Here is a 56,255-nt window from a genome sequence, read left to right as displayed (position 1 = left end):
ACCGGCCGGGACCGACGCCGACGCGCCGCGCGCCGTGCTGGCCCGGCTGGCGGCCGACGGCTATCTGGCGCCGAGCCGGAAGTCGCCGTACCTCCATCTGGAGGCCCGGTACCACGCCGATCTCGCGGGCGCCGAGCACCGGTTCGCCTCGTACCGGGAGCTGTACGCGTCCAGCCTGCCGGCCAGGGCCGCCGCGCTGCCCGTGGCCGACGTCGACGTGTGCGTGGTCACGCACACCGTCTTCTACCTCGGTGACTTCGGTCTGCGTGATCCGGGGCTGACGGAGGAGGAGCGGGCCGAGGTGCTCGGTGTCGTGGAGCGGCTCACGGAACACAGCCTGGGGCTCGGCGAATGGGACCTCGTGGGAAAGCTGCTGCTCGCCCAGTTCTGCCTGGGCGCCGATCCGCTGGCCACCCCGTCGGGGGCGGCCGGGTTCCGGATGCTCGCCGACGTCCAGTCGCCGAGCGGCGCGATCCCCGGACGGTCCGTCGTGCGGCGGGCCCCGGCGGACGCGACCCCCGTGGAGTTCTTCAGGAAGTCCTACCAGGCGACGCTCGTCACGGCGCTCGCGACGCTGATCGTCACGAACGGCCGCCGCACCGGCGGACTTTCCACGGCGGGAGCCACGACAGTGCGGGAGAACCGATGACCATCGACCAGGCCATGACCACCGACCCGGCCGCCACCACCGACCGGGCCGCGTCCCCGTACGAAGCCGCCACCACCGACCGGGCCGCGTCCACCGACGAGGCCGTCACCACCGAGCGGGCGACGGGCGGCAGCCCCGTACCCTCCGGCGCGCGCCTCCTCCGGGGCGAGCGTGACTGGTGGTTCCTCGGGCCCGGCGGGGTGGCCCGTCTCGGGGACCGGCACGTCACCGCCGACGGGGTCCTGCGTCCCGAGGCGGCGGACCGGCTGCGCGACAGCGGCATGTTCACGGCCCCCCGGGTCCGGGCCTACGCCCTGACCGTGCTCACCAGCACCCACTGCAACCTGGGCTGCGGCTACTGCTTCCAGAACACCGCTCAGGACGAGGCGGGCGGCAGCCGTCCGCCCCGGATCGCCAGGACCCGCCTCAGCTCCGGGACGATCACGTCGATCCTCGGCTTCACCGAGCGGCAGATGGCGGCCGTCGGCCTGGAGAAGCTCAGGATCCTCCTCTTCGGCGGGGAGCCGCTGCTCAACCCGCGCGGCTGCCTGGAGCTCCTGGAGCGGGCCGCGGACCTCGCACCGACCTCCGCCTGGATGATCTCCAACGCGACGCTGCTCACCCCGTCACTGGCGCGGCGGCTCTCCGACCGCGGCCTGACGTCCATCCAGGTCACGTTCGACGGCGACCGCGCCGACCACAACCGGATCCGGATCGGCAGGGCGGACGGCAGCGGGACCTTCGACAAGATCGTCCGCAACATCGTGAAGGCCTCCGAGGTGTCCCCGATCCAGTGGACGCTGCGGGTGAACGTCTCCCAGGAGACCTTCCACGGCGTCGACGCGCTCATCGAGCGGCTGGTGGGCGCGGTCGACCCGGCGCGGTGCACCCTGTACTTCGCGCGGGTCGGAGACGTGGGCGTCGGGTACGCCAACAGCCTGCTGCACACCGGCGAACTCTCGGCCGCCTTCACCCGGTGGCAGCGCAGGGCCCTCGACCTCGGCTTCACCGTGAGCCGCCCCGGCGCCCGGAAGACCTGCGTCACCTGCGGGCACGCCGACGGCCGCTACGGAGCGGTGGTGAGCGCGGACGGGACCCTGGCCAGCTGCTGGGAGACCGCGGGCAAGCCCGACTGGGAGGTCGGTACGGTCACCGACGGCTATCTGCCCGGCGAGGAGACCCGCGACCGGTGGATCGCCTGCCAGGACCTGTACCGCTTCGACGAGAACGCGCGGACGCTCGCACGGTTCCGCGACGTGGTGGACACGGCCCTGCTCGACCATCTGCGTGAGACGGGGCGCCTGTAGCCATGGCCTCCCCCCTGGAGCAGCTCTCGGCCGGCGCGCTCGACTGGCTGGGACGGAACCTGGAGCACTTCGACCCGTTCTCGACGGGCGCCGGGCCCTCGACGCGGGGCAGGGCGAAGGCCGCGCTGGAACTGGCGCTGCTCTGCCACTGCGCGAGCCGCCCGGACGGCGTCCCCGAGGAGCTCGACGGGGCGACGGCCCTCGTCCGGAAGCTCTGGCAGCACCCGGACTTCCCGCCGCTGTTCGACGAGGACCCGGCGTACGCCTCCACGTACGGGCTGATCTTCGCGGCGCTGGCTCCCGACGGGATCGACGACGCCCTGTGCCGGGAGACGCTCGCCCGGCTCGACCCCGGGTTCCTCTCGTCGCCGGGGAGGTCGCCGTACCGGCGCATCGAACTCCGCTACTACGCGGACAAGGCAGGCGTCCGGCACACCATCGAGCCGTACGCCGACCTCGCCCCGCTGAGCCCGCTGGTCGCGCTCCGCGCCGCCGGCCCCGGGGACACCGCGGGGCCGGACGCGGCGCCGCTCACCACCCCGGAGGCGTACGCGCTGACGCACACCGGCTTCTACCTCGGGGACTTCGGCCGGACCACGCCCGGCCTCACCGGAGGCGAACGGGCGCACGCCGAGGACCTGGTCGACCGGATGCTGCGGCACTGCGTCACGCACGACTGGTGGGACCTGGCCGCCGAACTGGTCCTCACCCGGTTCATCCTGGGGAGCGATCCGCTGCGCACGCCGTCGGGCGCCGCCGCCGTGGAATGCCTGCTGCGGGCCCAGCGGCCCGACGGCGCGCTGCCGGGAAGGTCGGCGGCGCTCGCGGGACCGCCGTCCGCCCCGCCGGAGGAGTTCTTCCGCACGGCGTACCACACGACCCTGGTGACCGCCCTCATGGCGCTCGCCGTCGCGTCGCCGAGGCCGTCATGACCCCGCGGCTGACGCTGATCAACCGCGACTACACCCGGCTGTGGTTCGGCCAGGCCGTCTCCTCCGTGGGCGACGCCGTGTTCAGCACCACCCTGGTGCTGTGGGTGGCGACCGTCCTGGCGAAGGACGAGACGTGGGCGCCGATGGCGGTCAGCGGCGTCCTGATGGCGTCGAGCGCCGCCGTCCTCGTCATCGGCCCGCTCGCGGGCGTGTTCGTCGACCGCTGGGACAAGCGGGCCACGATGCTGCTGAGCGAGGCGGTCCGGGGCGCGCTGGTGGCGCTGCTGACCGTCGTCTCGTTCCTGCCCACCGACGCCCTTCCTGCGGGCGTCTGGCTCGCGCTCGTCTACGCGACGGTCCTCCTGCTGCACGCGGCCGGCCAGTTCTTCTCGCCGGCGCGTTTCGCGATCCTCGCGGACCTCGTCACCGGGGACGCCGACCGCGCCCGCGCGGCCGGCATCGCGCAGGCCACCGGTGAGACGGCGTGGATCATCGGACCGCCGCTCGCCGCGCCGCTCCTGTTCACCGCGGGGCTCCAGTGGGCCCTGCTCTTCAACGCGGTGTCGTACGGGGTGTCGTACATCGCCATCCGGGCCATCGGGACGGGTCCGCCGGCCACGGGCGGGGACGCGCGGGGCGCCGCGCGGAAGCCGGCCTCGCGGCCGAAGGGCGGCCTTCGGCGGGAGTTCACGGACGGCCTGCGCTTCTTCGCCCGCAGCAGGTTCCTCGTCGCGCTGCTCCTGCTCGCCGTCATCGGCCAGTTCGGCATCGGCGCGCTCAGCACCCTCAACGTCTTCTTCACCACCGACAACCTGCGCGCGGAGGCCCATCTCTACGGATACGTGGGGATGGCGATGGGCATCGGCGGCATCACCGGCGCGCTGTGCGCGGGCCGGGTGGTGCAGTGGTTCGGGGCGCGGCGGAGCACGTGGATCAGCCTCCTCGTGAGCGGGGTGCTGCTCGTCGCGTACTCGCGCCAGAGCGGTTTCCTCGCCGGTGTCGCCCTGCTGTTCGTCTTCACCGTCCCGCTCACCGTGCTGAACACCGCGATGGCGCCCCTGCTGCTCGCGGCGGCGCCCCCGGACTACCGGGGGCGGGTGATGGCCGTGTTCTATCCGGTGACGAAGCTGGCGTCGATGCTGTCGGCGGTCCTGTCCGGCTGGCTCGCCGGCTCCGTGCTCCACGGTTTCACGGGCTCGGTCGGAGGCCTCTCGTTCGGCCCGATCGACACGATCTTCGCGGTGTCCGGGCTGATCGTCGTGCTGTCCGGCGTCTACGCCTGGCTCTCCCTGCCCGGCACGCCGACCGCGGACGAGGCCGCCGCGGACACCGCCGGGAAGGACACCGTCGGTACGGCCGCGGCGCCCGCCCACCGTCCGCCCCACCACGAAAGAGGGAGCATCGAGTGACCCCCGACGACGTGCGACCCCCACGGCGCCCGTACCCGCACGCGGAGCGGCAGGACGTCGTCCAGGAACTCCACGGGCTGCGGATCCCCGACCCGTACCGCTGGCTGGAGGACGGCGACGCGCCCTCGACGCGCCGCTGGAGCGCCGAGCAGGAATCTCTGTACGCGGCGGAGCGGGCGGCACTGCCCGGTCTGGAACGGTGGGAGGCGGAGGTCGCGGCGCTCGACGCCGTCGACCGCGCCAGGGCGCCCAAGGTCCGCGGCGAGCGGGCCTTCTGGCTGCGGCAGGACGCCGGCCAGGAGCATCCGGTGCTCGTGGTCGCGGAGGCCGGTACGGACGCGGCGGAGCGGGTGCTCCTCGACCCCGGAGCCCTCGACCCGTCCGGCCGTACCGTGCTCGACTCCTGGGAACCCTCCGTGGAAGGCGACCTGCTGGCCTTCCAGGTGTCCCGGGACGGCACGGAGGACTCGCTGCTCCATGTGATGGACGTGGCCACCGGGAAGCTCGTCGACGGGCCGGTGGACCGGGTGCGGAAGTCGTCGGTGGGCTGGCTGCCCGGGGGCGGGGCGTTCTACTACGTCAGGCATCTGGACCCCCGGCTCCATCCCGGCGAGGAGCGCTACCACCGCAGGGTGTTCCTGCACCGGGTCGGGACGGCGGCCGACGCGGACGCCGTCGTCTTCGGCGAGGGGCGGGACAAGACCCAGTTCTACAGCGTCTCCGTGACCGCGGACGGCCGGTGGCTCGGCGTCACGGCCACGCTCGGCACCGGCCGCGGCACCGACCTCTACCTCGCCGACCTGACCGCCGGGCCGCCCGAACGCCCGCTGCTGCGGCCGGTCCAGGAGGGCAGGGAGGCCGCCACCCGGCTGCACGCCGTACCCGGCACCTCCCCCCAGGACCGGGTGTGGCTGCGCACCGACCGCGACGCCGCCCGGGGGCGTGTCGTCGCCTGCCGGCCGGACGCGCTCCACCGGGGCCCCGACGCCTGGCAGGAGGTGATCCCCGAACGGCCCGACGCGGTGCTGACCCATCTCGTCGTGCTGTCCGGTCCGGAGCTCGAACACCCGCTCGGCCTCGCGGCCTGGACCCGGAACACGGTCGCCGAGGTGACCGTGCACGACCTGGTCGACGGCCGGCAGGTGGCCACGGTCCCGCTGCCGGGCGCCGGCGCCGTCGGCGACTTCTCGGCCGGGCCGCCCGGGAGCCACGAGGCCTGGTTCGCGTACACCGACTTCGTCACGCCGCCCCGCGTGCTCCGCTTCGACGCGCGCACGTGCCGGGTGACGCGCTGGGAGCGCGACGCCCCGGACGCCCGGGAGGTCGGCGGCGCGGTCACCCGGCAGGTCGCCTTCCCCTCACGGGACGGGACGACGGTCCGCATGTTCGTGATCTCCCCCACCGACCGCCCGGACGTGCCGCGTCCGACGCTGCTCACCGGGTACGGCGGCTTCGGCCGCACGATGTCGCCCCGGTACCGCGCCCTGGTCCTCGCCTGGGTCCGGGCGGGCGGGGTGTTCGCCTGGGCCGGGCTGCGCGGCGGCGGCGAGGAGGGCGAGGCGTGGCACCGGGCCGGCAGCGGGAAGCACAAGCAGAACACCTTCGACGACTTCGCCGCCGCCGGCGACCGGCTGGTCTCGGCGGGCTGGACCGAACCGGGCCGGCTCGCGATCATGGGCGGCTCCAACGGCGGGCTGCTCGTCGGCGCGGCCCTCACCCAGCAGCCGGAGAAGTACGCCGCCGTGGTGTGCATGGCCCCGCTCCTGGACATGGTCCGCTACGAACTGTCCGGCCTCGGACCCAGCTGGACGCCCGAGTACGGCAGCGCGCGGGACCCCGAGCTGCTGCCGACGCTGCTGGGCTACTCGCCGTACCACCGCGTCACGCCGGGCACCCGGTACCCGGCGGTGCTCCTGACGGCCGCGGACGGCGACACCAGGACCGACCCGCTGCACGCCCGCAAGATGTGCGCCGCGCTCCAGCACGCCTCCTCGGGCCCCGGACCGATCGTGCTGCGGCTCGAACGCGGCGTCGGGCACGCCGACCGCGCCGCGTCCCGCGCGGTGGCCCTGCAGGCCGAGTGCCTGGCGTTCCTCGCGGAACGGGTGGGCCTCCAGGCCCCGGAGAGGTCGCCGGTGGCGGCGACCTGAGGCGGGGTTGAGGGGGCGCCCCGACGGTGGGGCGACCCGGACGAGCTCGCGGGGTACGCCCGCACGCACGCGTGCCGGCCGGGTCCGGCGGGCGTACGCACGCGAGGGAGGCCCCGGCCGGGGCCGACCCCAGCGGCGCCACGCGCGCGGGGACCCTGCCGGACGGACGCAAGCAGCCCCACGTGCGCGGGGCGTTGGCCATGGGCCCGAGCAGCACCACGCGCGCGGGACCTCCGCCCGCGCAGGCGTACGCACGCGGGGAACGCTCCGCCCGGTACGGGGCCCAGCAGCCCCACGCGCGCCGGGCGTTGGCCATGGGCCCACGCAGCGCCACGCGCGCGGACCCCCGCCCGCGCAGGCCTACGCACGCGGGGAACGTCCCGACCGGTACGGGGCCCAGCCGCCCCACGCGCGCGGGAAGCCCTGCCCGGGGCGGGCCGGCCGCCCCGCACACGCGGGACCCCCGCGCGGGAAGCCCTAGCCGGGCGGGTCCGTGCCGCCCCACGCGCGCGGGGGCCTTGGCCGGACGGCGCGAGCCTCCCGCGCGCGTGGGGTCCGGGTCCGTGGTCGCGCCGCCGGTCAGCCCGGGGTCAGGACCGGCGTTCCCGTCCGGGTGCCGCGTGCGTACAGCCGTACCAGGTGCGGGAGTTCGTACAGAGCCGCGTGCGCGGTGACCTCGCCAACCGGTGAGGTGACCATCCCGGCGTCGATCAGCGCCTCCACCACCCGTACGGCATGCCGCTCGTCGCACCCGAGGGCCTCCGCCGCCTCGCTCAGGCCGAACGGACCGTCCCCCGTGCCCGCCGCCAGCCGCCCCGCGTCCCGGCCGCACTCCGCGGGCAGCGCCTCCCAGCCGTCGGCGAGCCATCGCCGTACGGACACGTCCCCGGAGGTCAGCTCGTCCAGCGCCCCGGCGGGGTCGGTGAGCCGGTCCGCGAACTCCCGCAGCGGTACGTGGCGGAGCACCGCGAGCCGCATCCCGCTGACCCGGACCGCCAGCGGCGACCCGCCGCAGGCACGCACGATGCGCAGCGCGGCCTCCCGGTCGGCCCGCACCCGGCTCGCGCCGACCAGTCCCGTGAGGAGCTGGAGCGCCTCCGCGACGCCGAGCGGCGGGACGGACACCCGGTGCACCGGTGCGAGGCCGCCCAGCTGACCGCGCGCGGTGAGCAGCACCCTGCCCTGTCCGCCGCACGGGAGCAGGGGACGGACGGCGCTCTCCTCGGGAACGTCGTCCAGGATCACCAGGACGCGGTGCTCCGCGAGCCAGTCGCGCCACGCGCCGGGCCCGGAGAACCCCGGCCGGCCCGTCCGTTCGCCGAGCTCGGCGAGGACGGAGGCCTGCGGGCGGGGGCGGCCGTCCGGCGCCCGCAGGGACACGCAGATCCGCCCGTCGGCGTACCGCTCGCCGAGCAGATGGGCGGCGCGCACCGCCAGCGTGGTCTTCCCGGCCCCGGCGGGGCCCGACAGCAGCACGACCCCGGCGGAGTCCTCGTCCTCCAGCACGTCGACGAGGTGGCGCAGTTCCTCTCCGTGGCCGGTGAAGTCGACGAGATCGGGCGGCAGGACGACGGGGGCCGGGCGGCTGACGGCGGGGGGCGCGGCGGCGGGGCCGGGTGCCCCGGCGCGGTCGTCGCCCGCGAGGATCGCACGGTACCGGGCCGCCATGGCGCCGCTCGGTTCGAGTCCCAGCTCCCGGGCGAGGAGCTGGCGGTAGTCGTCGTACACGGCGAGCGCCTCGGCCTGCCGGCCGGACGCGTGCAGCGCGCACATCCAGGCGGATCTGAGGCGCTCGCGCAGCGGGTGCCGCTCCACCAGGTCGCGCAGCCCCTCGACGACGGCCGGCGCGCCGCCGAGACCCAACTCCGTCTCGGCCCAGCTCTCGTAGACCGTCAGATGACGCAGTTCGAGCCGCTCGGCCTCCTCGGCCAGCCGGGGCGACTGCCGCAGGTCGTCACCCAGTGGCGGGCCCTGCCACAGGCCGAGGGCCTGCCGGAGGAGCCGGGCGGCGGGTGCGGGCCGCTGTCCCTCGGCGGCCCGCACGAGGGCGCGGAACCGCAGGAGGTCGAACTCGTCCTCCGCCACGCGCAGCACGTATCCGCCGCCGGTGTGGGTGAGGCGCGGCCGGTCCCCGTCGTCCTCGCCGAGCAGCGTGCGCAGGGCGCTCACGTACACCTGGAGGTTCTTGCGGGCGGTCCGCGGGGGCTCCTCGGGCCAGACCGCGTCGGTCAGCGCGTCGACGGACACCGGGCAGTTGGCGGATCCGAGGAGCGTCGCGAGGACGACGCGCTGCTTCAACGGGCCGAGAGACAGCGGCCGTTCGTCCCGGTGCACGGCGAGTGGGCCGAGGACGGAGAACCGGAGAGTGCCGGGTGACGCTGCGGATCTCGCGGACGGACGCGGCATCGATCGAACCTCCGTAGGGGGACGGGAGTTGGTCGGTCGCTCGATGATCCTTCGCCCGGGACCCGCCGCACATCGGTGCCGGGCGCGTACACTCGCGGCCCCGTCGGCCGCGACATGGGGGGCCCGACCCCCATACGGGCGGGGGCGGCCCCCATCCCGGGGCCGCCGGCCCCCACCACGACGGCCGGACGGCGCCCCCACCTCCCCGGTCAGGCCGGCCGCGCCCGTGCGGCGGCGCCGGCCGGCCGCGCCTGCTCCTCCGCCCGTTCCGCCGACAGCGCGCACAGGGCCGAGCGGTCCGCGCAGCCGGTCTTGGCCATCAGGCTCGCCATGTGCTTCTCGACGGTCCGGGGCGAGATGCACAGGCGCTGCGCGATCTGCTGGTTCCCCGGCCGCTCGCCGAGCAGGGCGAACACCTCGTACTCGCGCGGGGTGACGCCCGCGGTGCGCAACTCGGCCGGGATCCGTTCCCGGCCGCCCCGGCGCTGCGGGACGCTGATCCCCGCCTGCCGCAGGGCGGCTCGGCAGGCCCCGGCCACCGGCTGCACGCCTGCCTCGTGGAAGTACTCCTCCGCCGTCCGCAGCCATGCCACGGGCTCGCCCCAGGAGTCGTCGAGCGCGGCCTCCGCGACCAGGCGCAGGGCGAGGTGCCATGCCTGCGGGAACACCGCCGCAGCGCGTCCGGCCTCCTCCACGGCGCACCGCGCGCCCTCCGGGTCGCCGTCCCTGCCGCGCAGCACGGCGTCCGCCATGCCGAGGAACATACGGTTCCAGGCCAGCTGTCCGCCGGGGGAGGCGACGGCCTCGTGGTACGTCTGCCGGCCGCGGTCGTCGCCGTCGAGGATCCGCAGCAGCGGGCGGAGCCCGTACCGTCCGCTGAGGTAGAAGAAGCTGGGGTGTTCCCGTTCCCAGGCGGTGACCGCGTCGAGTTCGGCCGTCGCCCTCGCCCGGTCCTCCGCCATCAGCGCGCCGACGGCCTGGCAGAGTCCGCGCTGCACGGGGACGAGCATCGACTCCTCACCGCCCGCGCGGCGGAATCTGGCCAGGGCGCGTTCCTGTTCGCGGCCCTTCCCCTGGTGCGCGGCGAGCATGGCGTCGACGAGGAGCAGATAGCGGTGCGCCGACAGGTTCTGGAGGCGGGCGCTGGCCTCCACGGACCGTTCGACGATCTCCCGGGCGCGGTCCCACCGCCCCGCCAGCACGCTCTGCATGGCGAGCAGCCCGTCGACGGTCTGGAGCAGGGCGAGGGAGCCGAGTTCGTGGGCGGCCGCGCGGGCGGTCTCCAGCTGGGTCGCCTCCCCCGTCCGCAGGAACGCGTTGGTGCCGAGCCGTACCAGGGCCTCGGCCCGGCACACCGCGAGCCGGTGCTTCTCGGCGACTTCGAGCATCCGTACCAGGCAGGCGTCGGCCTCGTCGAACCCCCGCTCCCGGGAGAGCAGGGCCAGGAGCTGCCAGGCACGGCAGGCCACGACGGGCCGATCGCCCTGCTCCGCGGTGAGCGCGGCACGTCTGGCGGAACGTTCCGCCTCCTTGAGCCGGGCACGCCCGTCCTCGCCGTCCCGGCCCGGAAGGAGCGCGAGATGGCCCTCGACCACCACGAGTGCCGCCTCCTGCTCCGGGCTCGGCGCGCCCCCGAAGAGGGCGCGGGCCGCCCGGATGCGGCTGCGCGCCTCCTCCTGCTGTTCCGCCATGGTCGCGACCCAGGCGACCTGGGTGTGGGCCTGGGCCCGTTCCTCCGCCGCCCGTGACCCGGCGGGCGCGTGCGGCAGGTCGTCGAGGAGCGTGGAGGCCGTGTCGAGCCGCCCGGACTCGGCTTCGGCGATCGCCAGTCGTACGGTGATGGCGTCGCGTTCCTCGTCGGCGGCGAGCCCCCGGGCGCGTTCCAGCAGCACGGCGGCCGAGCCGGACGCGCCGGCGTCCAGCATCTGCCGCCCGACCTCGGCGTACTGCCGGGAGGCCGTCGCCTTGTCACCCGCCGCCAGCCAGAGCGTCGCCACCAACTGGCGCTCCTCGCCGGACAGTACGCCGGTGGACTCCTCGATCGCGGAGGCGGCCCGCCGGGCGAGGGCGGCCTGCTCGGCGGGCGGCAGCGAGGCCCGGAGCGCGTCGGCCGTCAGGACGTGACGGAAGGTGTAGTCGTCGTGGGCGGCCCCGTCCGGGGCGATGATGCCCGCTTCGGAGGCGGACCGGAGATGGGCGAAGAGGGCCCGGTCGTCGAGCCCGGTCACCGCCCTGAGCGCCCCGACGGAGAACCGGCCGCCCAGGGTGGCCGCGATGAGCAGCAGGTCGCGCACGGGCTCGTCGAGCCGGTCGAGCCGGCGCGCCCAGCTGCGGACCGCGCCCGTCGGCACCGTCGACTCGCCCTGATCGGCGAGCTGCCACCAGCCCTCGGTCCTGTTCAGCCGTCCCGTGTCCAGCAGGTCGGCGAGTAAGACCTCCACCAGGTACGGGTTCCCGCCCGCTCGCTGCGCGAGGTGCCGGTGGGCGGCCGGCGGCACCTCGCCGGGACCGGCGTCGAGACACGCGTCCACCATGTCCCGTACGGCGTCGGCGTCGAGGGGCTCCAGCTCGCGCACCGACGCGGTGTTGCGGAGCTCCGCGGCGAGCGCGAGGTCGAGGGCCGGGCCGGGGTCCGGCCGCAGCGTGCCCACCAGCAGGACCGGCAGGTCCGCCACGTTGTCGACGACGTACTCGACGACCGCGATCGTCTCGGTGTCGGAGTCGTGCAGGTCCTCCAGGAGGATCACGCATCCCCGCTCGCGGCCGAGCACCGCGAGGAGTCTGAGCAGCGCCTCCGCCATCTCGACCAGCGAGATCGCGTACCCGGGGGCCGTCGCGCCGGCCCGCCACTCCGGCACGAGGCCGGCGAGCGCGGGGCGGTACGGGACGAGTTCCGGATCGTCCGGGGCGCCGGCCGCCCGGAAGCGCGAGGACAGCGCCTCGATCAACGGCCGGAACGGCACCACGAGTCCGGTGGACGTGGCGCGGCCGCGCAGCACCGGCATGTCCCGGTCGTACGCGCGGAAGGCGCACTCGCCGGCCAGCCGGGATTTGCCGATCCCCGCCTCGCCGACGAGGAACACCGCCCGCCCGGCGCCCCTTCGGACGCCCTCCAGGGCATCGTCAAGCAGCCCGATCTCGGCTTCCCGCCCCACGATGACCGACGACGTCGCTCGCATGGGCGCAGGTTACTTGCTCCTTTTCGCCGGCGGCAGGGGGCCGGGGATCACCCCGGCCCCCTGCCGCTCCGTCAAGACGAGATCCACGCGACTTCGGCGGGAAGGCTCTATCGAACCAGCCTCAGGACAGCGGGACGGTGCCGGTGGTGTAGGGCATGTCCAGGGAGGCGGCGGCGTCGAGGCCCGACGTCCCGAGCAGCCGGCTGCGCAGTCCGAGGGCGCCGCTCGCTCCGAACGTCACCTCACCCACGGGGTGTTCGTGGGCCGAGGTCTCCGCGCCGGCGCCGCCGTCGACGTACATCACCGAGTCGCTGATCTGCATGGGTCCTCACTCGTCCTTGGTGTCCGCAGGAGTGGTGGTCGTGCCGGGTGGTGCGGTGGAGCGCTGTGCGGGGTGGTGCGGTGGGGCGGGTGGAGCGTTCTGTGGGGCCGTTCCGGCGGCCGGCCGTGGCGCCGGCTAGGGAGCGGGGTCGGACGTCCGCAGGAGGAGCAGGGACGGTACGCGCTCCGGGAAGCCCGCCCGGAGGAGTCCGTGTCCGATTCCCGCGAGGCCGGTCAGGAGCCCGGGGTGTGCCACGCCGTCCGGCGCGCCGCCCCGGGCGCCGGTCTCCTCCACGGACGCGAGGAGCGATCCGGCCCGGCGGATCCAGTGCGGGCGTGCCTCCGGGAGGGCGGGGTGGCCCAGGAGTTCGCACAGTCCGGCCTCGCCGTGGCACAGGCTGTCGTCGGGGGCCGGCCGGCCCCGGCCCAGCTCCTCGACGGTCTCCCGGGACCAGGCCGCCAGGTGCGGATCGTCCAGGGCTCCCGGGGCGTCCAGGACCGCGAGCGCGATGCCGGCGCGTCCCCGGCACCAGGCGGAGTCCCGGGCGGCCTCTCCCCCGGGCTCCTCGGCCGGCGCGTCGACGGAGACACCCCCGTGGCCTCCGTCGACGGCCGCCCGCAGCGCGGTCAGACCCGCGACCCGGTACCGGTCACCGGCCCGGCCCCGGCCGAGGCCATCGGCGGCTCCGGCGGCTCCGGCGGCTCCGGCGGCTCCGGCGGCTCCGGGCGCTTGGGGAGCCCTGGACGCTTGGGATGCGCTTGTTGCTCCCGCGGCCTCGGGCGCCCGGGCCGCCCCCGTCGCTCCCGGGACCTCGCCTGCCCCCGCTGCCTCGGCTGCCCCCGCTGTCCCGGGCGCCTCGGCTGCCCCCGCTGCTTCGGCGAACCGCAGCAGGGCCCAGCCGATCCCGGCCGCCCCGGTCGTGAAGCCCCGTCCGGCAGCGGTGGGGGCGACGGTGAGCAGCCGGTCCGCGCAGGCCGTCGCGGCCCGCCAGGTCTCCCGCGCCGCCCCCACGGATCCGGGGAGAGCCCCCGAACCGGCGACCGGCCCCGCACCGGGTGGCGGCGGGAGCCGGACGGCACCCGCCGCGTGGGCCGCGAGCAGGGCGGCGAGACCGCCGGCGACGCCCGCGCCCACCCCGTACTCCCGTTCGGTCCTCGCCGCGGCCCCGGCGAGGCGGAGCGCGGCGGACGCCCAGGAGCCGACCTCCGGGTCGTCGAGCAGGCGCGCCGTCTCGCCGAGCGCGTAGGCGATGCCGCCGAGTCCGGAGAACGCTCCGGAGCCCACCGCGCCGAGGTCCTCGGGCCGGGCGGTCAGCACGTCGAGCAGACGGGGCACCGGGGCGAGGGCGGTCCTGGCCGCCTCCGCGTAGTGGGCGACGCCGGTGAGCGCGGCCAACTGGGCGAGGAACAGGGCGGGTCCGGTGTAGCCGCCGGCGAGGTCCGCGGGCATCGGGCCGATCCGCCAGTAGCGGTCGTCGAGGAGCTCCAGGCCGATCCAGTTGCTGCGGCGGCCTTCGCGGTACGCGAGGGAGACCAGCTGGTCCCCGACGGACCGGGCCGCCGAGAGCAGCCGCTCGGGTTCCGGCGCGCGGTCCGCCGTACGGGTGCGCCGGCCCGCGGCGGGCCGATGGGCGGGGGTGCGGGAGGTCGTCGCCATGGCGGCGCGCACGATCCGCTCCTGGTCCTGGCGGTCGACCGTGTCCAGGGCCGTGAGCTTCGCGGCGACGCGGGCGGTCCCGGGCAGGTCCGTCCGGCCGGCCGGCGGCCGTTCCGGCGCTCCCCACAGGAGGTTCAGGCCCGGCCGCGCCGTGAACAGCGGGATGTCGCCGTCCCAGAGCTGGGCGATCTCCTCGGCGACGAGGCCGGGTGTGAGGACGGTGCCGAAAGCGTCGGTCCGCAGGGTCTCGAAGACCCGCTGCCGCGCGTCCGCGTCCTTCAGGAGGTCGGGGTGGGTCGACTCGTCGAGCAGCGTGCCGTACATCCAGGTGGGACGGACGACCACCCGCACCTCGTCCGCGTCGAACGCCGTCAACAGGGCCGTGTCGTGGAGGAGTTCCGACCGTGCCGCGCTGATCGCCGTGTACCCGGCGCGGAACCCGGCGCAGAGCGCGTCGATGTGGGCGCCGGGGTCGACGGGCCCGCCGTCGGCCAGGCGGGGCCGGTTGGCGGACTCCCCGAACGTCCCCGCCCTGCGGACCAGGCGCATCCGGTCGGTGCCGGCGTCGGCCCAGTCCGCCCGGGCCACCGGCGACACCGCCTCGTGGCCGCCGCCGACGGCGGACACGTCGAGGGCGCTGTGGTCGCCCACGAGGAGCTGGGGCAGCAGCCCGACGCGGTACACGGAGTCGTGGAGCGCGCGGGCGGCCGGGTCCTCCGTGGCGGCGGCGCCCGGCAGCGGCGGGTGGAAGAGGGTCTCCACGTCGACGAGGACGGGGTGGGCGCCGACGGCGATCAGGTTCTCGTGGTGCAGGTCGGTCCCGTCGAGCAGGTGCAGCAGCGCGAGGAGCGCGCCCTGACGTCCGTAGAACGTCTCGACCTCCGCGGCGGTGGCGCAGGGGCGCGCGGCCACGTACTCCACCCATCCGTAGGCGCCTCGGTCGAGCAGCCGCAGGGTCCGCAGGTCGGGGGCGTCGGGGAGGGCGTTGAACCAGGTGACGACGTCGTTGAAGTGGCGGTGCACGGCGAGCGGACGGGGTTTGTAGACCAGTCGGGTCCCGTCGGCGAAGCGGAGCAGCAGCACGCTGCGGCCGCCGCGGTGCCCGTCGCCCGCGCCGGTCTCGACGCCGACGAGCGCGCTGGGCTCCGCGCCGGGGTCCGGCAGGAGGCCGACGGTCAGCCGGGCGTGATCGTCGGCGAGGCGCTCCAGTGCCTCACCGACGGCGTCCGCGGTGTCGAGCGCCGCCCGTCCGAGGATCCTGGCGAGTACGGGCCGTCCGGCCAGCAGGGCCGACAGACCGCGCCGGGACGCCGTACGCCCCAGGAAGTCGCGGAACCGGGCGCGGGTGTCGTCGCCGTGGAGGCGTTCGGCGGTCCGCGCCTCGTGCAGTTCGAGGACCAGCGTCCGTGCCGCGGCCCGGGCGAGCCTGCCGCTGAGCTGTCGCTCCAGGTCGCCCCGTACGGCGGTGATGTCCACGAGATCCCGCGCCCGCGCTGACAGGCCGCGCTCCAGCCGCTCCCCCGCGCGGTCGGTGAAGGGCCGGAGGACCCATTCGAAACCGCTCAGTCCCGGGTACTCCCCCGCCGGGGCGACGGCCTCCTCGGGTGCGGCGTCGGACGCCTCTTCGGTGAACGCGGCCCAGTCGGGGCGCCGTCCGTCACCGTCCCCGGAGACCTGCCCGGCCTCCCACCACCGTTCGACCGCCGACAGCGAAGCCTCGGCCCGCCCACGTCCCGTCCTCGCCGCCATCGTCCCTCCTCCGCCGCCCGGCCCACCGCTCGGTGCCTGCCCTGATCCTGGTACGGACGGGGGGTGCGCGACATGGGTGACGGTCCCCCATGTTTTCGACCTGACCGGATCCCGCCCGGGTCGAGCCGGGGGCGGGGGCCGGGGGCGGGGGGCCGGTGCGGTCAGGCCGGCTTGCGGGCCTCGATCAGGAACCGTGTGGTGTGCGCGACGAACGGGCCCTCGCCCACGATCTGTTCGTGCAGGTCACGCAGCCGGTCGCGATACGCGTCCACGGTGAAGCCCGGCACCATCCAGATCACCTTCCGCAGGAAGTAGACCACCGCGCCGATGTCGTGGAACTCGGTGCGCAGGGACTCGGAGCGCAGGTCCACGACCTCGAGGCCGGCCGCCTCGGCCGCCCTGCGGGCGTCGTCGGGGTGGCGTGCGCGGCGCACCTCCTCCGGCTGCGGGCCGAGGAAGTACTCGACGAGCTCGAAGACGCTGGCCGGGCCGACCTGTTGGGAGAGGTACGTGCCTCCCGGCCGGAGGACCCGTGCGATGTCCTCCCACCAGACGGTGACCGGGTGACGGCTGACCACGAGGTCGAAGGCGGCGTCGGCGAACGGCAGGGGCGGCTCGTCCTCGTCCGCGACGACCACGGCACCGAGGGGGTGCAGCAGTCGGGTGGCCTTGGCGAGGTTCGGGGGCCAGGACTCGGTGGCCACGACCAGGGGCGGCAGCTTCGGCACCCCGGCCAGCACCTCTCCGCCGCCGGTCTGGATGTCCAGCGCGGCGGTGGCCCGTGCCATCCGCTCGCCCATCAGACGCTGGTAGCCCCAGGACGGGCGCTGTTCGTCGGCCCGTCCCCGCAGCCAGGAGAAGTCCCAGCCCTCCACCGAGACCTCTTCCGCCTCGGTGACCAGATCCTCGAAAGTTCGTGACATGCCCTGATCGTCGCAGGTCGGTCCCCGGACCGGGGGACGGCGCGGGGTCAGGAGAGGTGTTTCCGAACGGCTGCCGAGAGGCGGTCGACCGCCATGATCAGGACGAGGACCACGAGGATGTGGGTCAGCATCTCGTCGAACTGGAACAGTTTGATGGACTGGTTGACGAGGAAGCCGATGCCGCCGGCGCCGACCAGGCCGAGCACCAGCGAGGAGCGGACGTTGACGTCGAGCCGGTAGAGGAGCAGCCCGATCAGCTGGGGGGTCACCGTCGGCAGGAGGGCGTGCGCGGCGATCTGCACCCGGCCCGCGCCGGCCGAGCGCAGCACCTGGGCGGGGCCGGTGTCGGCGTCCTCCAGGGCCTCCGCCCACAGCTTGCCCATCACTCCGACGTTGTGGAGCAGCAGGGCCAGGACACCCGGGAAGGGGCCGAGGCCCACCGCCGTGACGAAGACGAGGGCGAAGACCACGTCGGGGACGGCCCGCAGGAAGGACAGCAGGGAGCGTGCCGCCTGGTAGACGGCCGGGGAGGGAGCGGTGCCGCGGGCCGCGAGCAGGGCGAGGACGAGCGAGAACGGCACGGAGAGGGTGGTGCCGAGGAGGCCGATCCAGAGGGTCACCAGGGCGCCGTCGAGGCTCGGTCGGAGGACCTCCCAGCTCAGGTCGGGCGGGATCGCCTCGGCGAGGAAGTCGGCCATGCCGCTCCAGCCCTCGGCGAGCGCGCCGAAGGACATCTCGGTGGCGTCCCAGGCCAGCACGTGCGCGGCCACGACGACGGCGGTGACGACGGATCCCACCAGCGCGGCCCGCGGGCGGCGCGGCTTGGGCGGTACGGGCAGTCGCCGTACCTCGTGGAGCAGGGTCATCACACGGCCTTCACGATCGCGGGCTGGTAGAGCAGCTCGACGTCCTGGCGCGGCGGGCCGTCCAGGACGACGTGTCCGTCGCGCAGGCCCACGAGGCGGTCGGCGTGCCGGGCCGCGAGGGAGGGCTGGTGCAGGACGGCGAGGACGGCGAGCTGTTCCTCGTGGGCGAGTTCGGCGAGCAGGGCGAGCACCTGCTCGGTGGCGGCGGGGTCGAGCGCGGAGACGGGTTCGTCGGCGAGCAGGACACGCGGGCGCTGGCACAGGGCCCGGGCCACGGCGACGCGCTGCTGCTGTCCGCCGGAGAGGCTGCCCGCCCGGTCGTGGGCGCGGTCGGCGAGGCCGACGCGGTCGAGGCACGCCATGGCCTCCTCGCGCAGTTCCCGGGGGAAGAGCGCGGGGACGAGGGACCGGCGCAGCGGCAGCCTCCCGAGCGCGCCGGAGCACACGTTGTCGAGGACCGTGCGGCGGCGGACGAGATGGATGTGCTGGAAGACCATGGCGATGTCGAGCGGGTCGCAGCGCTCGCCGTCGAGGGTGACCTCGCCGGCCGCCATCGGTTCGAGGCCTGCGGCGGCGCGCAGCAGGGTCGACTTCCCCGAGCCGTTGGCGCCGAGGACCGCGAGGAGTTCACCCGGGGGGACGGTGATGTCGACGCCGTGGACCACCTCTCGCCGGCCGTAGCGGACGGTGATTCCCGTCAGGGCGAGCATCAGACGTCCTTCTCGGTGAGCTTGAGCGTCTCGGCGAGATCGAAGAGGGGCTTGTACGTGGACCTGTCGACGGCCACGAGCGGCGCCGGCGGGTCGACGTCGAGCAGGGCGCCGATCTTGCCGACCTTGTCGGCGGGGAGTCCGAGGAGCGCGTCGCGTACGGCCTTCTTGAAGGCCTCGTCGTGGTCTCCGCGGACGGTGATCGGATCGTTGGGGATCGGCTCCGACGTCCACACCTTGCGGAACTTCGACGGGTCGAAGGTGCCGGACCCGGTGGCGCTGCCGAGCTGCTGGGAGTTGATCTCGGCGGCGTCGACGGTGCCGTTGACCAGGGCGAGCAGGGCTTCGGGGTGGCCGCCGGCGTAGGCGACCTTGACGTCGTCCTTCTTCAGGCCGGCGTCGAGGAGGGCCTTGCGGGGCAGGGCGTCACCGGAGGTGGAGCCGACCGAGCCGAGGGCGAGGGAGTGGCCGCGCAGCTGCTCGATCGTGGTGACCTCGGAGTCCTTGGGCACCCAGATGCCGGCGGTGTAGCTGGACAGCTTGCCGTCGCTGTCGCCGAAGGAGGCGACGGCCTCGGCCTTGGCGCGCTTGCTGGCGAACACATAGCCGAGGGGGCCGAAGATGCCGATGTCGAGCTTGCCGTTCTCCATGGCGAGCACCTCGGCGGAGTAGTCCTCGGTGACGGTGAGTTCCACGGGGCAGTCCAGGCTCTCGCCGAGGCCGTCGGCGAGCACCTTGGCGGCGGGGGTCAGCTTGGCGGGGTCCTCGAAGGGCTCGACGCCGAAGCGGATCTTGCCGCCGGGGCAGGTGGCGGAGTGCGGCTTCCCGGAGCCGCCGCCGCAGGCGGTGAGCGTGAGGACGGCGGCGAGGAGGCCGGCGAGGGCGGGGCGGCGGACGGACATGGAGGACTCCGGTGGTGGGTGAGAGCTGGAGACGCCGAGGAGGGAGCGGAGCCGGCGGGCGGGCGGGCGCCCACGGATACGCGGGAGGTACGCGGGAGGCTGTGCGAAGAAGAGCGGGAGGGGCGGGCTCGTGGCCGATGCCGGTCCGGCAACGGCACGTTTTCAGCCGCCGCCACCCCCGGTCAAGGCCTTGTATGTACAAGCAGTCGGTTGTTCACCTGCCTGTTGACCGGATGACGCCTGTCACTCGGCGTGACTGACGCTCACTCCCGTTCGGCGCCCATTTCGCTGTATCTACAAGCGCTTGCTGGGCCGGCCCTGCGGTCCCCGGCGCATGAGAACACGAGGGCGGGGCAGGCGGACCGTGGGCGGGACACGACGTACGTCCGTCCGACACGGAGAAGGAAAGGACGACGGGGAGCACCTCGTCGTCCCCCACCACCGGAGGAGTTGTCGTTCGCGTGACTGAGCATGCGTGGAGCTATGGTTCGACCTCGGGCCACCTGGCCGGAACGGTCCTGACCGGATACAAGGTCGAGGCGACCGACGGCAGCATCGGCAAGGTCGACAAGCACTCCGACGAGGTCGGCGACGCCTATCTGGTCGTCGACACCGGCGTCTGGATCTTCGGCAAGGAGGTGCTCATCCCCGCCGGTATCGTCTCCCGCGTCGACCCGCAGGAGCAGAAGATCTACGTCGACTGCACCAAGGAGCAGGTGAAGGACTCCCCCGAGTTCCACCAGGAGACCCACCTCGGCGACGCCGACTACCGCGACCAGCTGGGCACGTACTACCACCGCCCCGGCGGCTTCATCTGAGGAGCCGCCCCATGACGGCGCGGGTGAGGGGCCCGGACTCGACGAGTCCGGGCCCCTCCGCGCTGACGGGACACCCGCCCGGCAACGGCAGCCACGGCTCACCGTCGCCGGTGAAGAGCCCGGCCAGTCCCAGCGGGTCCCCCGCCGACGCGCTCTGCGGCACGGCGATCCGGACCCGCCGCGTGGGCCCGGCTGCCTCGATGTCGGCGAGCTGCCCCAGGACGGCGGCCCTCAACTCGTCGTAGTCGGCGAATCCGTGCGAGGTGCCGCTTCACGATCGCGTCGACGCCACCGTCCATCCGCCCCGACTTGTTGGTGGGGGACACCCACGCGTCCACATCGACGTCGAGGAGGGAGCCCCGCCGGATCTCGACCCCGGGCGTGTCCGCGAACGCGGACCGCCAGGCCGCCACCACCTCGTCGTTCACATCGATCAGGACGACCCTCAACGCACCTGCGCGACCCACGAATTCACCCCCCTCACGCGCTCCTTCGAACACCCCCCAGGCTAGGGCGACCCACTGACCACGGAGGGCGGGCGGACCGGCGGGCGACCGCGCCGGAGGGCACCCCTGAAGTGCGCGGATCACCCCCCGTCGTCCCTGGTCGTGGATGATCAAGTCAAGTACGCTTCGAACGCGCCGGGATGCGGTTGGGAATCACCCGGGGTCGAAACGCCTTGGGGGTTTCCCGTGTTCAACGCCGCGATGCTCGATCTGCCGTTTCCGCCGCGCAGCAATCCGCACCAGGGATCCGTGGCGCCGCACCACCAGGACTGGTTGCTCCGTCACGAGGGGCTCGCGGGAGTCGTCGACCGTACGGCGTACGCCCGTTGGGACGTCCCCCGCCTCGCCGCCTTCACCAGCCCCTACTGCGCCGGCGACGACCTCGTCCTCGCCGCGGACCTGCTCAGCTTCTACTTCTTCTTCGACGACCGGTTCGACTCGGACCTCGGCCGGGCACCCGCGCGCGTGGCGGAGGTCTGCGCCCGGCTGACGGCGCTCATGCACGGGGACGGCCCTCCACCCGGCGCCCGCACCCCGGTCGAGCAGGCCTTCGCCGACCTCTGGGAGCGCAGCCTGCGCGGCATGTCGGCTCGGTGGCGGGCCCGGTCCGCGTACAACTGGGAGTGGTATTTCGCCTGCCACCCGGCCGAGGCGGCCGGCCGGCTCTCCGGCCGGCTTCCGGACCGGGAGGGCTACCTGGCGCTGCGCCGTGGCACGGCGGCCATGGAGACCCTCTTCGACATGGTCGAGCGGCTGAACCGGTTCGAGCTGCCGCAGGAGGTGCTGCACCACCCGGCCTTCCGCAGGATGCGTCAACTGGCCGCCGACATACCGTCGTTCACCAACGACGTGCACTCCTACGCCCAGGAGCTCGCCCGGGGCGACGTCGCCAACCTGGTGATGATCGTCCGCGAGGAGCGCGGCGGCACCCCCGAGGAGGCGGCCGTCCAGGTGATGCGGGAGGCCCAGACGATGGTCGACCGCTTCGTGGAGCTGTCGGCCGAGGTGCCCGAGATCTGCGAGCTGCTCGGCCTCGCCCCGGACGCGCGCGAGGCCGCCCACCGGTACGTCGACGGCCTCGCCGCCTGGATCGCCGGCTACCACCGCTGGGAGGTCGACACCGGCCGCTACGGCCACTGATCCGGCGGGGCGGCGCGTGCCGTGACCGGCCGCCCCCGGGCCGCGCCGGGTCAGGCGACCGTCAGGACGATCTTTCCCGTCGTACGGCCCCGCTCGCCGAGCTCGTGGGCCTTCGCCGCGTCGGCGAGCGGCAGCACGGTGTCGACCACCGGCCTCAGCTCCCCGCGCTCCACCAGGGCCGCGATCTCGCGCAGGCCGAGGTGGTCCGGCTCGACCAGGACCCAGACCGCCCGCACACCGTCCTGGGCGGCGGGGACGCCGTCCGGGCCCGGCAGGGTGACGAGCCTGCCTCCGGCGCGGAGCAGCTTCATGGAGCGCTCGGCCGTCTCCCCTCCGAGGCCGTCGATGACGACGTCCACGCCGGAGACGACGTCCTCGAAGCGGTCCGTGCGGTAGTCGACCACCTCGTCGGCGCCGAGCTCGCGCACCAGGTCGTGCTTGGGCCCGCTCGCCGTACCGATGACGTACGCGCCCCGGGCCTTGGCGATCTGCACGGCGAAGTGCCCCACGCCTCCGGCGGCCGCGTGCACGAGGACCCGCTCCCCCGGCTGGACGTCCGCCGTGTCGACGAGGGCCTGCCAGGCGGTCAGGGCGGCGAGGGGCAGCGCGGCCGCCTCCACGTGCGTCAGGGACGCCGGCTTCGGCGCGAGGTGGCGGGCCGGTGCCACCACGTACTCGGCGTACGCGCCCGCCTGGCGCGGGAACAGCGGCATCCCGAAGACCTCGTCACCGGGCCGGAGGTTCCCCACGCCGGGGCCGACCGCCTCCACCGTGCCGGACACGTCCCAGCCGACCACCGGGACGGCGCCCCAGCCGATGAGCGCCCCGCTCTCGCGGGTCTTCCAGTCCACGGGGTTGACGCCGGCCGCGTGGACCCGCACCAGAACCTCGTTCAGGCCGGGCTCGGGACGCTCCACCTCGCGCTCGACAAGGTTCTCGGGTCCGCCCCACTGCTCCACGACCATCGCACGCATACCGTCAGCCTCTTTCGTATCCGGGTTCCGTGCCGCCGGATCCCTGCCGGCGGCGACCACCTCACGATCGGGCATCCCGCCCCGCAGCGGCATTGGCCGCCAGGCCACTATGTGACAGGATCTGGCCATGAGTACTTTCCGTGGGACAGCCGGGCGGGACGAGGGCGCGGAGCAGCGGTCGAGGCGGCACCGCATCGCCGTGCTCGCCCTCCCCGGCGTCCCTCCCTTCGAACTGGGCATCCCCTCGCGGGTCTTCGGCAGCGCCATCGACGCGGAGGGCCGCGCCCTCTACGAGATCGCCGTCTGCACGGTCGACGGCGGCCCCGTACTCAGCGACGCCGGATTCACCGTGCAGCCCGCCGCCGGGCCGGAGGCGCTCGCCGAAGCCGACACGGTGATCCTCCCGCCCACGCACGCCATGCCCGAGCTCGGCCGGGGCGGCCCGCTGCCGCCCGAGGTCGCCGCCGCCATCGCCGGCATCCGGCCCGGCACCCGGCTGGTGTCGATCTGCTCCGGGTCGTACGTGCTGGCCGCCGCCGGGCTGCTCGACGGCCGGCCCGCCACCACGCACTGGAACCTGGCGCCGGAGTTCCGCCGGGCCTACCCCCGGGTCAAGGTCGACGAGGAGGTCCTCTTCGTCGACGACGGCGACGTGCTGACCTCCGCGGGCGTGGCCGCCGGGGTCGACCTGTGCCTGCACATGATCCGCCGCGACCACGGGGCCGCGGTCGCGAACCGCGCGGCCCGCATCTGCGTCGTCCCCCCGTGGCGCGACGGCGGTCAGGCCCAGTTCATCGACCGCCCCGTCCCGGAACCCACCCTGGCCAGTACCACCGCGACCCGCGCCTGGGCCCTCGAACACCTCGCGGAACCCCTCACCCTCGCCCGGCTCGCCGAACACGCCCGGATGAGCCTGCGGTCCTTCACCCGCCGGTTCCGCGACGAGGTCGGCATGACACCCGTGCAGTGGCTCACGGCGCAGCGGCTGGAGCTCGCCAAACAGCTCCTCGAGACCACCGACCTGCCGATCGACCTGGTCGCGCACCGCGCCGGACTCGGCTCGGGGAACTCGCTGCGCGTCCACATGAGGACGGCGTTCGGCATCTCCCCCGCCGCCTACCGCCGTGCCTTCGGCACGGGCGCCCCGGCGGGGCGCGCGGAGGAGGCACGGGTGTAGGGGTGCCGTGCGTAGGCCCCGTCGTCGCGGGTACCCGCGACGACATGGTCGATCGCAACGCCCCCCAGGAACGCCGTACGGAAGCCGCCGCGGAACGCCGGACGGAGGCGCCGGCCGATCACGGGCCACCGGACGCCGAACACGCGACGGAAGCCGCCCCCGCCGACGGCGGACCGCCGCCGGTACCGGAGCCGCAGGACGTCGGGCCCGGCCCCGAGGTCGAGGAGCGCGCGCCCGACTCGCCGACCGAGCTGCCGCGACACTCCTGGGTCGCGGTCCTCAAGGGCTCGGTGCGCGAGTTCGTCGCCGACGAGCTGACGGACCGGGCCGCCGCCCTCACGTACTACGGCGTGCTCGCCCTCTTCCCCGGGCTGCTCGTCCTCGTCTCGCTGCTCGGCGTCAGCGGACCGTCCACCGCGGACAAGGTGCTGGACACCCTGCAACAACTCGCCCCAGGACCCGCCCGTGACGTGCTCGGCAAGGCCGTGGAGAACGTGCAGGGCGGCACGGGCACGGGAGCCGCCATGGCCGTGGTCGGCCTCGTGCTGGCCCTGTGGTCGGCCTCCGGGTACGTCGGGGCGTTCATGCGCGCCGCCAACAAGATCTTCGAGATGCCCGAGGGCCGCCCGGTCTGGAAGGTCCTGCCGGTCCGGCTGGGGATGACCGCGGCGCTCATGGTCATGGCCGCGGCGAGCGCCCTGATCATCGTGTTCACCGGTGACGTGGCCCGCCGGGCGGGCGACGTGCTGGGCCTCGGCGACACCGCGCTGACCGTGTGGTCCATCGCGAAGTGGCCGGTGCTCGTCCTGCTCGTGACGATGATGATCGCGCTCCTGTACTGGGGCGCTCCGAACGCCAAGGGCAGGGGCTGGCGGTGGGTCACCCCGGGCAGCGCCGTCGCCCTGTTGATCTGGATGGCCGCCTCCGCCGGGTTCGCCCTGTACGTGGCCGAGTTCGCCTCGTACAACAAGACCTACGGGACCATGGCCGGTGTCATCGTCTTCCTGATCTGGCTGTGGATCAGCAATCTGGCCGTGCTCCTCGGTCTGGAGTTCGACGCCGAGGCGCTGCGCCAGCGGGCGGTCGCCGGTGGCATGCCGCCGGGCGCGGAGCCGTACGTCGAGCCGCGCGACACCCGCGCGTGGAGCGAGGAGGACGTCCGCACCCTGCGTGACGAGTGAGCCGCCCCCGCTCGGGGGCCACACCCACGCGGAGACCACACGAGAAGGGCTGGGATCGCAGCGATGACCGGCGACGGTGCGTACGAACGCGACCGGAACTACCTCACGACACGGATCACGGCCGACGGCCGGGACGGCTACCCGGTGGAGCCCGGGCGCTACCGGCTGGTCATCGCACGCGCGTGCCCCTGGGCGAACCGGGCCGCGATCGTCCGGCGGCTCATGGGCCTGGAGGACGTGCTCTCGATGGGCGTCGCGGGACCCGTGCACGACGAGCGCAGCTGGGCGTTCCATCTGGACCCGGCCGGCCGGGACCCGGTGCTCGGGATCGAGCGGCTGCAGGAGGCGTTCTTCCGGCGCGACCCGGGGTACGCCCGCGGCATCACCGTGCCCGCGATCGTGGACGTCCCCACGGGCGAGGTGGTGACCAACGACTTCGCCCGGATCACCCTCGACCTGGGCAGCCAGTGGGCGGCCCACCGGCGCGACGGCGCACCGGACCTCTATCCGGAGCCGTGGCGCGACGAGATCGACGAGGTGGCCGAAGACGTGTACCGGGACGTGAACAACGGCGTCTACCGGTGCGGCTTCGCCGGGAGCCAGAAGGCGTACGACAGGGCGTACCGGAGCCTGTGGGAGCGGCTCGACCTGCTGGAGGAGCGGCTCTCCGGCCGGCGCTACCTGGTCGGTGACACGATCACCGAGGCCGACGTGCGGCTCTTCACGACCCTCGTGCGGTTCGACGCCGTGTACCACGGACACTTCAAGTGCAACCGGCAGAAGCTGACCGAGCTGCCGGCCCTGTGGGGATACGCGCGGGATCTGTTCCAGACGCCCGGTTTCGGGGACACGATCGACTTCGAGCAGATCAAGACGCACTACTACGTCGTCCACCACGACATCAATCCGACCGGGATCGTCCCCCTGGGCCCGGACCTCCGGGGCTGGCTCACGCCGCACGGGCGGGAAGCGCTCGGCGGGCGGCCGTTCGGGGACGGCACGCCGCCCGGACCGCCGCCGCCGTCCGAACGGGTGCCGTCACTCACCTGAGCCGGGGAGCCGGGAGCCGGGCGGCGGGCGGGGCGGACCGGGGCGGTCGCTCAGTCGCTCAGGTCGCCGGCTCCGGCGTCGGCCCCGGCGGGGGCAGCGGGCCGGGCTGCGGGAACGGGTCCGGAGGCGGGCCCGGGACAGGCGGCTCCGGCTCCGGCCGGGGCGGCGTCGGCGGCACGGGGTCGGGGCCGCCGGGCCCGGGAACGGGCCCCGGAAGCGGCCCCGGCGTGGGACCGGGCCCCGGCCCGGGCGGGGGCGTGGGGCTCGGCGGGACGGGATCGTTCGGGGGCGTGCTCATGAACCCTCCTGACGGGTATCCGTGGTCACTGTCGAACCGACGCCTACCCGCGAACGTCCTCGGCACGCGCGGGCGTGGGCCGGCCGCGCGTCTCCGCGTCGAGGCCGGTGGGGTGCCACTCGGTGAGCAGGATGGTGGCGTCGTCGCGCAACTTGTGGTCCTGGTGCTGACGCAGGCCCTGGATCAGGCGCCGCAGGGCTTCGGGCGCGGGGTCGCCCGCGGCGGTGGCGCGGATGACGGTGTCGGCGAGCCGCTCCTCGCCGTACAGGTCCCCCTCGGGCGAACGGGCCTCGATGACTCCGTCGCTGTAGAGGAGGATCCGGTCGCCGGGCTGGAGCCGCTCGGTGTGCTCGGTCGGCGGCGACGAGGCGAGGAACCCCCACCCGAGCGGCAGGTCGGGCTCCCGGGCGAGCAGCTGCGGATGGACCCGGCCCTGGCGGATCAGCAGGGGCGGCGGGTGCCCGCAGTTGACCCAGTTCAATAGGCCGTCGGAGGTGTCCAGATGGGCGACGACGGCGGTCATGAGCCGATCGGTGAACCACTCGTCCAGGATCCGGTCGATCGAGGTGACGATGTCGGTCAGCGAACCGCCGGAGCGGCGGGTCGCGCGGCAGGCGGCGAGCCCGGCGGCGCTGGCTCCGCCCGATGCGAGGTCGTGGCCCATGGAGTCGATGACGGTGAGGTGCAGGCCACTGTCGTCCAGGGTGTGGTCGAAGGTGTCGCCGCCGATGTCGTACGCCGGTTCCAGGACCGCCGACGAGGTGACGTCCGCCGTGCCGATGGTCCGCGGCGGCAGGAAGGCCCACAGCAGCTCGGCCTGCACCGTCATCGCCCGTGTGCGCTCCGCCTCGACGAGCAGGTCGCTGTGGGAGGACTTCGACACGATGAGCAGGGCGGCGACACCGGCGAGCACCTCGGCACGCGCGAGCACGACGCCGTCCAGCGAGGGCGCCGTCACCATCAGGACACCCAGCCGCTCGACCCCGTCGATCATCGGCAGCCAGGCCGTCCCGCCGTCCCTGGACCGCTGCATCCGCTGCGTGCGGTAGGCCAGGCCCGCCAGGGACGTGTCGACGTCGAGCGCGGGCTGGGCCCCGGCGTCGGGCTGCGGCAGGGCGACCAGCCGGATCTGCTGGAGGTCCGCCACGTACATGGCCGTGCCCCGCAGCCCCATGCGCCGGCCGGCGTCCTGGACGAGGCCGGCGAGTTCCCGTCCGGACAGCAGATGGGAGCGGGCAAGCAGTCCGGCAAGGACATCCTCGTACGTCGACACACGACCTCCGCGGCTCTCCTCAAGGCGTCTCGCGGCGCGGTGGCGTTGCGCGGCCCTTCCGTCCCCCCGGGGGGTGGGTATCAGGCTACGCAGACTCGCCGCGGGTCGCCTCCTCAGGCCGTGTGAGCCGGGTTGCGGCGAGGGGGGTCACCGCCGGTGGACCACCCGCGGGGACCGCCTCCTCAGGCCACGTGTGCCGGGCTGCGGCGGGGGTCCCCGGTGGGCCACCCGGCGCACCGCCCGCCGGAGGGCCCAGCGCACCCCCCACATCGCCAGCCCCAGGAGCAGGCGGCGGACGACGGCCGGAGGTGTCCAGCGAGTGAGGGATCGGCTCCGTCTGGCGGGCTTCACGCGTACCTCCTGATGCCGGGAGCGGGCCGGAAACACTCACCGCCGGCGTCGGCGGGGAGGCGAGGTCTCGTCCTCTTCCTCGGGCTCCTCTTCCTCCTCCTCGGGCTCTTCCTCCTCGTCGCCTTCTTCCTCCTCTTCGGGCTCCTCCTCCTCGTACTCGCCCTCCTCGTCGGGCTCCGCCTCTTCCTCCTCCTCGGACTCGTCGACGTAGCCGTCCTCGTCCGGCTCCTCGCCCTCGTCCTCCTCGTCGGTCTCCTCGCCCTCCTCGTACTCGTCCTCCGCGCCTTCCTCGCCCTCTTCCTCGCCTTCCTCGCCTTCCTCCTCGGCCTGCTCCGCTTCGAGGGCGTCCTCGTGGGAACGGACGACCTCGCCGTCGCGGATCTCGCCGCGCCAGCCTTCCGGCTCGTCGGTGTTGAGCGTGACGTACCGCAGGAAGTGCTTGAAGTCCAGGCGCAGACGGCGGCCCTGCGCCCGCCAGATGTTGCCGGTCTTCTCGAAGAAGCCCGCCGGGTGGTACTCGACGATGAGGACGATGCGGGTCAGCGTCGGTGTGAGCTCATGGAAGCTGACGCACCCTCGGGTGCTTCCCTTGGCACCCTCCGACGTCCAGACGATGCGCTCGTCGGGTATCTGTTCCTGGACGGTGGCCTTCCAGGAGCGCGAGGAGGGGCCGACCTTGACCTTCCAGTCACTGCCGGTCTCGTCGTCGCGCGAGACGTCGCGGACGCCCTTGGCGAAGCTGCTGAAGTTCTCGTACTGCGTCCAGTAGTCGTACGTCTTGCGCAGCGGCAGACCGACGTCCATCGCCTCGACGATGTTGACGATCTTCCCGCCGCCGCCCTTCCGACCCTTGCCCTTGCCGAACAGGTTGGACGCGGTCTCGGTCACCTTGTCCTTGATGTTGCCGAATTTCTGGCCCGCGAAGGCCTTCAACGGCGAGTCGCCCTTCAGGATCCGGCCGCCGATTCCGGCGACGTCGGAGAGCTTGCCGCCGTTGTCGGCGACGTCGTAGAGCTGGTCGGTGATGTCACCGAGCTTGTCCGTCGCCTTTCCGGCCAGTTGGTCCGCCTGAGCGCCCAGGTACTGGGTCAGCTCGCCGAGCAACTTGTCGAACCCGGAACCGGATTCCTTCTTCTCGGTGTCGCGGTCTGACGTTGCCATGTCCTACCTCCGCGCGGACTGCTTGCGGGGCGCCGTCTTCTTGGCGGCCGCCTTGCGTGCCGGGCTACGGCTGGTGGTCTTCTTGGCCGCCGTCTTGCGTGCGGTGCTCTTGGCGGGGGTCCGCTTCCTCGGTTCCGCCGCGGACTTCTTGGAGGCCCTCTTCCTGGCGGGGGACGCCGACTTGGCGGCAGGCTTCCCGTTCGCGGTCTTCTTCGCCGGCGCCCTCTTGGCCGGTGCAGCCTTCTTGGCGGGAGCCTTCTTGGCGGGGGCCGACTTCTTCGCCGCCGCTGACTTCTTGGCCGGGGCCTTCTTGGCCGGCGCCTTCTTGGCGGGAGCCTTCTTGGCGGCGGCCTTCTTGGCAGGAGCCTTCTTGGCCGGCGCTGACTTCTTCGCCGGTGCTGCCCTCTTGGCAGGAGCCTTCTTGGCGGGTGCCGCCTTCTTCGAACCGCCTTCCCGTTGCGCGGACTTGCCACCGCGACCACGGGACGTCGGACGGGCGGGCTTCGGCGGGGGCGGCGGTTCCTCTTCCTCTTCCTCTTCCTCGCCTTCCTCCTCCTCGGGTTCCGGCTCCTCCTCTTCCTCTTCTTCGGGCTCCTCTTCCTCTTCTTCGGGCTCCTCTTCGGCTTCCTCGGGCTCCTCTTCCTCTTCCTCTTCCTCTTCCTCGGGCTCCTCTTCCTCTTCCTCGGGCTCCTCTTCGCGTTCCTCCGGCTCCTCTTCGGCTTCCTCCTCGGGCTCCTCCGCCCCTTCCTCCTCCTCTTCCTCTTCGTCCTCCGGCTCCTCGTCCCCCTGTTCCGCTCCTTCGTCCTCCTCTTCCTCCTCTTCTTCCTCCTCCTCGTCCTCGTCCTCGTACGGCTCCTCGTCCTCGTCCGCGGCCTCGTCCTCGTCCCGCCCGCCGCCGGAGCGAGTGAGGTCGGCGGTGCGGGCGCTCAGGGAGTCGGCGAGGTCGGCCAGCTTGCGGTCGGCGGCGACCTTGAGGGCCTGCTTGCCCGCGTCGAGGGCTTCTCCGCGCAGCTGGTCGCCGAGTTCGGCGAACTGCGGCATCTCCTTGGCCTTGGAGAGGCCCGCCTTCAGCAGCTGTCCCGGTTCGAGGCCGAAACGACGGCCGGCCACATAGGTCGCCACGGCGAACGCCATGCGGCCCTTCTTGGCCCGGCCGAGTACATAACCACCGGCCAGGGCGGCTGCGAGTGCGACTTTGGTCGTGTCCTGCATGATCATCCCTTCGACAGGGTGCGTGCGGACCTGGTGATGACGCCTGGCCTTCAGGAGCTCCTGCCTTCGACAAAAGGCTTATAGGCGCATTTAGTGACATTCTAGGTTCTAAGAGGCGGTCTCCCCAGGGGAGTGCTCCATGGCAGAAGGTGAAGGGCGCGAGCGGCAGACGCCGCGTCGTGCTGCCTCCCGACGGCGCTCGGGCGTGCGCAACGCCGCGTCGGCCATGAAGTCGGCGGCCGAGCAGCTGGCTCAACTCCTCGGCAGACCGCCCGACTCCGTCTCGTCGCTCAAGCCGACACAGGACGGCTGGGAGGCGCAGGTGGAGGTGGTGGAACTGGAACGCATTCCGGACACCGCCAGCGTGATGGCCAGCTACCGGGTCGCTCTGGACGAGGAGGGCGAGCTGATCTCCTACGAGCGCACCCGCCGCTACAGCAGAGGAACGATCGACCGGCCGACCTGAGTACGGGCCGCCGAGGGAAGGAGGCGCCATGACCATGGTGCCGCAAGGCGGCAGCGCCGTCGCCCGAGGGGGCGGCGGCAACACGAGCAGCCTCTACGACGTCCTGGAGCTGATTCTCGACCGGGGTCTGGTCATCGACATCTTCGTCCGGATCTCCGTGGTGGGCATCGAACTGATCAAGATCGACGCGCGCATCGTGGTGGCCAGCGTCGACACCTACCTCCGCTTCGCCGAGGCATGCAACCGCCTCGACCTGGAAGCGGGCCGCAACGCCCCCGCCCAGCTGCCCGACGTCGTGGGGAACATGATGGAGGGCGGCGCCCGCGGCAAGTCCAAGGGCGCCCTGAGCGGAGCCGTCGAAGCGGTGTCCGACTCCCTGACCGGCGGATCCTCGAAGGACGAGGAGCCGGAGGAGGAAGAGGAGGAAGCGGAGACCCCTAGGCGACGGCGCCCGGCACGGCGCACGGCACGCCGAGAGAAGGAGTAGCCGATGGCGCTCTACGTGTACTCGATCACCGCTGGGGAGCACCCACGGCACCTGGACGGTCTGAGCGGTGTCGGTTCACATCCGGCGTCCTTGCAGACGGTCACCGCGGGACCCCTGTGCGCGGTCGTCAGCGAGGTCTCCGAAGAGATCCGGCCCAAGCGGCGGGACCTCCTCGCCCACCAGGAGGTGCAGGAGCGCCTGATGTCCGAAGGGCCGGTCCTGCCGCTGCAGTTCGGCTACATCGCTCCTGACGAGACGACGGTCCGCCAGGTCCTGGAGGAGAACGAGGACGGCTACCTCTCGGCGCTGCGACGCGTCGAGGGCTGCGCCGAGTACCACGTGCGGGCCTTCCAGGAGGACGAGGAGCCGCTGCTCCTCCAGATCCTCAAGGACTCGGCCGAGGCGGGGGACCTCCACCGCCGGATCCGCGGCGGCGACCCCGACCCGCAGCTGCCGCTCGCGCTGGGGGAGCTGGTGGCACGCGAGGTGCAGGCGCGGCAGGAGGTGCTGGCCGGCGGCCTGTCCGAGGCGCTGCTGCCGTTCGCCCGTGAGCACGTGACCCGTCCGCCCACCGGAAACGACTTCCTCAATCTCTCGCTCCTGGTGGCGGACGAGCGGAAGGACGCCTTCCTCACCGCGCGGGACAACCTGGCCCGCGAGATCGACGGCGGCACCGGCCTCCGGTTCGCCGGTCCCCTGCCTCCATACAGCTTCGTACAGGCCTCGGCGCCATGAGTACGTCATGAGTGCCGTGAGTGCCATGACTGAGGAGGACGACCCGTGGGACTGCTGACAAGCCTGCTGACCCTGCCCGCCGCCCCGGTCCGGATGGTCACCTGGGTCGCCCAGCGGGTCGTCGACGAGGCCGAGGAGGCCTACTACGACCCCGCCCCGGTCTGGCGCGAGCTCGGCGAACTGGAGCGGAGGCTGCTCGCGGGAGAGCTGACGGAGGAGGAGTTCGACCTCCGGGAGGACGAGCTGCTCGACCGGCTGGCGGAGATCGAAGAGTTCCGGAACCGGACCGTCTGACCGCGGAAGCGAGGCCCCCGTCGTGAGTGAACCGCTACCCGGCCGAACCGGAGGCTTCCCCTCCCGCGCCCCGATGCCGTACGGGTCGAGCTCCACGTCCAGCCTCGCGGACATCCTCGAGCGGGTCCTGGACAAGGGCATCGTGATCGCGGGCGACATCCGCATCAATCTGCTCGACATCGAGCTGCTGACCATCAAACTGCGGATCCTGATCGCCTCCGTGGACAAGGCGAAGGAGATGGGGATCGACTGGTGGGAGCACGACCCCTCGCTCTCCTCCCGGCACACCGGAAGCCCGCTGGAACAGGAGAACCGCCGCCTGCGGGCCGAGCTGGAGGCCCTGCGCCGCGACCGGACGGGCGAGCCGGAGCCCGTCGAGAGCGGCGAGGACCGCGGTGAGCCCGGCGACGCGGCACCCGGTCCGGGGGCCGGGACGAAGCGGAGGCGTCCGCAGTGAGCACCGGCCAGGACTTCCTCACCTACGTCTACGCCGCCGTCCGGCCCACCGAGGCCCTGCGGGGGCTTCTGACGGACGTGCACGGCATCGACCGGGCACCGGTCACGCTCCTGACCGAGGCCTCCGACGCCGTCGCGCCGGCCCCCTCCGGCGCCCCCGCCACACCGGCCCCCTCCGACGACGCCCCCGACGTCCTCGCGTTCGTCGTCAGTCCGGTCCCGCGCGGTGACTTCGACGAGGCCGCTCTCAAGGAGCACTTCGAGGACCTGCGGTGGCTGGAGAACGTCGCCCGCGCGCACCACGACGTCGTCCAGGCCGTCGCCGCCCGCGCCACCGTCCTCCCCCTGCGCATGGCCACCGTCTACGAGGACGACAGCCGGGCCCGCGGAGCCCTCGTACGGCAGCGCCACGTCTTCGCCGCGCGACTCGCCCAGCTCGACGCCCACACCGAGTACGGCGTCAAGATCTATCTCCCCGCCGCTTCCGACCCCGCCGCCCCCACCGCCTCCGCATCCGCCGCCGACAGGCCTCCCACCGACCAGAACGGTGCCGAGTCCCTGTCGCCCGGCAAGGCGTACCTGCGGCGGCGCGGCATCCAGCACCACGCCCGCGAACGCGTCTACCAGCAGGCCCAGGAGGCCGCGCGGACCGTCGAGGCCATCGCCGCCCGCTACACCTCCGAGCGGGTGCGGCACGCGCCGCAGAGCGGTGCGCTGACCGGTCCCCGGGAGAACGTCCTCAACGACGCCTACCTCGTCCCCGACCGGAACGCCGACGAGTTCCGCGCCGCCGTCACCCACGCCACCCAGGACTTTCCCGACGTCCTCGTCGAGGTCACCGGCCCCTGGGCCCCGTACTCCTTCGCCATGCCGGCTGCCGAGGACCCCTCCCCCGGCGACGCGGGCGACGTCCGGGAGCCGGCGCCGTGACGCTCGCGGAGCGGCACGAACCGCTGCCCGGCCGGCAGGTCGCCCTGGTCGACCTCCTGGACCGGCTGCTCAGCGGTGGAGTGGTCATCACCGGCGACATCGTCCTGTCCATCGCGGACATCGACCTCGTCCGGATCTCACTGCGCGCGCTCATCGTGTCCGTCGGCTCCGAGACGGCGCCCCCCGGCGGGCGGGACGGCGGCCCCCCGTGAGCAGTGACCCCGCCGCCCCGCGCCAGGGCCTCCAGGACGTCGGCGCCGCCATGTCGCGGGCCTTCCGGCTCGCCCAGGCGCCGCCCGCCCCCCACGAGGGCGGGGCGCACCGCCCGGCCCACCGCGTGCGTGCCGATCGCGAGACCGTCGAGGAGGACCTGCTGAAACTCGTCCTCACCATCGTCGAGCTCCTGCGCCAGCTCATCGAGCGGCAGGCGCTGCGCCGCGTGGACGCAGGGGACCTCACCGACGCCCAGGAGGAGGAGCTCGGAGCGACCCTCCTGGCCCTGCACGACAGCCTCGCCGACCTGTGCGCCGAGCACGGTTTCGCGCTGGAGGACCTCAACCTCGACCTCGGCCCGCTCGGCCCCCTGCTGCCCCGGGACTGAGGGGCCCCGCCGGCCGCTCAGGCCTCCGCGGGAGCGCGCCGGAAGCGGGGGCGCAGCCGGCGCCGGCGTTCACGGGTATGGCGGTCGAGTTCCTCCATGAGGCGAAGGCCCCGGTGCTCGGGGTCCAGTTCGTCGAGGACGCGGTCGATCTCGGCGAGCAGGGCTCCGTACAGCTGCCAGCGTTCGGGTTCCTTCAGGGCGAGGGCGAGCAGCAGGTCGGCGGCGCCGCCGCGGCAGGCGCGAGCCGCGCGGAGCTCGCCCGCGAGCCGGGTCTCGGCCGCCTCGGCCGCCTCGCTGCCGGGAGCCGTGACGAGTACGGCGAAGCTGACGAAGGCGTCGGCGGTGTGCTGCGCCGTCTCCTGCAGGGCGAGGGCGGTCGGTCGGGGCAGCAGCTCGTCGCCGTCCCGTTCCTTGGCCAGATCGGTGAGGGTACGGGTGAGGACGCGGAGCACGACGGCGCAGATCTCCAGGGTGTCGAGCCCCGTGCGCAGCACGATGCGGTGCAGCAGGCCCTCCTTGACGCGGGGGTTGAGGCGCAGGCTGTCCTCGGCCGTGCGCAGGGCGCCGTCCACGTCGGCCACGTCGTTGTCGAGCCGTCGCGCCTCGTGCAGCTTGGCCGCGGCGCGCTCGACGGGGGGCGCCCCCGCGAACTCCTCCGCCACGTCGAGCAGCAGCCTCCGCATCCGCCGGGCGAGGTCCTCGATCGACTCGCCCGCCGTGTCCACCCAGACGGGCGGGGCGAGCACCAGGTTGAAGAGCATGCCGACGGTGGCGCCGATCAGGGTCTCGAGGACGCGGTCCCACGCCGTGTGGGCGACCTGCGTGACGCCGAGCACCAGCATGGCGCTGATGGCGACCTCGGGGATGAACTCCTCCACCTTCACGAGCCGTCCCACGAGGAGGGAGGCCAGGATGACCAGGGCGAGGCTCCACCAGGAGAGTCCGACGAGGACGCTGAACCCGATGGCGATGAGGACGCCGACGACGACGGAGTTGACCCGGCGCAGGCTCGTGGTGAGGGTCGAGTAGAGCGTGACCTGCACGACGAGGAGCGCGGTCAGCGGTGCGGTCAGCGGCGCCGGTTCGCTGCTGAGCCAGAGCGCGACGACGTACGAGAGGGTCGCCGCCGCCGTCGACCGCACCGTCTGTACGACGAACGGATCCTTCCGCAGCCGCCGCCCCAGCCGGGCGTACCGGGCGCCCCGCTCACTGCGTTGCGTCACGTGCTACCTCGCTTCGCTCACGGTGTCCCGCTCCACCCGAGCGTGCCACCCCTCCCCCGCCGCCGGGCTTCGGCACACCGTGCGCCGCCCACTGCCCTCCGTACGGGGCTTACCGGCATGCGCCTGCCCAGGCGTACGGAACCCACGCAGCCCGGACGATCACCGGGCCTCGGCCGCGCGGTCCGATGCGGCGGGACGGTGCGTCGGGTCAGCAGGCCTCGGCCGCGAGGTCCTCGAAGGCCTCTCTCGTCATGGTGCCGTGGAGGGTCAGTACCTCGCCGGGCGGCACCTCCGCGAGCCGACGGGCGTCGAAGGTCACGGTGCCGTTGTAGACGTAGGAGTCGTCGGGGTCGGCGAACCCGAGTTCGTACCGGTGGCCCGGTTGCGGGGTCCGGGGGCCGCGGGTCTCGGCCGCCCAGGACGGGGGCGGGGTGAAGAGCGGGAAGTCCGCCGCCTTGTGGACCCCTCGGCTGTCCCAGCCGATCCAGGGTTCCTCCGTCGCCGACGCCTCCGGCGCGGGGTCCTCCGCGTCGTCCGACGAGGCCTCGCCCGACGGGCGGACGACGGTGCCGTGCAGCCAGGGGCTCGCTATCCGGCCGTCGTCGTCGCACGAGCGCAGCAGCGCCTGTACGGTGCCCCGCTGGTCGACGTACACCGCCGCCAGGGGCCGGAGCTCCGGTGAACATCCCGCCGCCGACAGCAGGATCGCGCTGCTCAGCGCGGTGGCGAGGCACACCCGCCGCGCCCTTCTCGTTCCGGCGTCCACCGTTCCGCCTCTCCCCCGAGCGCCCGCGCAGCCGCGTCCGGGCGCGTCCGTCCGGCGCCCAGTCTCCCAGGAGGGCATCCGCCTGAGGACGCAATAGGTATGTTGACATAGCTATCTTCGAATACGTAAGGTGCCGACGTGCCCGAGAATGCGTCCGACGAGGACATCCGCCGCGTAGCCGCAGGGCTCGTGGCCTGTCTTCCGGCGCTCTCCCGGGCTGTCGAGCGGCGGGTGGACCTGGACGACTCGTACCCCAAGCCCGCCAAGCCGTCGGAGGCGCAGCTCGCGCTGCTGCGGCTCGTGGAGACCCGCGGCGGCATCACCGTGCGCGACGCCGCCGAGGCCCTGCTGATGAAGCCCAACAACGTCAGCGCGCTGGTCGGGCAGCTGACCGAGCAGGGGCTGCTCGAACGGCGGCAGGACCCGGCCGACAAGCGCGTCGCCCGTCTGCACCTCACCGCGACCGCCCGGCACGAGATCGCCGAGGTGGAGCACCTCATGGGCACTCATGTGGCCCGCGCGCTGCGTGCCCTCAGCGACGGTGAGCTGGACGCCCTCGGCTCCGCGCTCGGTGCCCTCGGCTCACTCAACCGGCAGCTTCACCGCCCGGCGCGCTGATCAGGCCCGCCGGGCCCTGACTGCCCGGCGCCCTCGGGCTCCCCGAGCGCGGCTTGGCCCGCGTTCCGTCGACGGCTGCCCCTGAGCACCCCCTGATCCACCCCTGCCCCGCCCTTCTGACACGTAAGGAATGGCTCCGCCATGCCCTCCGCACCCCCGGCAGCTCCGCCGGCCCACGCCCACGCCCCGGTCCCGACTCCGGCCGGCGGCCCACGCTCCAACCCGTGGCTGACCCTGGTCGCCGTCGCGTTCGGCCTCTTCATGGTCGGTCTCGACGGCTCGGTCGTCGCCATCGCCAACCCGGAGATCGGCCGGGACCTGGGCGCATCCACGGCGAATCTGCAGTGGGTCACCAACTCCTATCTGCTGGCGCTCGCCGCCGCGCTGATCCTCGGCGGCAAGCTGGGAGACCGGTTCGGCCGCCGCACCTTCTACCTGATCGGCGTCGCCGGGTTCACCCTCGCCTCCGTCGCCATCGGTCTGGCCGGGTCCATCGAGGGCGTCATCGCCTTCCGCGCCGTCCAGGGCTTCTTCGGGGCCCTGCTCATGCCCAACACCCTCGGTCTGCTCCGCGCCGTCTTCCCGCCGAAGAAGTTCGGCATGGCCGTCGGGATCTGGGCCATGGTCTCCTCCGTGTCCACGGCGCTCGGGCCGATCGTCGGCGGTCTGCTCGTCGAGCACGTGAACTGGGAGTCGGTCTTCTACATCAACGCCCCCATCGGGGTGATCGCCCTGGTCTTCAGCATGGCCGTCCTGCCGCAGAGCCGGAACGCCTCCGCCGCGCGGGAGCCGTTCGACCTGGCCGGCGTGGTCCTCCTCGCCGCGGGTCTGCTCGCCGTCGTGTTCGGCGTCGTCAAGGGTGAGACCTGGGGCTGGACTTCGGCCGGCACCCTGGGTGCCATCCTCGCCGGTGCGGCGGTCCTCGCGGTCTTCGCCGGGTACGAGACGCGCGTCGCCTCCCCGCTGCTCCCGATGCGTCTGTTCCGCAACCGCGCGCTCGCCATCGGCACCGTCATCACGGCCCTGAACTTCTTCGTCCTGCTCGGCGTGATCTTCTTCGTCATGATCTACCTGCAGAACGTCCGTGGTCTCTCCCCCGTCGAGGCGGGCGTGCGGACGCTGCCGCTGAGCCTGGCCTCCGTCGTCGCGTCCCCGCTCGGCGCCGCGCTCACCGAACGCTTCGGCCCCCGGCTCACCATGCCGCTCGGCATGGCGCTGCAGGCCACGGCCTGCTTCGCGATGCTCGGCTGGAGCCCGGAGTCCTCCACCGCCGTGATGTGGCCGCCGTTCATCGCGCTCGGTCTGGGTGTCGGCATGGTGATGGCGTCCTCGTCCGACGCGATCGTGGGCAACGCCCCCGTGAAGGACGGCGGCGTCGCCGGCGGCCTCCAGGCCACGGCCCTCCAGATCGGCGGGGCGCTCGGCACCTCCGTGCTCGTCTCCCTGATCAGCAGCCGCGTCGGCACGACGCTGACGGGTGAGCTCGGCTCCGCCGGGGTCCCCGCGCCGATGGCCACCGGGCTGCACGAGGCCAAGGACGCCGTCGCCATGGGCGTCGCCCCCGTGAACGCCGACATGCCCGCCGCTCTCAGGGCAGCCGTCACCGAGGGCAGCCACGAGGCCTTCATGAACGGGGTGCACACCTCGGTACTCGTCGCGGGCACGCTGTGCGTCCTCGGTGCCGTGCTGGCCGTCGTCGGGGTACGGCGCCGCACCCCCGAGGCCGAGGCCCTGGGGTGACTCCATGAAACGGCTCGTCCGGGAAGAGGCCGAACGGCGAGCCCGGCGGCGGGACATGGCGTACGCGGGAGAGCTCGGCGGGCGGCTCGCGCGGGGGCTCGACGCGCCGCCGAGCTCCACGAGATCGACGACCACGGCCTCGCCGCCCTGGGTTGGCGCGGGTAGCGGCGGAGGCGGTCGGCGGGCGGGGGCCCGTACCCCTAGCCGGCGATGTCGAGGGCCGTGCCGTACAGGCGGTCCACCTTCAGGCGGATGACCACGCGCCGTTCGGCGGTCTGCTGGGCCAGCCAGGTCTCCTCGTCCTCCGGCCTCGCCGCTTCGGGGATCATCGCGAGCAGTTCCCGGCCGACCGCGTCGCCGGGGGCCGTCGTCGGGTCGGAGACCTCGGCCTCGCCCTCGGCGACCGCGAACGACCAGACGTCGTCGCCCCGCACGTGCAGCGCCGCGTGCGGGTCACGCCGCAGATGCGTCACCTTCACCCGGTCCGCGGTCGTCGAGAAGCGGGCGACGCGGGCCTCGGGGTCCCAGCTGTACAGCATCGTGGTCAGATGAGGGTGGCCGCTCCGCTTGACGGAGGCGAGCGTGCCGAACTGCTGCGTGCCGAGCAGCTCGGAGAGGGCTTCGTCGGACAGGGGGCGGGGCGCGGGTCCTTGGGTCATGCCGGTGCCAACTCCCCCGGTCCGCAACGCATTCCGATTCGCGCGGACCACTTTCGCGGTCAGCGGGCGCCGTACACCGGCCGCGGGGGCTCGGAGTCGGCGAGGAGTCTCCGGGCCGTCTCTCCCGCCTCCACCGGCGTCCAGCGCGCGCCCTTGTCGGCCGTCGGGCCGGGGCGCCAGCCCTCCATGACGGTGATCCGGCCGGCCTCGGCCTCGAAGACCCGGCCGGTGACCCCGGCCGACGCGGCGGAACCCAGCCACACGACGAGGGGCGAGACGTTCTCGGGGGCCATGGCGTCGAAGGCGGTGCCGCCCGGGGCGGCCATCGTCTCCGCGAAGGTCCGCTCGGTCATCCGGGTGCGGGCGGCGGGGGCGATCGCGTTGACCTGGACGCCGTAGCGGGCCGTCTCGGCGGCCGCGACGAGGGTGAGCCCGACGATCCCGGCCTTCGCGGCGGCGTAGTTGCCCTGACCGACACTGCCGAGGAGCCCGGCCCCGGAGCTGGTGTTGACCACACGTGCCTCGGGTGTGCGTCCGGCCCCGGCCTCGGCGCGCCAGTGCGCCACGGCGTGCCTGAGCGGCAGGAAGTGCCCTTTGAGGTGGACGCGCATGACGGCGTCCCAGTCGTCCTCGCCGAGGTTGACCAGCATGCGGTCGCGCAGGAACCCGGCGTTGTTGACGAGGGTGTCGAGGCGGCCGAAGGCGTCCAGGGCGGTGGCGATCAGCGAGGCCGCGCCGTCCGCGGTGGCGATGTCGCCGCCGTGGGCGACCGCCGCCCCGCCCGATGCCGTGATCTCGTCGACGACCCGCTGGGCGGGTCCCGTGCCCCCGCCCGTGCCGTCCAGGCCGACACCGAGGTCGTTGACGACGACCCGGGCGCCCTCGGCGGCGAAGGCGAGCGCGTGGGCGCGGCCGAGGCCGCGGCCCGCGCCGGTGACGACGACGACGCGTCCGCCGCACAGTCCGGTCATGGTGTGTTCCTCTCGCTGGGCGTGTGGTCGGCGGTGGCGGCGTCGAGGAAGGCGGGCCGTTCCCCGCCGCCGTGCACGGGCAGGCTGGCGCCGCTGATGTACGCGGCTCGGTCGGAGGCGAGGAAGACGCAGGCGTCGCCGACGTCGGCGGGCTCGGCGAGCCGGCCGAGCGGCACGGTGCGGCCCACGGCGGCGATCCCGTCCTCGTCGCCGTAGTGCAGGGCGGACAGTTCGGTGCGCACCATGCCGAGGACGAGCGTGTTGACCCGTACCCGGGGGGCCCATTCGACCGCCATGGAGCGGGCGAGGTTGTCCAGGCCGGCCTTGGCGGCTCCGTAGGCCGCGCTGCCCGGTGAGGGCCGGGTGCCGCTGACGCTGCCGATCATGATGATGCTCCCGCCCCGGTCCTGATGGCGCATCAGCTCGTACGCGGCGAGCGAGACGGTCAGCGGGACGAGGAGGTTCAGCTCGACGACCCGGGCCTGCTGTGCGGCTCCCGCGTCGCCGAGCAGCCGGAAGGGCGTGCCGCCGGCGTTGTTGACGAGGACGTCCAGCCTTCCGTGGTCGTCGCGCACCCGGGCGAAGAGGGCCGTGACCGCAGCCGGGTCGCGCAGGTCCACGGGGAGGTGGCGGGCCGTGCGCCCCGCCGCCTCGACGGGCGCGTCGGGAGGGCGGCGCGCGCAGGTCACGACCTCCGCGCCCGCTTCGAGCAGGGCTCTGGCGATTCCGGCGCCGACGCCCCGCGTCCCGCCGGTGACGACGGCGACGGATCCCGACAGATCGATGACGACGGCCAAGGGACACCTCCCGCAGCGTGCGCTGCGCTGCTATCTTCCGCCTAACAAACGTTTGGTGGAAAGGTAGCTGATCTCCTCATGGGTGTCTCCACCTCCGTCCCCGACGAGGGCGTCGCCGTCGTCACCGTCGACTTCCCACCCGTCAACGCCCTCGCCGTCCAGGGCTGGTACGACCTCGCCGCCGCGGTCCGCGCCGCGGGGGCCGACCCGAAGGTGCGCTGCGTCGTGCTCACCGCCGCGGGCCGCGGCTTCAACGCCGGCGTCGACATCAAGGAGATCCGGCGCACGGCCGGGCACGACGCCCTCATCGGCGCCAACCGCGGCTGCTACGATGCGTTCGCGGCGGTCTACGACTGCGAGGTGCCGGTGGTCGCCGCCGTGCACGGCTTCTGCCTCGGGGGCGGCGTCGGCCTCGTGGGCAACGCCGACGCGATCGTCGCCTCCGACGACGCGACCTTCGGCCTGCCCGAGCTGGACCGGGGCGCGCTCGGCGCGGCGACGCACCTCGCCCGGCTCGTCCCCCAGCACCTGATGCGGACCCTGTACTACACCTCGCGCACGGTCACCGCCGAGGAGCTGCACCGGCACGGCTCGGTGTGGCGGGTGGTCCCGCGCGCGGAGCTGACGGCCGCGGCGCTCGGTCTGGCGCGGGAGATCGCCGCCAAGGACGGACAGCTGATCCGGCTCGCCAAGGCGGCCATCAACGGCATCGACCCGGTGGACGTCCGCCGGAGCTACCGCTTCGAGCAGGGCTTCACCTTCGAGGCGAACCTCAGCGGCGTCGCCGACCGTGTGCGCGGCACGTTCGGCACGGGCGGGCGCACCGGCCGGGGCGACGCCCTCGGCACGGACCGGAAGGAGCGGACGTGAGCGGGGACAAGACGATGACCGCGGACGAGGTCGTGGGCCGTCTCCGCAGCGGGATGACGATCGGCATCGGCGGCTGGGGCTCTCGGCGCAAGCCGATGGCCCTGGTGCGGGCGCTGCTGCGGTCGGACGTCACCGATCTGACCGTGGTCTCGTACGGGGGCCCGGACGTCGGGCTGCTGGCCGCCGCCGGGAAGATCCGCACGCTGGTCGCGGCCTTCGCGACGCTCGACTCGATCCCCCTGGAGCCGCATTTCGGCGCGGCCCGGCAGCGCGGGTCCCTCGCGATGGTGGAACTGGACGAGGCCATGGTCATGTGGGGCCTGACCGCCGCCGCACAGCGGCTGCCGTTCATGCCCGTCCGGGCCGGGCTCGGTTCGGGCGTGATGGACGTCAACCCGTCGTTGCGGACGGTCACGTCCCCGTACGACGACGGCGAAGAGCTCGTCGCCGTGCCCGCGCTGCGCCTGGACGCCGCCCTGGTCCACCTCAACCGCGCCGACGTGCACGGCAACGGCCAGTACCTGGGCCCCGACCCGTACTTCGACGACCTGTTCTGCGAGGCCGCCGACACCGCGTACGTCTCCTGCGAGCGGATCGTGGAGACCTCGGAGCTCCTGAAGGACGCGGGGCCGCAGACGCTGCTGGTCAAGCGCGCGTTCGTGCACGGTGTCGTCGAGACCCCGAACGGCGCGCACTTCACCTCCTGCGCCCCCGACCACGACCGGGACGAGACCTTCCAGCGGGCGTACGCCCAGGCGGCCCGCGACCCGGAGGCCTGGCGGGCGTTCACCGCGCGGTTCTTCTCCGGCGACGAGGACGCGTACCAGGCCGCGGTGGCGGCCTTCCACGAGGAGGAAGCATGAGCGGCACCCGTACGCGTACGGTCACACGGGCCGAGTACTGCGTGGTCGCCTGCGCCGAGGCGTGGCGCGGCGCAGGCGAGGTCCTGGCCGCTCCGATGGGGACCGTCCCGACGATCGGCGCCCGGCTCGCGCGGCTCACCTTCTCCCCGGACCTGCTGCTGACCGACGGCGAGGCGCTGCTCGTCGGCGACGTGCCGGCGGTCGGTGCCGTCCCCCGGGTGGTGGAGGGCTGGTTGCCGTACCGCCAGCACCTGTCCCTGGTCGCCACCGGGCGGCGGCACGTGATGATGGGCGCGAGCCAGCTCGACCGGTACGGCAACCAGAACATCAGCTGCGTCGGCGACTGGCACCGGCCCCGGCGCCAGCTCCTCGGTGTGCGCGGCGCACCGGTCAACACCCTGAACAACCCGACCAGTTACTGGGTGCCCAGGCACTCGCCGCGGGTGTTCGTCGAGCGGGTCGACCTGGTCTGCGGCGTGGGGTACGACCGGGCCGCCGCGGCCGGCCCCTCCGCGACCCGGTTCCACCGTCTGCCCGACGTCATCAGCGACCTGGGCGTCTTCGACTTCGAGACCCCGGACCGGGGCATGCGCCTGCGCTCGCTGCACCCCGGCGTCACGGTCGAGCAGGTGACGGAGGCCACCGGCTTCGCACTCACCGTCCCGGACGGGGTGCCCTTCACCCGCGATCCCACCGCCGAGGAGCTGCGGCTGATCCGCGAGGAGATCGACCCGATGGGGCTCCGGGACCGCGAGGTGCCGGCATGAGCGACGCCGCTCTCTCCACCGCCCTCACCGAACTGGTCGGCGTACGGCACCCCGTCGTCCAGACCGGCATGGGCTGGGTGGCCGGTCCCCGCCTGGTCACGGCGACCGCGAACGCCGGCGCCCTCGGCATCCTCGCCTCGGCGACGATGACCGTCGACCAGCTCCGCTCCGCGGTGCGCGAGGTCAGGTCCCGCACGGACGCGCCCTTCGGCGTGAACCTGCGGGCGGACGCCGGGGACGCCGCCGAGCGCGTCCGGATCATCGTCGACGAGGGCGTACGGGTCGCCTCCTTCGCGCTCGCCCCCTCCCGGGAACTGATCGCGCGGCTCAAGGACGCGGGGGTCGTCGTCATCCCCTCCGTCGGCGCGCGGCGGCACGCGGAGAAGGTCGCCGCGTGGGGGGCCGACGCGGTGATCGTGCAGGGCGGGGAGGGCGGTGGCCACACCGGGAGCGTCGCCACCAGCGTCCTGCTGCCCCAGGTCGTGGACGCCGTGGACATCCCGGTCGTCGCGGCCGGCGGCTTCCACGACGGGCGCGGCCTGGTCGCGGCCCTCGCCTACGGCGCGGCCGGGATCGCCATGGGCACCCGCTTCCTGCTGACCTCCGACAGCACGGTCCCCGACGCGGTGAAGGCCAGGTACCTGGCCGCGGCGGTCACCGACGTCACCCTCACCACGAAGGTGGACGGCCTGCCCCACCGGATGCTGCGCACCGAGCTCGTCGACGCGCTCGAACGCTCGGGCCGCGCCGCCTCGCTGGTCCGGGCGGTCCGGCACGCGGCGGCGTTCCGGCGTGAGTCCGGGGCGAGCTGGGCGCGGATGGTCCGCGACGGGGTGGCGATGAAGCGCGGCCGGGACCTGACGTGGAGCCAGGTCCTGCTGGCCGCCAACACCCCGATGCTGCTCAAGGCGTCGATGGTGGAGGGCCGTACCGACCTGGGGGTGATGGCCGCCGGGCAGGTCGCGGGCCTGATCGACGACCTGCCCTCCTGCGCCGAACTCGTCGACCGCGTCATGACCGAGGCGCGCACGACGCTGCGCGGCCTGTCCCACACGGGCTGACCGGCCACCTCGGCACCACTGTCCCTCACGAGCCGACCACCCACCCCGGCTCCACGCCCGGTCCGCCCTCCCCCGGAGGCCCGCTCAGAGTCGTTCGATGATCGTCACGTTCGCCTGGCCACCGCCCTCGCACATGGTCTGCAGGCCATAGCGGCCACCAGTGCGTTCGAGTTCGCACAGCAGGGTGGTCGCGAGCTTGGTGCCGGTCGCGCCGAGCGGGTGCCCGAGGGCGATGGCGCCGCCGTTGACGTTGACCTTCTCCGGGTCGGCGCCGGTCTCCTTCAGCCAGGCCAGGACGACCGGGGCGAAGGCCTCGTTGATCTCCACCAGGTCGATGTCGTCGAGCGTCATCCCGGCCTTCTTCAGCGCGTACGCCGTCGCCGGGATCGGGGCCGACAGCATGCGGATCGGGTCCTCCCCCCGTACGGACAGGTGGTGGACCCGGGCCCGCGGCGTGAGGCCGTGCTCGCGTACGGCGCGCTCCGACGCGATGAGCATCGCCGAGGCTCCGTCGGAGACCTGCGACGCGACCGCGGCGGTCAGCCGGCCGCCCTCCACCAGCGGCCGCAGGGCCGCCATCTTCTCCAGGGTGGTGTCGCGGCGCGGGCCCTCGTCGGTGGTCACGTCCCCGTACGGCACGATCTCGCGGTCGAAGCGGCCCTCGTCGACGGCACGGACGGCCCGCTGGTGCGAGCGCAGCGCGTACTCCTCCATGGCGCGGCGGGAGACGTCCCACTTGGCCGCGATGAGCTCGGCGCCGTGGAACTGGTCGACAGGCTGGTCGCCGTAGCGTGCCCGCCAGCCCGTGGAGCCGGCGTAGGGGCCCTCGGTGAGGCCGAGCGGGGCGGCGGCCCGGCGGCTTGCGAAGGCGATGGGGACCTGGGACATGTTCTGGACGCCGCCCGCGACGACCAGGTCCTGGGTGCCGGACAGGACTCCCTGCGCGGCGAAGTGCAGGGCCTGCTGGGAGGAGCCGCACTGCCGGTCCACGGTCACACCGGGCACCTCCTCGGGCAGTCCGGCGGCCAGCCAGCAGGTGCGGGCTATGTCCCCTGCCTGCGGTCCTACGGTGTCCAGGCAGCCGAGGACGACGTCCTCGACGGCGGCGGGGTCGGCGCCCGAGCGTTCCATGAGCGCCTTCAGCACGTGCGCGCCGAGGTCGGCGGGGTGGACGGCGGACAGTCCGCCGCCGCGCCGGCCGACCGGGGTGCGTACCGCTTCGACGATGTATGCCTCGGCCATGGCCACTCCTTCTCTCTGTCCACTGTGCGCCGTGCGGGCGCGGGGGTCACGGATGCTGGCTGCTGACGGAGAGGACCTCACCCGTCAGGTACGAGGAGTAGCCGCTGGCGAGGAAGACGATCACGTTGGCGATCTCCCAGGGTTCGGCGTGGCGTCCGAAGGCCTCGCGGGAGGTCAGCTCCTCCAGGAGTTCAGGGCTGGTGACCTTCGCCAGGTGCGGGTGCATGGCCAGGCTCGGGGACACCGCGTTGACCCGGACCCCGTACGCGGCGGCCTCCAGGGCGGCGCAGCGGGTGAGGGCCATGACGCCGGCCTTGGCGGCGGCGTAGTGGGACTGGCCCTTCTGGGCCCGCCAGCCGATCACCGAGGCGTTGTTGACGACGACGCCCCCGGTGCCCGCGGCCTTCATGCGGCGCAGCGCGGCCCGGGTGCAGCGGAAGGTGCCGTTCAGGGTCACGTCGAGGACCCGGTCCCACTGCTCGTCGGTCATGTCGACCAGGTCCGCCGTGCCACCGAGGCCGGCGTTGTTGACGACGATGTCGAGGTGTCCGTGGCGCTCCACCGCGAGGTCGAGCAGGGCGGCGACCTGCGTCTCGTCGGTGACGTCGCAGGGCAGGGCCGCGACCCGGTCCGTGCCGAACTCGGCGGCGAGTTCCGCCGTGGACTTCTCCAGTCTGCGGGCGTGGGCGTCGGAGAGGACGACACGGGCGCCTTCCTCCAGGAGGCGGCGGGCGGTCGCGCCGCCGATGCCCGCGCCGGCGGCGGCGGTGACGACGGCGCCGCGCCCGGCGAGCAGACGGTGGCCCGGGAGGTAGGGGGGTGGCGTGCCGGTCACGGGCGGGCCTCCTTGGGCAGGCCGAGGACGCGCTCGGCGATGATGTTCCGCTGGATCTCGTTGGAGCCCGCGTAGATCGTGTCGGAGCGGGAGAACAGGAACAGCCGCTGCCAGTCGGTGAGGTCGTACGGCTCGCCGGCGGCGAGCGTCCCGTCGGCGCCGCAGACGTCCATGGCGAGCTCGCCGAGTTCCCGGTGCCAGGTGGCCCAGAAGATCTTCCCGATGGACGCCTCGGGTCCCGGCGCCCCGGCCGCGGCTCCGCCGAGCATGCGCAGGGCGTTGAAGCGGATGGTCTCCAGACCGATCCAGGCGCGCGCGATGCGGTCGCGGATCAGCGGGTCCGTGGCGGCGCCGGTGCGCTGGGCCAGCGCGATGACGGCCTCCAGCTCGCGGCGGAAGCCGACCTGCTGGCCGAGGGTGGAGACGCCCCGCTCGAAGCCGAGGGTGGCCATGGCCACCCTCCAGCCGTCGCCGGGGGCGCCGACGACGTTCGCCGCGTCGGTCCTGGCCCCGTCGAAGAACACCTCGTTGAACTCGGAGGTGCCGGTCAGCTGGACGATCGGCCGGATCTCCACCCCGGGCTGGTCCAGGGGGACGAGGAGGTAGGACAGGCCCCGGTGGCGGGTGGAGCCGGGTTCGGTGCGGGCGACGACGAAGCACCAGTCGGACTCGTGCGCGTGCGAGGTCCATGTCTTCTGGCCGGTGACCAGCCACGTCCCGTCGTCGTGCGGCTCGGCGCGGGTCCGTACGTTCGCCAGGTCCGAGCCGGCGTCGGGCTCGCTGTAGCCCTGGCACCACAGCTCCTGGACGGAGACGATCGGCGGCAGGAAGCGCGTGCGCTGGCCGGGGGTGCCGAAGGCGATGAGGGTGGGCCCGAGGAGCTGTTCGCCGATGTGGTTGACGCGGGCGGGCGCGTCGGCGAGGGCGTACTCCTCGTGGAAGGCGACCTGCTGTTCGAGGGTCGCACCGCGGCCGCCGTACTCCTTCGGCCAGCCGACGCAGGTCCACCCCGCGGCGGCCATGTGCCGTTCCCAGGCGAGGCGTTCGGGGTACGCCTCGTGTTCCCGCCCGGGGCCGCCGCGCCCGCGCAGGGCGGCGAAGCCGCCGGTGAGGTTCGAGCGCAGCCACCCGCGGACCTCTCTGCGGAACTCCTCGACGTCGTTCACGGCCGTACGTTAACCTACCAAACACTTGTTAGGGAAGGAGAGCGGATGTCCGCTGCCCACACCGCGTCCCCGGCGCCCCTCCGCTCCGCGCGGAAGGCGGCGGGAGCCTGATGGACCTCGACTTCTCCCCGGCCGACGACGCCTTCCGGGCCGAGGCCCGGGCCTGGCTCGCCGCCCATGTGCCGCCCGTCCCCCTGCCCTCCCTGGAGACCGAGAAGGGCTTCGCGGCCCACCGGGAGTGGGAGCGGATCCTCGCCGCCGACCGCTGGTCGGTGGTCTCCTGGCCCGAGGAGTACGGCGGCCGGGGCAGCTCGATCCTCCGGTGGCTGATCTTCGAGGAGGAGTACTACGCGGCCGGCTCACCCGGCCGGGTCGGCCAGAACGGCATCAACCTGCTCGCCCCCACCCTCTTCGAGTACGGCACCGACCAGCAGCGCGCCCGCGTCCTGCCCCCCATGGCGGGCGGCGAGGTCGTCTGGGCGCAGGCCTGGTCGGAACCGGAGTCCGGCTCCGACCTGGCCTCGCTCCGCTCCACGGCCGTACGGACCGACGGCGGCTGGCTCCTGAGCGGCCAGAAGACCTGGTCGTCCCGGGCGGCCTTCGCCGACCGCGCGTTCGGCCTCTTCCGCAGCGACCCCGACGCCGGGAAGCCGCACCAGGGCCTGACGTACCTGATGTTCCCGCTGGACGCCGACGGGGTGACCGTACGGCCCGTCGGACGGCTCGACGGCAAGCCCGCCTTCGCCGAGCTCTTCCTCGACGACGTCTTCGTGCCCGACGAGGACGTCATCGGGGCGCCCGGGCAGGGCTGGCGGGTCGCGATGAGCACCGCGGGCAACGAACGGGGGCTCACCCTGCGCAGCCCGGGCCGATTCACGGCCGCCGCCGAGCGCCTCACCGCACTGTGGCGGGAGAGCGGCGACCCCACGGACACGGCCCTGCGCGACCGGGTCGCCGACGCGGTCGTCGGCGCCCGCGCCTACCGCCTGTTCGCCTTCGCGGGCGCGTCCCGCCTCGCCGCCGGTGGATCGATCGGCGCCGAGTCCAGCCTCAACAAGGTCTTCTGGTCCGAGCTGGACATCGCCCTCCATGAGACCGCCCTCGACCTGCTCGGCCCGTACGGCGAGCTGTCCGACGAGGCCACCGACGCTCCCGCGCACGGCAGTTGGGCCGGAGGTCACACCTTCTCGCTCGCGGGTCCCCTCTACGCCGGCACCAACGAGATCCAGCGCGACATCATCGCCGAGCGGCTGCTCGGTCTCCCGAAGGGACGCCGGTGATGCGGTTCCTCCTCGACGACGAACAGCGGGAGTTCGCCCGCTCCCTCGACGCCATGCTCACGGCGGCCGACGTCCCGGGGGCGGCGCGGGCCTGGGCCGCCGGGGACACCGCACCCGGCCGAGCGCTCTGGTCACGGCTCGCGGCAGCGGGGGTCTTCGCCCTCGCCGTACCGGAACGGCATGAAGGCCTGGGCCCGCTGCCCGTCGAACTCGCCGTCGCCTTCACCGAACTCGGCCGTCACGCCGTCCCGGGGCCGGTGGTCGAGACCGTCGCGGCCGCCGCGCTCCTCGACCGGCTCGGGGACGGCGGGGCCGCGGCGCCGTGGCTGCCGCGGATCGCCTCGGGGGCGGCGGTCGTGTCCCTGTGCGTACCGGCGGCCGGAAGCCCGTACGCCCTGGACCCGCACGCCGCCGACGCCGTGCTCGTCGTCGAGGGCGACACCGTACGCCTGGCGGAGGGCGCCGGCCCGGTCCAGCCCTCGGTCGACCCCGTACGCCGGCTGGCCCGGCCCCATGGGGGGACCGTCCTGGCGCGGGGTCCGGTGGTGGCCGCCGCGACCGCGTACGCCGTCGACGTCGCCGCCCTGGTCACCGCCGCGCAGTCCCTGGGTGTCGGCCGCGCCCTGCTCGACCGGACCGTCGCCCACGTGACGCGGCGGACCCAGTTCGGGGTGGCCGTCGGTTCGTTCCAGGCGGTGAAGCATCGCATGGCCGACACGCTCCTCGCCCTGGAGTTCGCCCGGCCCCTGCTCCACGCGGCGGCCCTGGCTCTGGCGGAGGGGGCGGAGGGAAGCTCCGCCGAGGTCGCCGCCGCGAAGGTCACGGCGGGCGAGGCCGCGTACGCCGCCGCCCGTACCGCCCTGCAGCTGCACGGCGCCGTGGGTTACACGGACGAGTTGGACCTGGCCCTGTGGATCCGCAAGGCCCGGCCGCTCCGCGACGCCTGGGGCACCCCGGCGGCCTGCCGCGCCCGCGTCCTCGCGCCCTGACCGTCGCCCGTACCCGGCCGAGACCGAGAGGAGCGGAGGCGTGAGACTCACCGAGGAGCAGCGGGAACTGCGTTCCGCTGTAAGGACGTTGCTCGGGCGTCACGCGGGCGCTGCGGCCTGGCGCCCGCTGACCGGGCAGATCGGCGTCACCGGGCTCGCGGTCCCGGAGGAGTACGGCGGCGCGGGCTGCGGCGCCGGGGAGGTGCACGTGGTGATGGAGGAGCTGGGGCGGGAACTGAGCCCCGTCCCCTACCTCGGCTCCGCGGTGCTCGTGGTGCGGGCGCTGCTCGACTCCGACGACGCGGCGGCGTGCGCACGGCTCCTGCCGGGACTCGCCTCGGGATCCGTGGTGGGGTCCCTGGCGTGGGCCGAGCGCGGTTCGTGGGACCCGGCCGCGGTACGGGCCGAGGCCTCCCCCGGGCCCGGCGGGAGGTGGCGGATCACCGGTGTCAAGGAGCACGTCCTGGACGGCGCCGAGGCAGGGGTGTTGCTGGTGGCCGCCCGTACCGGAGCGGGGGTGTCGCTCTTCGAGGTGGCCGGGAACGGTCCGGGTGTGGACCGGCGGGCGGCGGTGACGATGGACGCCACCCGGGCGCAGGCGCGCGTGGTGCTCACGGGGGCGGAGGGCCGGCTCGTCGGGACCGAGGGTGACGGCGAACGGGTGCTGTGGCACGTCCTGGACGTGGCGTGCGCGGCGCTCGCCGCCGAACAGGTCGGCGGCGCCGCGCGCTGTCTGGAGCTCACGGTCGCCTACACCGGGGAGCGGGTTCAGTTCGGCCGGCCCATCGGCTCCTTCCAGGCCGTCAAGCACCGGCTCGCGGACGCGTACGTGCTGGTGGAGTCGGCGCGCTCGGCGGCGCTCGGGGCGTCCTTCGCGGCCGCCGGGGAGCCGGCGGAGCTGTCCCGGCTCGCGGCGGCGGCCAAGTCGGCCTGCTCGGAGGCGTTCTCGCTGGTGGCGGGCGAGATGATCCAGTTGCACGGCGGCATCGGCGTCACGTGGGAGCACGCCGCCCACCGCTACTTCAAACGCGCCCACGGCTCGGCCCAGCTCTTCGGCCCGCCGGCCTGGCACCGCGCCCGGCTCGCGGCCGGCCTGGGCCTGGGTCCGGCGTGACCGGCCGCGACGGGCGTTCCGCGCACACGGCGAAGGGCACCGGCGAGCGGTTCGCGCCCGCCGGTGCCCTTCGCGTGGCAGTGAGGATCAGGAGCTGACGTTGACCTGGTCGACCGTCCAGAACGCGCTGTTGGTGCCCGTGTAGCGGAAGCGCAGCTGGGCGGTGGTGGCTCCGGCCGGGACGGCGACCGTGAGCTTCTCGAAGGTGTTGACGTTCGCCCGGTAGGACTGCAGCAGCTGCGGGGTGCCGCCGTCGAAGGAGACGTAGACGTCGCCGGTCTGCGGGCCGTCCACCTTGTAGTTCGTCGCGTACGAGACGGTCGCCGTGGTGCCGCCGGTCACGGCGTAGGCGGGGCTGACGAGGGTGGAGTCGAACTGGCCGGCGCCGTGGGCCTTGTCGCCCCACTCGTCGGAGTCGGCGACCGCGAAGACGTCACGGGCGCGCACGTTGGTCTCGCGGCCCTGGCCCAGCTCGGCGTTGGTCCAGAACTCGTCGGTCGCGAAGGACCAGCCGCGCCACTCGGTCACACCGCCGGACGGCATGGCCGAGTTGTCGATGGTCCAGCCGGCGGGCGCGGTGGTCGTCCAGCCCTTGAGGGTGGAGGGCAGGGCGAGTTCGTCGACCCGGGTGTTCAGGGAGGGGCGCAGGGCGTCGAAGGCGTCGGGCGCGAGGGTGCCGATCGCCTTGCCGTCGAGCTGCCACGCCGGGGCGGGGGTGACGCCGAAGTGGGAGAGGACGGTCGGCGCGATGTCGGTGATCTTGACGTCATGGCGGACCGAGCCCGGGGTGAAGCCGGTTCCCTTGGCGATGACGAAGGTCTGCCGCTCGCCGGGCTGGTTGCCGCCGTGGCCTCCGCCGGGCGTGTGGCCGTGGTCGGCGGTGATGAGGATCTGCCAGTCCTCGTTCGCGTAGCTGGCGCGGGAGGTGACGGCGTCGAGAATGTGGCCGATCTGGGTGTCGGCGGTGGCGAGGGCCGTCAGGTAGGCGCGGTGCTCGGTGCCGTAGGAGTGGCCGGCGCCGTCGACCTCGTCGAGGTGGACGAAGGTGGCGTCCGCGTCGGTGGTCTTGAGCTTGGAGACGGCGGTCGTCGTGGTGTCGGCGTCGTTGACACCACCGAGGCGGGTGTCGACCGCCGGGCCGAAGACGGTGTCGCGGATCGGGCTCCAGGTGCCCACGACCAGCGTGTTGTAGGCGGAGTTGACGCTCTCCAGGCGGGTGGCGTAGTCGGGGAAGAGGTCGTAGCGGGCGCCGGCGAAGCTGTTGTCGATGACCTTGTGCTTGTCGGGCCAGGCGCCGGTGGCGATGGTCGACCAGCCCGGGCCCGAGGAGGTGGGGGCCATCGGGTTCGCGTACAGGTTGCTGGTGGCGGTCATGCCGGCGGCCATGAGGCCCTTGACCTTGGGCATCTTCGCCTTCTCGAACTTGGCGAAGGTGGCGCCGTCGATGCCGATCACCAGCGACTTGGGGCGCTTGGCGGACGCGGCGGCGGCGGAGGACGACCCTTCCTTCTTGCCCGCGGCGTCGGCGTGGGCGGCGGCGGCGAGCGGCAGTACGGCTGCCGCGACGGTGACCGCGAGGGCGGCACGAAGGGAGCGGGACAGGTGCACGGAATCTCCTTGGGAGGTTCTGTCGGGGGGGGTGCACGGCCGTTGCGCGACCGGGCGTTGATGAGCCTGAGCCCGGCCGAGGATCAACAGATTTACACAACAGCCCTCGAAGATGAACAGCCGACGACGTCTGGTTCAGACCCGTTATGCTCTCGTGACAAAGGGCGTCCCCACACAGAGGAGTGCCCCTCCACCGCGAGGATGGAGAGGCACTCGGAGGGGCGGTCATCGTCAGACGATGGCCCGGTCCCACAGCTGGTTGTCACCGGCGTTGCAGGTCCACTGGTCGAGCGCCCCGCCGTCGGCGTACGACCAGTTCGCGACGTCCAGGCACTTGCCACTGTGCCGCGCGACCAGCTGGCTGTAGCCGGTGTCGCCGACCGGCTCGACCTTCCAGTGCTGGTTCTTCGCCGTGCCGCAGGTCTTCTGGACGACCACGGCGCCGTCCTCGGTGGACGCCCCGTTCACCTCGAGGCACTTGCCGCTGTTGCGGGCCATGATCTGGACGTAGCCGCTGGTGCCCACGTTCTTGAACCAGTACTGCTGGTTGAGGTCCCCGCCGCAGCCCCACTGGACGATCGGGGCGCCGTCGGCGGAGTCGAAGTTGGAGACGTCGGCGCACTTGCCGCTGCTGCGGACGGAGAGCGTCTCCCAGATCACGTTCATGCCGGTCACCTTGCCGGCCGCGGCGTCGATCGTGAGCTTGGGCGAGTAGTCCATGGTCATGGTGGTCTTGGTGGGGAACTTCAGCGGGAGCCAGACGTACTGGGAGTCCTGGACCATGCCGCCCATCGAGTTGCCCCAGCGGTCACCCATGTAGAGGTAGCTGGTCCCGTTGGTGCCGGTCACCGGGAGGACGTAGGCCGTCTGGCTGCGGTAGGCGGTGGAGTTGCCGACGTCCTTCAGGCCGCTCCAGGTGCCGGTGATGCTGGTGGCGGTGGCGTACTTCTGCTGGTTGGGGGCCCAGCCGGTGGCGCCGGAGGTGAGCAGGAAGTAGACGCCGTTGCGCTTGAACATCGCGGGAGCCTCCCGCATGCCGCCCGCCCAGAGCTTCTTCACCTGGGCGTCGATGCCGGTGTAGTCCGACGTCAGACGGTAGACGTGCAGGTCCGCGTTCTCGTTGGCGGCGGAGATCATGTAGCCGGTGCCGTCGGTGTCGACGAAGGCCGTGATGTCACGGGACATGTGGCCGAGCGGGCGGAAGCTGCCCTTCCAGGTGTAGTCGCCGTCCACCGTGTCGGAGACGGCCACGGCGGCACGGGCCTCGCTGTAGTCGGTGGCGCTGCCCTCCTTGTGCATCCACATCACGAACTGGCCGGTGGCCTCGTTGTGGATGACCTTGGGCCGCTCGATGTTGGCACCCTGGAGCTCGGGATCCGTCTCCTGCTTGAGGACGTGGTTGCGGAACTCCCACGTCTTCAGGTCGGTGGAGCGGTAGGCGGAGACGTACCGGAAGCTGTTGTCGGCGTTGCGGTTCTCGCCGAACCAGTAGTAGTACTCGCCGACCTTGACGACACCGCCGCCGTGGGCGTGGACCGGGTTGCCCTCCGGATCGGTGAACTGGGTGGCGTTGGCGATGCTCACCGGGGCCGCGTGGGCGGTGCCCGTGGCTCCCACGAGGGACAGGAGGAGAGCGGACAGAGCGGCGACGATGGCCGTTGCCCCAGTTCTTCTACGCGACATGATCACTTACCTCTTGCTGTGCTGAACCCGTACGTCCGGGTCGGCGCTCGCGCCGGACCGGGCATACCCGTGAGGGGTGGTGTGAGTGGATTGCGTACCGAGGAGGCGTACGCGGAGGCGACGGCCGACCGGGACCGTGTGGACGGCGGTGATGGTCGGGGAGATCGCGGCCCGTGCGCGGAGGGGAAGGTGGCTGCCGTGTTACGGCCGCGTGTCGCCTCCGCATGTTTACGTTAACGCGGGGTGTTGAAGAGAGTCTGAAAGCCGCGCGGATGTCTGTCAAGACATGTCTTGCCGCGCCGTGTGATCCGCCGGCCGGCTCACCCCTCGATGGCCTTGGTCCAGTTCTCCTCGACCACCCGGAGCGCCTTGCTCAGCTGCGCGTCGGTGGGGAAGGTCGGCGCGCCGCCCTCGATGGTCGGCAGCCGCGCGGCCTTCTCCTCGTCGAGGGAGCCGTCCTTCGCCATCGCGTCCATGAGCACGGGGCGGGCGTACCCTCCCAGCCGCAGGTTCTGACCCTCCGTACTGGCGAGATACTCCTGCCACAGCCGGGCCGCGGCCGGGTGCGGGGCGTACTTGTTGATCGCCTGGGCGTAGTACTGCGAGAAGCTCCCGTCGAAGGGGATGGACACCTTCCAGCGCACGTCGGTACCCCGCAGCTCGTCGATGTGACGGAGGTTGAGGAAGTCCCACTCGATGCTGATCGGGGTCTCGCCGCGGACGATCGCCTCCGGATTGGGGTTGCCGCGGTTGTAGTTGCCGACGTCGTCGAGCTTCGCGAAGAAGTCGATGCCCGGCTGGATGTCGTCGAACGAGCCGCCGTTGGCCAGGGCGGCCGCGTATACACCGGCGAAGGCCGAACCGGCCGTCGTGGGATTGCCGTTGAGCGCGACCATGCCCCGGTACTCGGGCTTGAGCAGATCGGCGAAGGAGACGGGGCAGACCTTCACCCGACTCTCGTCGCAGCCGATGGCCACGTATCCGCCGTAGCTGTTGAACCAGTCGCCGTCGGGGTCCTTCTGGTTCGCCGGGATCCTGTCCCAGTCGGCGACCCGGTAGGGGGCGAGGAGGCCCTCGCGCGCGGCGGACTGGGCGAAGGCGTCACCGAGGTCGAGTACGTCGGGCGCGCTCGCCTTGCCGCGGTTCCGCTTGATGTCGTCGATCTCCTGCTGGCTCGACCCGAACGGGTTGCTGTTGACGATCTTGATTCCGTACTTCCTCTGGAAGCCGTCCATCAGACCGCCGTAGTTCGCCCAGTGCCGCAGCAGGGTCGTCGTGTGGAGCGTGCCTTCCTTCTTCGCCGCCTTGATCAGCGCGTCCATGCCGCCGGCCTCCTCGGCCGAGGTGGCCACGGCCGGGGGCACCACCTTCACCGGCTCGCTCTCCTCCCCGCAGGCGCCGAGGCCCAGCGCCACCGCGCAGAGGCAGGCGACAAGGGCGGTGGCACGTGTCCTGCGAGGTCCGACCACGGCGTCTCCACAAGGGTCGGGGGGATCGGCGGGGGTGATCCCCAGCCTACTCGCGCGTTTCCGTACTGTCCGGGCGGACCACGCCCGCGTGCGGGCCCTCACAGCTCCACGTCGTCCCACTGGCTGAGGATGTCCTCCTCCCCCATCCGCTCCGGGTCGGGTCCCGCGCCGGGGCCGGTCGCCTGGGAGGCCCAGATGGTCTTCCCGCGGTGGGAGTAGCGGGTGCCCCACTTCTCGGCGTACTGGGCGACGAGGAAGAGGCCG

General features: G+C 73.4%; 52 protein-coding genes (2 of these 52 only partly in view). 27 read left to right on the top strand and 25 right to left on the bottom strand.

Annotation, left to right across the window (positions count from 1 at the left end):
- The 5 genes in view from AMK29_RS24865 to AMK29_RS24845 are tightly spaced (at most 2 nt apart) and all read left to right on the top strand, a layout consistent with a single transcriptional unit that may run on beyond the window.
- Nucleotides 1-649: the 3' portion of a DUF6895 family protein gene (locus tag AMK29_RS24865; RefSeq protein WP_073816909.1), read on the top strand. The gene continues 317 nt to the left of window position 1, outside the view; 649 of the gene's 966 nt are visible here — the last part of the coding sequence; the start codon falls outside the window, past its left edge; it ends in the stop codon at nt 647-649.
- Nucleotides 646-1,956 (top strand): radical SAM protein, encoded by a 1,311-nt coding sequence (locus tag AMK29_RS24860; RefSeq protein ID WP_073816906.1) that lies wholly within the window; start codon nt 646-648, stop codon nt 1,954-1,956. Before AMK29_RS24865 ends, AMK29_RS24860 begins: the two co-directional genes overlap by 4 nt.
- Before the next feature lie 2 nt (nt 1,957-1,958).
- Nucleotides 1,959-2,888: a DUF6895 family protein gene (locus AMK29_RS24855; RefSeq protein WP_073816902.1), complete on the top strand. Its 930-nt coding sequence runs from the start codon at nt 1,959-1,961 to the stop codon at nt 2,886-2,888.
- Nucleotides 2,885-4,297, top strand: coding sequence for an MFS transporter (locus tag AMK29_RS24850; protein ID WP_073816899.1), 1,413 nt, complete (start codon nt 2,885-2,887; stop codon nt 4,295-4,297). Before AMK29_RS24855 ends, AMK29_RS24850 begins: the two co-directional genes overlap by 4 nt.
- Complete coding sequence (locus tag AMK29_RS24845) at nt 4,294-6,447, top strand: prolyl oligopeptidase family serine peptidase (protein WP_241845683.1); 2,154 nt, start codon at nt 4,294-4,296, stop codon at nt 6,445-6,447. Before AMK29_RS24850 ends, AMK29_RS24845 begins: the two co-directional genes overlap by 4 nt.
- A 579-nt stretch (nt 6,448-7,026) precedes the next feature.
- On the opposite strand, the gene AMK29_RS24840 is transcribed toward AMK29_RS24845, so the two are convergent.
- The 8 genes from AMK29_RS24840 to AMK29_RS24805 form a co-directional block, all read right to left on the bottom strand.
- Nucleotides 7,027-8,853, bottom strand: coding sequence for an AfsR/SARP family transcriptional regulator (locus tag AMK29_RS24840; protein ID WP_073816895.1), 1,827 nt, complete (start codon nt 8,851-8,853; stop codon nt 7,027-7,029).
- Nucleotides 8,854-9,062: 209 nt separating this feature from the next.
- Nucleotides 9,063-12,032, bottom strand: coding sequence for a helix-turn-helix transcriptional regulator (locus AMK29_RS24835; protein WP_073816892.1), 2,970 nt, complete (start codon nt 12,030-12,032; stop codon nt 9,063-9,065).
- A 121-nt stretch (nt 12,033-12,153) separates the two neighbouring features.
- Complete coding sequence (locus AMK29_RS24830; RefSeq protein ID WP_073816889.1) at nt 12,154-12,354, bottom strand: hypothetical protein; 201 nt, start codon at nt 12,352-12,354, stop codon at nt 12,154-12,156.
- 135 nt (nt 12,355-12,489) lie between these two features.
- A complete protein-coding gene (locus tag AMK29_RS24825) occupies nt 12,490-15,759 on the bottom strand; it encodes a type 2 lanthipeptide synthetase LanM family protein (RefSeq protein ID WP_073816884.1) in 3,270 nt (1,089 codons plus the stop codon).
- Nucleotides 15,760-15,920: 161 nt separating this feature from the next.
- On the bottom strand, nt 15,921-16,682 hold the full coding sequence (locus tag AMK29_RS24820) for a class I SAM-dependent methyltransferase (RefSeq protein WP_073816881.1): 762 nt from the start codon (nt 16,680-16,682) through the stop codon (nt 15,921-15,923).
- A gap of 47 nt (nt 16,683-16,729) precedes the next feature.
- Nucleotides 16,730-17,548, bottom strand: a complete 819-nt coding sequence (gene phnE, locus AMK29_RS24815) for a phosphonate ABC transporter, permease protein PhnE (protein ID WP_107422682.1) — start codon at nt 17,546-17,548, stop codon at nt 16,730-16,732.
- Nucleotides 17,548-18,258, bottom strand: coding sequence for a phosphonate ABC transporter ATP-binding protein (locus AMK29_RS24810; RefSeq protein ID WP_073816875.1), 711 nt, complete (start codon nt 18,256-18,258; stop codon nt 17,548-17,550). Before AMK29_RS24810 ends, phnE begins: the two co-directional genes overlap by 1 nt.
- Nucleotides 18,258-19,160 (bottom strand): phosphate/phosphite/phosphonate ABC transporter substrate-binding protein, encoded by a 903-nt coding sequence (locus AMK29_RS24805; RefSeq protein WP_073816871.1) that lies wholly within the window; start codon nt 19,158-19,160, stop codon nt 18,258-18,260. Before AMK29_RS24805 ends, AMK29_RS24810 begins: the two co-directional genes overlap by 1 nt.
- Before the next feature lie 461 nt (nt 19,161-19,621).
- Between AMK29_RS24805 and AMK29_RS24800 the strand changes: the two genes are divergently transcribed.
- A complete protein-coding gene (locus AMK29_RS24800) occupies nt 19,622-19,978 on the top strand; it encodes a PRC-barrel domain-containing protein (RefSeq protein ID WP_073816868.1) in 357 nt (118 codons plus the stop codon).
- Here AMK29_RS24800 and AMK29_RS36545 read toward each other — a convergent pair.
- Complete coding sequence (locus AMK29_RS36545) at nt 19,971-20,213, bottom strand: hypothetical protein (RefSeq protein ID WP_158071355.1); 243 nt, start codon at nt 20,211-20,213, stop codon at nt 19,971-19,973. The genes AMK29_RS24800 and AMK29_RS36545 overlap by 8 nt on opposite strands.
- A 457-nt stretch (nt 20,214-20,670) precedes the next feature.
- Here AMK29_RS36545 and AMK29_RS24790 point away from each other — a divergent pair, with 457 nt between their 5' ends.
- Nucleotides 20,671-21,624 (top strand): terpene synthase family protein, encoded by a 954-nt coding sequence (locus AMK29_RS24790; protein ID WP_073816865.1) that lies wholly within the window; start codon nt 20,671-20,673, stop codon nt 21,622-21,624.
- Between the two features lie 50 nt (nt 21,625-21,674).
- Here AMK29_RS24790 and AMK29_RS24785 read toward each other — a convergent pair whose 3' ends face one another.
- Complete coding sequence (locus tag AMK29_RS24785; protein WP_073816861.1) at nt 21,675-22,598, bottom strand: NADP-dependent oxidoreductase; 924 nt, start codon at nt 22,596-22,598, stop codon at nt 21,675-21,677.
- A 127-nt stretch (nt 22,599-22,725) separates the two neighbouring features.
- Here AMK29_RS24785 and AMK29_RS24780 point away from each other — a divergent pair, with 127 nt between their 5' ends.
- The 3 genes from AMK29_RS24780 (at nt 22,726) to AMK29_RS24770 (ending at nt 26,006) form a co-directional block, all read left to right on the top strand.
- Complete coding sequence (locus tag AMK29_RS24780) at nt 22,726-23,775, top strand: GlxA family transcriptional regulator (protein WP_073816858.1); 1,050 nt, start codon at nt 22,726-22,728, stop codon at nt 23,773-23,775.
- A gap of 44 nt (nt 23,776-23,819) precedes the next feature.
- Complete coding sequence (locus tag AMK29_RS24775; RefSeq protein WP_079197136.1) at nt 23,820-24,956, top strand: YihY/virulence factor BrkB family protein; 1,137 nt, start codon at nt 23,820-23,822, stop codon at nt 24,954-24,956.
- Between the two features lie 63 nt (nt 24,957-25,019).
- A complete protein-coding gene (locus tag AMK29_RS24770) occupies nt 25,020-26,006 on the top strand; it encodes a glutathione S-transferase family protein (protein ID WP_073816855.1) in 987 nt (328 codons plus the stop codon).
- Nucleotides 26,007-26,347: 341 nt separating this feature from the next.
- On the opposite strand, the gene AMK29_RS24760 is transcribed toward AMK29_RS24770, so the two are convergent.
- The 3 genes from AMK29_RS24760 to AMK29_RS24750 form a co-directional block, all read right to left on the bottom strand.
- Nucleotides 26,348-27,577 carry a PP2C family protein-serine/threonine phosphatase gene (locus tag AMK29_RS24760; RefSeq protein WP_079197112.1) on the bottom strand — a complete coding sequence of 410 codons (1,230 nt, stop codon included), beginning with the start codon at nt 27,575-27,577 and terminating at the stop codon, nt 26,348-26,350.
- A 387-nt stretch (nt 27,578-27,964) separates the two neighbouring features.
- Nucleotides 27,965-29,089 (bottom strand): SRPBCC family protein, encoded by a 1,125-nt coding sequence (locus AMK29_RS24755; RefSeq protein ID WP_073816849.1) that lies wholly within the window; start codon nt 29,087-29,089, stop codon nt 27,965-27,967.
- Between the two features lie 3 nt (nt 29,090-29,092).
- Nucleotides 29,093-30,301, bottom strand: coding sequence for a hypothetical protein (locus AMK29_RS24750; protein ID WP_073817243.1), 1,209 nt, complete (start codon nt 30,299-30,301; stop codon nt 29,093-29,095).
- Nucleotides 30,302-30,440: 139 nt separating this feature from the next.
- Between AMK29_RS24750 and AMK29_RS24745 the strand changes: the two genes are divergently transcribed.
- The 8 genes from AMK29_RS24745 to AMK29_RS24710 are packed head-to-tail and all read left to right on the top strand — an operon-like array spanning nt 30,441 to nt 34,270.
- Nucleotides 30,441-30,767, top strand: a complete 327-nt coding sequence (locus AMK29_RS24745; protein ID WP_073816845.1) for a gas vesicle protein GvpO — start codon at nt 30,441-30,443, stop codon at nt 30,765-30,767.
- A 28-nt stretch (nt 30,768-30,795) separates the two neighbouring features.
- On the top strand, nt 30,796-31,254 hold the full coding sequence (locus AMK29_RS24740; RefSeq protein ID WP_073816842.1) for a gas vesicle structural protein GvpA: 459 nt from the start codon (nt 30,796-30,798) through the stop codon (nt 31,252-31,254).
- A 3-nt stretch (nt 31,255-31,257) separates the two neighbouring features.
- On the top strand, nt 31,258-31,989 hold the full coding sequence (locus AMK29_RS24735; protein ID WP_073816839.1) for a GvpL/GvpF family gas vesicle protein: 732 nt from the start codon (nt 31,258-31,260) through the stop codon (nt 31,987-31,989).
- Between the two features lie 45 nt (nt 31,990-32,034).
- Nucleotides 32,035-32,283, top strand: a complete 249-nt coding sequence (locus AMK29_RS24730) for a gas vesicle protein GvpG (RefSeq protein WP_073816835.1) — start codon at nt 32,035-32,037, stop codon at nt 32,281-32,283.
- 22 nt (nt 32,284-32,305) lie between these two features.
- The gene (locus AMK29_RS36815; RefSeq protein ID WP_073816831.1) at nt 32,306-32,740 is read left to right on the top strand and encodes a gas vesicle protein; all 435 of its coding nucleotides are present in this window, start codon (nt 32,306-32,308) and stop codon (nt 32,738-32,740) included.
- On the top strand, nt 32,737-33,669 hold the full coding sequence (locus AMK29_RS24720) for a GvpL/GvpF family gas vesicle protein (protein WP_073816827.1): 933 nt from the start codon (nt 32,737-32,739) through the stop codon (nt 33,667-33,669). The genes AMK29_RS36815 and AMK29_RS24720 overlap by 4 nt, the downstream gene beginning before the upstream one ends.
- On the top strand, nt 33,666-33,881 hold the full coding sequence (locus tag AMK29_RS24715) for a gas vesicle protein (RefSeq protein ID WP_073816824.1): 216 nt from the start codon (nt 33,666-33,668) through the stop codon (nt 33,879-33,881). The genes AMK29_RS24720 and AMK29_RS24715 overlap by 4 nt, the downstream gene beginning before the upstream one ends.
- A complete protein-coding gene (locus tag AMK29_RS24710) occupies nt 33,878-34,270 on the top strand; it encodes a gas vesicle protein K (protein ID WP_073816820.1) in 393 nt (130 codons plus the stop codon). The genes AMK29_RS24715 and AMK29_RS24710 overlap by 4 nt, the downstream gene beginning before the upstream one ends.
- A gap of 17 nt (nt 34,271-34,287) precedes the next feature.
- On the opposite strand, the gene AMK29_RS24705 is transcribed toward AMK29_RS24710, so the two are convergent.
- The gene (locus AMK29_RS24705) at nt 34,288-35,493 is read right to left on the bottom strand and encodes an FUSC family protein (RefSeq protein ID WP_073816817.1); all 1,206 of its coding nucleotides are present in this window, start codon (nt 35,491-35,493) and stop codon (nt 34,288-34,290) included.
- 208 nt (nt 35,494-35,701) lie between these two features.
- Nucleotides 35,702-36,259, bottom strand: coding sequence for a hypothetical protein (locus tag AMK29_RS24700; RefSeq protein ID WP_241845681.1), 558 nt, complete (start codon nt 36,257-36,259; stop codon nt 35,702-35,704).
- Nucleotides 36,260-36,397: 138 nt separating this feature from the next.
- Between AMK29_RS24700 and AMK29_RS24695 the strand changes: the two genes are divergently transcribed.
- Together AMK29_RS24695 and AMK29_RS24690 are read left to right on the top strand one after the other, a co-directional pair.
- Nucleotides 36,398-36,877 (top strand): MarR family winged helix-turn-helix transcriptional regulator, encoded by a 480-nt coding sequence (locus AMK29_RS24695; protein WP_073816810.1) that lies wholly within the window; start codon nt 36,398-36,400, stop codon nt 36,875-36,877.
- A gap of 141 nt (nt 36,878-37,018) precedes the next feature.
- Nucleotides 37,019-38,617 carry a DHA2 family efflux MFS transporter permease subunit gene (locus AMK29_RS24690; RefSeq protein WP_073816807.1) on the top strand — a complete coding sequence of 533 codons (1,599 nt, stop codon included), beginning with the start codon at nt 37,019-37,021 and terminating at the stop codon, nt 38,615-38,617.
- A gap of 200 nt (nt 38,618-38,817) precedes the next feature.
- On the opposite strand, the gene AMK29_RS24685 is transcribed toward AMK29_RS24690, so the two are convergent.
- Genes AMK29_RS24685 through AMK29_RS24675 form a run of 3 tightly spaced genes read right to left on the bottom strand, consistent with a single transcriptional unit; the run spans nt 38,818 to nt 41,044 of the window.
- Nucleotides 38,818-39,276: a pyridoxamine 5'-phosphate oxidase family protein gene (locus tag AMK29_RS24685; protein ID WP_073816804.1), complete on the bottom strand. Its 459-nt coding sequence runs from the start codon at nt 39,274-39,276 to the stop codon at nt 38,818-38,820.
- Nucleotides 39,277-39,335: 59 nt separating this feature from the next.
- On the bottom strand, nt 39,336-40,247 hold the full coding sequence (locus AMK29_RS24680) for an SDR family oxidoreductase (protein WP_073816801.1): 912 nt from the start codon (nt 40,245-40,247) through the stop codon (nt 39,336-39,338).
- Nucleotides 40,244-41,044 (bottom strand): SDR family oxidoreductase, encoded by an 801-nt coding sequence (locus AMK29_RS24675; RefSeq protein ID WP_073816797.1) that lies wholly within the window; start codon nt 41,042-41,044, stop codon nt 40,244-40,246. Before AMK29_RS24675 ends, AMK29_RS24680 begins: the two co-directional genes overlap by 4 nt.
- Before the next feature lie 78 nt (nt 41,045-41,122).
- Here AMK29_RS24675 and AMK29_RS24670 point away from each other — a divergent pair, with 78 nt between their 5' ends.
- Genes AMK29_RS24670 through AMK29_RS24655 form a run of 4 tightly spaced genes read left to right on the top strand, consistent with a single transcriptional unit; the run spans nt 41,123 to nt 44,605 of the window.
- Nucleotides 41,123-41,914: an enoyl-CoA hydratase family protein gene (locus tag AMK29_RS24670; protein WP_073816793.1), complete on the top strand. Its 792-nt coding sequence runs from the start codon at nt 41,123-41,125 to the stop codon at nt 41,912-41,914.
- A 14-nt stretch (nt 41,915-41,928) separates the two neighbouring features.
- Nucleotides 41,929-42,777 (top strand): CoA transferase subunit A, encoded by an 849-nt coding sequence (locus tag AMK29_RS24665; RefSeq protein WP_073817241.1) that lies wholly within the window; start codon nt 41,929-41,931, stop codon nt 42,775-42,777.
- Nucleotides 42,774-43,544 carry a CoA-transferase subunit beta gene (locus AMK29_RS24660; RefSeq protein WP_073816790.1) on the top strand — a complete coding sequence of 257 codons (771 nt, stop codon included), beginning with the start codon at nt 42,774-42,776 and terminating at the stop codon, nt 43,542-43,544. The genes AMK29_RS24665 and AMK29_RS24660 overlap by 4 nt, the downstream gene beginning before the upstream one ends.
- A complete protein-coding gene (locus tag AMK29_RS24655) occupies nt 43,541-44,605 on the top strand; it encodes an NAD(P)H-dependent flavin oxidoreductase (protein ID WP_073816785.1) in 1,065 nt (354 codons plus the stop codon). Before AMK29_RS24660 ends, AMK29_RS24655 begins: the two co-directional genes overlap by 4 nt.
- Before the next feature lie 84 nt (nt 44,606-44,689).
- On the opposite strand, the gene AMK29_RS24650 is transcribed toward AMK29_RS24655, so the two are convergent.
- The 3 genes from AMK29_RS24650 to AMK29_RS24640 are packed head-to-tail and all read right to left on the bottom strand — an operon-like array spanning nt 44,690 to nt 47,848.
- Nucleotides 44,690-45,847, bottom strand: coding sequence for an acetyl-CoA C-acetyltransferase (locus AMK29_RS24650; RefSeq protein WP_073816781.1), 1,158 nt, complete (start codon nt 45,845-45,847; stop codon nt 44,690-44,692).
- Nucleotides 45,848-45,893: 46 nt separating this feature from the next.
- Nucleotides 45,894-46,682, bottom strand: a complete 789-nt coding sequence (locus tag AMK29_RS24645; RefSeq protein WP_073816777.1) for an SDR family oxidoreductase — start codon at nt 46,680-46,682, stop codon at nt 45,894-45,896.
- Nucleotides 46,679-47,848, bottom strand: a complete 1,170-nt coding sequence (locus AMK29_RS24640) for an acyl-CoA dehydrogenase family protein (RefSeq protein ID WP_073816774.1) — start codon at nt 47,846-47,848, stop codon at nt 46,679-46,681. The genes AMK29_RS24645 and AMK29_RS24640 overlap by 4 nt, the downstream gene beginning before the upstream one ends.
- Nucleotides 47,849-47,958: 110 nt before the next feature.
- Between AMK29_RS24640 and AMK29_RS24635 the strand changes: the two genes are divergently transcribed.
- Genes AMK29_RS24635 through AMK29_RS24625 form a run of 3 tightly spaced genes read left to right on the top strand, consistent with a single transcriptional unit; the run spans nt 47,959 to nt 51,231 of the window.
- A complete protein-coding gene (locus AMK29_RS24635; protein WP_073816771.1) occupies nt 47,959-49,128 on the top strand; it encodes an acyl-CoA dehydrogenase family protein in 1,170 nt (389 codons plus the stop codon).
- Nucleotides 49,128-50,117 carry an acyl-CoA dehydrogenase family protein gene (locus AMK29_RS24630; protein WP_073816767.1) on the top strand — a complete coding sequence of 330 codons (990 nt, stop codon included), beginning with the start codon at nt 49,128-49,130 and terminating at the stop codon, nt 50,115-50,117. The genes AMK29_RS24635 and AMK29_RS24630 overlap by 1 nt, the downstream gene beginning before the upstream one ends.
- 40 nt (nt 50,118-50,157) lie before the next feature.
- Nucleotides 50,158-51,231, top strand: coding sequence for an acyl-CoA dehydrogenase family protein (locus AMK29_RS24625; protein ID WP_073816764.1), 1,074 nt, complete (start codon nt 50,158-50,160; stop codon nt 51,229-51,231).
- Between the two features lie 87 nt (nt 51,232-51,318).
- Here AMK29_RS24625 and AMK29_RS24620 read toward each other — a convergent pair whose 3' ends face one another.
- The 4 genes from AMK29_RS24620 to AMK29_RS24605 form a co-directional block, all read right to left on the bottom strand.
- On the bottom strand, nt 51,319-52,839 hold the full coding sequence (locus AMK29_RS24620; protein WP_241845680.1) for an alkaline phosphatase family protein: 1,521 nt from the start codon (nt 52,837-52,839) through the stop codon (nt 51,319-51,321).
- Between the two features lie 231 nt (nt 52,840-53,070).
- Complete coding sequence (locus tag AMK29_RS24615; protein ID WP_073817237.1) at nt 53,071-54,522, bottom strand: RICIN domain-containing protein; 1,452 nt, start codon at nt 54,520-54,522, stop codon at nt 53,071-53,073.
- A 320-nt stretch (nt 54,523-54,842) separates the two neighbouring features.
- Nucleotides 54,843-55,991, bottom strand: coding sequence for an ABC transporter substrate-binding protein (locus AMK29_RS24610; protein ID WP_073816761.1), 1,149 nt, complete (start codon nt 55,989-55,991; stop codon nt 54,843-54,845).
- A 98-nt stretch (nt 55,992-56,089) separates the two neighbouring features.
- On the bottom strand, nt 56,090-56,255 hold the 3' end of the coding sequence (locus AMK29_RS24605; protein WP_079197109.1) for a SpoIIE family protein phosphatase/ATP-binding protein. It continues 2,606 nt past the right edge of the window; only the last 166 of its 2,772 coding nucleotides appear in the window; the start codon falls outside the window, past its right edge; it ends in the stop codon at nt 56,090-56,092.

It is taken from the genome of Streptomyces sp. CB02261 (genome assembly GCF_001905665.1).
Classification (GTDB): domain Bacteria; phylum Actinomycetota; class Actinomycetes; order Streptomycetales; family Streptomycetaceae; genus Streptomyces.
The sequence above is the reverse complement of the archived record's forward strand: the minus strand, read 5'-3'. Positions and strand labels throughout refer to the sequence as shown.

Excerpts from the sequence above, each read along its gene's own strand:
- AMK29_RS24860 (WP_073816906.1), top strand. The coding sequence starts at position 646 with ATGACCATCGACCAGGCCATGACCACCGACCCGGCCGCCACCACCGAC.
- AMK29_RS24855 (WP_073816902.1), top strand. The coding sequence starts at position 1,959 with ATGGCCTCCCCCCTGGAGCAGCTCTCGGCCGGCGCGCTCGACTGGCTG.
- AMK29_RS24850 (WP_073816899.1), top strand. The coding sequence starts at position 2,885 with ATGACCCCGCGGCTGACGCTGATCAACCGCGACTACACCCGGCTGTGG.
- AMK29_RS24840 (WP_073816895.1), bottom strand. The coding sequence starts at position 8,853 with ATGCCGCGTCCGTCCGCGAGATCCGCAGCGTCACCCGGCACTCTCCGG.
- AMK29_RS24835 (WP_073816892.1), bottom strand. The coding sequence starts at position 12,032 with ATGCGAGCGACGTCGTCGGTCATCGTGGGGCGGGAAGCCGAGATCGGG.
- AMK29_RS24830 (WP_073816889.1), bottom strand. The coding sequence starts at position 12,354 with ATGCAGATCAGCGACTCGGTGATGTACGTCGACGGCGGCGCCGGCGCG.
- AMK29_RS24825 (WP_073816884.1), bottom strand. The coding sequence starts at position 15,759 with ATGGCGGCGAGGACGGGACGTGGGCGGGCCGAGGCTTCGCTGTCGGCG.
- AMK29_RS24820 (WP_073816881.1), bottom strand. The coding sequence starts at position 16,682 with ATGTCACGAACTTTCGAGGATCTGGTCACCGAGGCGGAAGAGGTCTCG.
- phnE (WP_107422682.1), bottom strand. The coding sequence starts at position 17,548 with ATGACCCTGCTCCACGAGGTACGGCGACTGCCCGTACCGCCCAAGCCG.
- AMK29_RS24810 (WP_073816875.1), bottom strand. The coding sequence starts at position 18,258 with ATGCTCGCCCTGACGGGAATCACCGTCCGCTACGGCCGGCGAGAGGTG.
- AMK29_RS24805 (WP_073816871.1), bottom strand. The coding sequence starts at position 19,160 with ATGTCCGTCCGCCGCCCCGCCCTCGCCGGCCTCCTCGCCGCCGTCCTC.
- AMK29_RS24785 (WP_073816861.1), bottom strand. The coding sequence starts at position 22,598 with ATGCGTGCGATGGTCGTGGAGCAGTGGGGCGGACCCGAGAACCTTGTC.
- AMK29_RS24780 (WP_073816858.1), top strand. The coding sequence starts at position 22,726 with ATGAGTACTTTCCGTGGGACAGCCGGGCGGGACGAGGGCGCGGAGCAG.
- AMK29_RS24775 (WP_079197136.1), top strand. The coding sequence starts at position 23,820 with ATGGTCGATCGCAACGCCCCCCAGGAACGCCGTACGGAAGCCGCCGCG.
- AMK29_RS24770 (WP_073816855.1), top strand. The coding sequence starts at position 25,020 with ATGACCGGCGACGGTGCGTACGAACGCGACCGGAACTACCTCACGACA.
- AMK29_RS24755 (WP_073816849.1), bottom strand. The coding sequence starts at position 29,089 with ATGGCAACGTCAGACCGCGACACCGAGAAGAAGGAATCCGGTTCCGGG.
- AMK29_RS24750 (WP_073817243.1), bottom strand. The coding sequence starts at position 30,301 with ATGCAGGACACGACCAAAGTCGCACTCGCAGCCGCCCTGGCCGGTGGT.
- AMK29_RS24745 (WP_073816845.1), top strand. The coding sequence starts at position 30,441 with ATGGCAGAAGGTGAAGGGCGCGAGCGGCAGACGCCGCGTCGTGCTGCC.
- AMK29_RS24740 (WP_073816842.1), top strand. The coding sequence starts at position 30,796 with ATGACCATGGTGCCGCAAGGCGGCAGCGCCGTCGCCCGAGGGGGCGGC.
- AMK29_RS24735 (WP_073816839.1), top strand. The coding sequence starts at position 31,258 with ATGGCGCTCTACGTGTACTCGATCACCGCTGGGGAGCACCCACGGCAC.
- AMK29_RS24690 (WP_073816807.1), top strand. The coding sequence starts at position 37,019 with ATGCCCTCCGCACCCCCGGCAGCTCCGCCGGCCCACGCCCACGCCCCG.
- AMK29_RS24685 (WP_073816804.1), bottom strand. The coding sequence starts at position 39,276 with ATGACCCAAGGACCCGCGCCCCGCCCCCTGTCCGACGAAGCCCTCTCC.
- AMK29_RS24680 (WP_073816801.1), bottom strand. The coding sequence starts at position 40,247 with ATGACCGGACTGTGCGGCGGACGCGTCGTCGTCGTCACCGGCGCGGGC.
- AMK29_RS24670 (WP_073816793.1), top strand. The coding sequence starts at position 41,123 with ATGGGTGTCTCCACCTCCGTCCCCGACGAGGGCGTCGCCGTCGTCACC.
- AMK29_RS24665 (WP_073817241.1), top strand. The coding sequence starts at position 41,929 with ATGACCGCGGACGAGGTCGTGGGCCGTCTCCGCAGCGGGATGACGATC.
- AMK29_RS24660 (WP_073816790.1), top strand. The coding sequence starts at position 42,774 with ATGAGCGGCACCCGTACGCGTACGGTCACACGGGCCGAGTACTGCGTG.
- AMK29_RS24655 (WP_073816785.1), top strand. The coding sequence starts at position 43,541 with ATGAGCGACGCCGCTCTCTCCACCGCCCTCACCGAACTGGTCGGCGTA.
- AMK29_RS24650 (WP_073816781.1), bottom strand. The coding sequence starts at position 45,847 with ATGGCCGAGGCATACATCGTCGAAGCGGTACGCACCCCGGTCGGCCGG.
- AMK29_RS24635 (WP_073816771.1), top strand. The coding sequence starts at position 47,959 with ATGGACCTCGACTTCTCCCCGGCCGACGACGCCTTCCGGGCCGAGGCC.
- AMK29_RS24630 (WP_073816767.1), top strand. The coding sequence starts at position 49,128 with ATGCGGTTCCTCCTCGACGACGAACAGCGGGAGTTCGCCCGCTCCCTC.
- AMK29_RS24615 (WP_073817237.1), bottom strand. The coding sequence starts at position 54,522 with ATGTCGCGTAGAAGAACTGGGGCAACGGCCATCGTCGCCGCTCTGTCC.